Origin of the sequence: Bradyrhizobium sp. ISRA430, assembly GCF_029909975.1 — a bacterium.
Lineage (GTDB): Bacteria > Pseudomonadota > Alphaproteobacteria > Rhizobiales > Xanthobacteraceae > Bradyrhizobium.
Window position 1 is genome coordinate 8,193,332 of sequence record NZ_CP094516.1, and the last position, 57,330, is coordinate 8,250,661.

General features: G+C 62.6%; 52 protein-coding genes, 2 tRNA genes and 5 pseudogenes (1 of these 59 running past the window's edge). 39 read left to right on the forward strand and 20 right to left on the reverse strand.

Annotated features, from left to right (window positions below; genetic code table 11):
• Positions 1-100 precede the first annotated feature (100 nt).
• The 3 genes from MTX21_RS38355 (at position 101) to MTX21_RS38365 (ending at position 2,940) form a co-directional block, all read left to right on the forward strand.
• A complete protein-coding gene (locus MTX21_RS38355) occupies positions 101-619 on the forward strand; it encodes a MarR family transcriptional regulator (RefSeq protein ID WP_280970922.1) in 519 nt (172 codons plus the stop codon).
• A 149-nt stretch (positions 620-768) separates the two neighbouring features.
• Positions 769-2,460: a benzoate-CoA ligase family protein gene (locus MTX21_RS38360; protein WP_280969613.1), complete on the forward strand. Its 1,692-nt coding sequence runs from the start codon at positions 769-771 to the stop codon at positions 2,458-2,460.
• A gap of 21 nt (positions 2,461-2,481) precedes the next feature.
• Positions 2,482-2,940, forward strand: coding sequence for a RidA family protein (locus tag MTX21_RS38365; RefSeq protein WP_280969614.1), 459 nt, complete (start codon positions 2,482-2,484; stop codon positions 2,938-2,940).
• A gap of 34 nt (positions 2,941-2,974) precedes the next feature.
• Here MTX21_RS38365 and MTX21_RS38370 read toward each other — a convergent pair whose 3' ends face one another.
• The 3 genes from MTX21_RS38370 to MTX21_RS38380 all read right to left on the reverse strand — a co-directional run bounded on the left by MTX21_RS38370 (position 2,975) and on the right by MTX21_RS38380 (position 6,390).
• Entirely contained in the window at positions 2,975-3,703 is a 729-nt protein-coding gene (locus MTX21_RS38370) for a CBS domain-containing protein (RefSeq protein WP_280969615.1), read from the reverse strand.
• A 154-nt stretch (positions 3,704-3,857) separates the two neighbouring features.
• Positions 3,858-4,847: a CHAD domain-containing protein gene (locus MTX21_RS38375; protein ID WP_280969616.1), complete on the reverse strand. Its 990-nt coding sequence runs from the start codon at positions 4,845-4,847 to the stop codon at positions 3,858-3,860.
• A gap of 10 nt (positions 4,848-4,857) precedes the next feature.
• A complete protein-coding gene (locus tag MTX21_RS38380; protein ID WP_280969617.1) occupies positions 4,858-6,390 on the reverse strand; it encodes a bifunctional aminoglycoside phosphotransferase/ATP-binding protein in 1,533 nt (510 codons plus the stop codon).
• 250 nt (positions 6,391-6,640) lie between these two features.
• Between MTX21_RS38380 and MTX21_RS38385 the strand changes: the two genes are divergently transcribed.
• Entirely contained in the window at positions 6,641-7,480 is an 840-nt protein-coding gene (locus tag MTX21_RS38385; protein WP_280969618.1) for a universal stress protein, read from the forward strand.
• Between the two features lie 66 nt (positions 7,481-7,546).
• Positions 7,547-10,240 carry a bifunctional acetate--CoA ligase family protein/GNAT family N-acetyltransferase gene (locus MTX21_RS38390; protein ID WP_280969619.1) on the forward strand — a complete coding sequence of 898 codons (2,694 nt, stop codon included), beginning with the start codon at positions 7,547-7,549 and terminating at the stop codon, positions 10,238-10,240.
• A 79-nt stretch (positions 10,241-10,319) separates the two neighbouring features.
• On the opposite strand, the gene MTX21_RS38395 is transcribed toward MTX21_RS38390, so the two are convergent.
• From MTX21_RS38395 to MTX21_RS38410, 4 genes are all read right to left on the reverse strand, one after another.
• A complete protein-coding gene (locus MTX21_RS38395) occupies positions 10,320-10,670 on the reverse strand; it encodes a cytochrome c (protein WP_280969620.1) in 351 nt (116 codons plus the stop codon).
• A 497-nt stretch (positions 10,671-11,167) separates the two neighbouring features.
• A complete protein-coding gene (locus tag MTX21_RS38400) occupies positions 11,168-12,151 on the reverse strand; it encodes a zinc-dependent alcohol dehydrogenase family protein (RefSeq protein ID WP_280969621.1) in 984 nt (327 codons plus the stop codon).
• Between the two features lie 71 nt (positions 12,152-12,222).
• Entirely contained in the window at positions 12,223-12,684 is a 462-nt protein-coding gene (locus MTX21_RS38405; protein WP_280969622.1) for a phage holin family protein, read from the reverse strand.
• Positions 12,685-12,960 (reverse strand): hypothetical protein, encoded by a 276-nt coding sequence (locus MTX21_RS38410; RefSeq protein ID WP_280969623.1) that lies wholly within the window; start codon positions 12,958-12,960, stop codon positions 12,685-12,687. It lies immediately after the preceding gene.
• 166 nt (positions 12,961-13,126) lie between these two features.
• On the opposite strand from MTX21_RS38410, the gene MTX21_RS38415 reads away from it, so the two are divergent.
• From MTX21_RS38415 to MTX21_RS38435, 5 genes are all read left to right on the forward strand, one after another.
• A complete protein-coding gene (locus tag MTX21_RS38415) occupies positions 13,127-14,263 on the forward strand; it encodes an ABC transporter permease (RefSeq protein ID WP_280969624.1) in 1,137 nt (378 codons plus the stop codon).
• A gap of 2 nt (positions 14,264-14,265) precedes the next feature.
• Entirely contained in the window at positions 14,266-15,045 is a 780-nt protein-coding gene (locus tag MTX21_RS38420) for an ATP-binding cassette domain-containing protein (RefSeq protein ID WP_280969625.1), read from the forward strand.
• Positions 15,046-15,048: 3 nt separating this feature from the next.
• Positions 15,049-16,152, forward strand: a complete 1,104-nt coding sequence (locus tag MTX21_RS38425; protein ID WP_280969626.1) for an MlaD family protein — start codon at positions 15,049-15,051, stop codon at positions 16,150-16,152.
• Positions 16,153-16,308: 156 nt separating this feature from the next.
• On the forward strand, positions 16,309-17,022 hold the full coding sequence (locus MTX21_RS38430) for a helix-turn-helix domain-containing protein (protein ID WP_280970923.1): 714 nt from the start codon (positions 16,309-16,311) through the stop codon (positions 17,020-17,022).
• 203 nt (positions 17,023-17,225) lie between these two features.
• Positions 17,226-17,954 (forward strand): Crp/Fnr family transcriptional regulator, encoded by a 729-nt coding sequence (locus MTX21_RS38435; RefSeq protein WP_280969627.1) that lies wholly within the window; start codon positions 17,226-17,228, stop codon positions 17,952-17,954.
• A gap of 10 nt (positions 17,955-17,964) precedes the next feature.
• On the opposite strand, the gene MTX21_RS38440 is transcribed toward MTX21_RS38435, so the two are convergent.
• Together MTX21_RS38440 and MTX21_RS38445 are read right to left on the reverse strand one after the other, a co-directional pair.
• Positions 17,965-18,741, reverse strand: coding sequence for a cyclase family protein (locus MTX21_RS38440; RefSeq protein ID WP_280969628.1), 777 nt, complete (start codon positions 18,739-18,741; stop codon positions 17,965-17,967).
• A gap of 114 nt (positions 18,742-18,855) precedes the next feature.
• A complete protein-coding gene (locus MTX21_RS38445; protein ID WP_280969629.1) occupies positions 18,856-18,987 on the reverse strand; it encodes a hypothetical protein in 132 nt (43 codons plus the stop codon).
• A gap of 253 nt (positions 18,988-19,240) precedes the next feature.
• Here MTX21_RS38445 and MTX21_RS38450 point away from each other — a divergent pair, with 253 nt between their 5' ends.
• From MTX21_RS38450 to MTX21_RS38470, 5 genes are all read left to right on the forward strand, one after another.
• Positions 19,241-19,483: a hypothetical protein gene (locus tag MTX21_RS38450; protein ID WP_280969630.1), complete on the forward strand. Its 243-nt coding sequence runs from the start codon at positions 19,241-19,243 to the stop codon at positions 19,481-19,483.
• 22 nt (positions 19,484-19,505) lie between these two features.
• Positions 19,506-20,477, forward strand: coding sequence for a TRAP transporter substrate-binding protein (locus MTX21_RS38455; protein WP_280969631.1), 972 nt, complete (start codon positions 19,506-19,508; stop codon positions 20,475-20,477).
• Between the two features lie 62 nt (positions 20,478-20,539).
• A complete protein-coding gene (locus tag MTX21_RS38460; RefSeq protein WP_280969632.1) occupies positions 20,540-21,085 on the forward strand; it encodes a TRAP transporter small permease in 546 nt (181 codons plus the stop codon).
• The gene (locus tag MTX21_RS38465; RefSeq protein WP_280969633.1) at positions 21,076-22,368 is read left to right on the forward strand and encodes a TRAP transporter large permease; all 1,293 of its coding nucleotides are present in this window, start codon (positions 21,076-21,078) and stop codon (positions 22,366-22,368) included. The genes MTX21_RS38460 and MTX21_RS38465 overlap by 10 nt, the downstream gene beginning before the upstream one ends.
• A 78-nt stretch (positions 22,369-22,446) precedes the next feature.
• Positions 22,447-23,253, forward strand: a complete 807-nt coding sequence (locus tag MTX21_RS38470; RefSeq protein WP_280969634.1) for an SDR family oxidoreductase — start codon at positions 22,447-22,449, stop codon at positions 23,251-23,253.
• Between the two features lie 15 nt (positions 23,254-23,268).
• Here the strand turns inward: MTX21_RS38470 and MTX21_RS38475 are convergent, their stop codons facing one another.
• From MTX21_RS38475 to MTX21_RS38490, 4 genes are read right to left on the reverse strand one after another with little or no spacing between them, the layout of a single operon-like run.
• On the reverse strand, positions 23,269-23,967 hold the full coding sequence (locus MTX21_RS38475; RefSeq protein WP_280969635.1) for a substrate-binding domain-containing protein: 699 nt from the start codon (positions 23,965-23,967) through the stop codon (positions 23,269-23,271).
• On the reverse strand, positions 23,964-26,096 hold the full coding sequence (locus MTX21_RS38480) for a molybdopterin cofactor-binding domain-containing protein (RefSeq protein WP_280969636.1): 2,133 nt from the start codon (positions 26,094-26,096) through the stop codon (positions 23,964-23,966). The genes MTX21_RS38475 and MTX21_RS38480 overlap by 4 nt, the downstream gene beginning before the upstream one ends.
• Complete coding sequence (locus MTX21_RS38485; protein WP_280969637.1) at positions 26,093-26,563, reverse strand: (2Fe-2S)-binding protein; 471 nt, start codon at positions 26,561-26,563, stop codon at positions 26,093-26,095. Before MTX21_RS38485 ends, MTX21_RS38480 begins: the two co-directional genes overlap by 4 nt.
• A gap of 15 nt (positions 26,564-26,578) precedes the next feature.
• Positions 26,579-27,553 carry a tripartite tricarboxylate transporter substrate binding protein gene (locus MTX21_RS38490; RefSeq protein ID WP_280969638.1) on the reverse strand — a complete coding sequence of 325 codons (975 nt, stop codon included), beginning with the start codon at positions 27,551-27,553 and terminating at the stop codon, positions 26,579-26,581.
• Between the two features lie 233 nt (positions 27,554-27,786).
• Between MTX21_RS38490 and MTX21_RS38495 the strand changes: the two genes are divergently transcribed.
• Positions 27,787-29,877, forward strand: a complete 2,091-nt coding sequence (locus MTX21_RS38495) for a molybdopterin oxidoreductase family protein (protein ID WP_280969639.1) — start codon at positions 27,787-27,789, stop codon at positions 29,875-29,877.
• Between the two features lie 125 nt (positions 29,878-30,002).
• A complete protein-coding gene (locus MTX21_RS38500; protein ID WP_280969640.1) occupies positions 30,003-30,785 on the forward strand; it encodes an enoyl-CoA hydratase/isomerase family protein in 783 nt (260 codons plus the stop codon).
• Positions 30,786-30,831: 46 nt separating this feature from the next.
• Here the strand turns inward: MTX21_RS38500 and MTX21_RS38505 are convergent, their stop codons facing one another.
• Together MTX21_RS38505 and MTX21_RS38510 are read right to left on the reverse strand one after the other, a co-directional pair.
• Positions 30,832-32,070, reverse strand: a complete 1,239-nt coding sequence (locus tag MTX21_RS38505) for a hypothetical protein (RefSeq protein ID WP_280969641.1) — start codon at positions 32,068-32,070, stop codon at positions 30,832-30,834.
• A gap of 1,036 nt (positions 32,071-33,106) precedes the next feature.
• Positions 33,107-33,976, reverse strand: coding sequence for a group II intron reverse transcriptase/maturase (locus MTX21_RS38510; RefSeq protein WP_280969642.1), 870 nt, complete (start codon positions 33,974-33,976; stop codon positions 33,107-33,109).
• A gap of 71 nt (positions 33,977-34,047) precedes the next feature.
• On the opposite strand from MTX21_RS38510, the gene tnpB reads away from it, so the two are divergent.
• From tnpB to MTX21_RS38545, 7 genes and pseudogenes are all read left to right on the forward strand, one after another.
• Positions 34,048-34,215 (forward strand): IS66 family insertion sequence element accessory protein TnpB, encoded by a 168-nt coding sequence (gene tnpB / locus MTX21_RS38515; protein WP_280969643.1) that lies wholly within the window; start codon positions 34,048-34,050, stop codon positions 34,213-34,215.
• A 122-nt stretch (positions 34,216-34,337) separates the two neighbouring features.
• Positions 34,338-34,493, forward strand: a pseudogene (locus tag MTX21_RS38520) (transposase); the annotation flags it as partial.
• A 268-nt stretch (positions 34,494-34,761) separates the two neighbouring features.
• On the forward strand, positions 34,762-35,076 hold the full coding sequence (locus MTX21_RS38525; RefSeq protein WP_280969644.1) for a co-chaperone GroES: 315 nt from the start codon (positions 34,762-34,764) through the stop codon (positions 35,074-35,076).
• A gap of 80 nt (positions 35,077-35,156) precedes the next feature.
• Positions 35,157-36,797, forward strand: coding sequence for a chaperonin GroEL (gene groL, locus MTX21_RS38530; RefSeq protein ID WP_280969645.1), 1,641 nt, complete (start codon positions 35,157-35,159; stop codon positions 36,795-36,797).
• Positions 36,798-37,375: 578 nt separating this feature from the next.
• Positions 37,376-38,833, forward strand: coding sequence for an IS4 family transposase (locus MTX21_RS38535; protein WP_280968807.1), 1,458 nt, complete (start codon positions 37,376-37,378; stop codon positions 38,831-38,833).
• A gap of 128 nt (positions 38,834-38,961) precedes the next feature.
• Positions 38,962-39,307 (forward strand): annotated as a pseudogene (locus MTX21_RS38540) (DNA ligase); the annotation flags it as partial.
• Positions 39,304-39,386, forward strand: a tRNA-Asn gene (locus MTX21_RS38545). The pseudogene MTX21_RS38540 and the gene MTX21_RS38545, both read left to right, overlap by 4 nt.
• Before the next feature lie 68 nt (positions 39,387-39,454).
• Here MTX21_RS38545 and MTX21_RS38550 read toward each other — a convergent pair.
• From MTX21_RS38550 to MTX21_RS38560, 3 genes and pseudogenes are all read right to left on the reverse strand, one after another.
• A pseudogene (locus tag MTX21_RS38550) lies at positions 39,455-39,913 on the reverse strand (transposase); the annotation flags it as partial.
• Between the two features lie 78 nt (positions 39,914-39,991).
• Positions 39,992-41,353, reverse strand: a complete 1,362-nt coding sequence (locus MTX21_RS38555) for an IS1182 family transposase (RefSeq protein WP_280965647.1) — start codon at positions 41,351-41,353, stop codon at positions 39,992-39,994.
• Between the two features lie 71 nt (positions 41,354-41,424).
• Positions 41,425-42,171, reverse strand: a pseudogene (locus MTX21_RS38560) (IS256 family transposase); the annotation flags it as partial.
• Positions 42,172-42,391: 220 nt separating this feature from the next.
• Between MTX21_RS38560 and MTX21_RS38565 the strand changes: the two are divergent.
• From MTX21_RS38565 to MTX21_RS38580, 4 genes and pseudogenes are all read left to right on the forward strand, one after another.
• A tRNA-Glu gene (locus MTX21_RS38565) sits at positions 42,392-42,464 on the forward strand.
• A 1,305-nt stretch (positions 42,465-43,769) separates the two neighbouring features.
• Positions 43,770-43,958 carry a hypothetical protein gene (locus MTX21_RS38570; RefSeq protein ID WP_280969646.1) on the forward strand — a complete coding sequence of 63 codons (189 nt, stop codon included), beginning with the start codon at positions 43,770-43,772 and terminating at the stop codon, positions 43,956-43,958.
• 314 nt (positions 43,959-44,272) lie between these two features.
• Positions 44,273-44,860 carry a hypothetical protein gene (locus MTX21_RS38575; RefSeq protein ID WP_280969647.1) on the forward strand — a complete coding sequence of 196 codons (588 nt, stop codon included), beginning with the start codon at positions 44,273-44,275 and terminating at the stop codon, positions 44,858-44,860.
• Positions 44,861-45,167: 307 nt separating this feature from the next.
• A pseudogene (locus MTX21_RS38580) lies at positions 45,168-46,521 on the forward strand (IS1182 family transposase).
• Positions 46,522-46,700: 179 nt separating this feature from the next.
• Here the strand turns inward: MTX21_RS38580 and MTX21_RS38585 are convergent.
• Positions 46,701-46,982: a helix-turn-helix transcriptional regulator gene (locus tag MTX21_RS38585; protein ID WP_220009973.1), complete on the reverse strand. Its 282-nt coding sequence runs from the start codon at positions 46,980-46,982 to the stop codon at positions 46,701-46,703.
• Between the two features lie 99 nt (positions 46,983-47,081).
• On the opposite strand from MTX21_RS38585, the gene MTX21_RS38590 reads away from it, so the two are divergent.
• The 5 genes from MTX21_RS38590 (at position 47,082) to MTX21_RS38610 (ending at position 49,608) form a co-directional block, all read left to right on the forward strand.
• Positions 47,082-47,354 carry a DUF2285 domain-containing protein gene (locus tag MTX21_RS38590; protein ID WP_280969648.1) on the forward strand — a complete coding sequence of 91 codons (273 nt, stop codon included), beginning with the start codon at positions 47,082-47,084 and terminating at the stop codon, positions 47,352-47,354.
• A 164-nt stretch (positions 47,355-47,518) separates the two neighbouring features.
• On the forward strand, positions 47,519-47,713 hold the full coding sequence (locus tag MTX21_RS38595; RefSeq protein ID WP_280969649.1) for a DUF6499 domain-containing protein: 195 nt from the start codon (positions 47,519-47,521) through the stop codon (positions 47,711-47,713).
• A gap of 136 nt (positions 47,714-47,849) precedes the next feature.
• A complete protein-coding gene (locus MTX21_RS38600) occupies positions 47,850-48,290 on the forward strand; it encodes a DUF2285 domain-containing protein (protein ID WP_348637471.1) in 441 nt (146 codons plus the stop codon).
• Positions 48,291-48,422: 132 nt separating this feature from the next.
• Positions 48,423-48,704, forward strand: a complete 282-nt coding sequence (locus tag MTX21_RS38605) for a helix-turn-helix domain-containing protein (RefSeq protein ID WP_280969650.1) — start codon at positions 48,423-48,425, stop codon at positions 48,702-48,704.
• Positions 48,705-48,726: 22 nt separating this feature from the next.
• On the forward strand, positions 48,727-49,608 hold the full coding sequence (locus tag MTX21_RS38610; protein WP_280969651.1) for a replication initiator protein A: 882 nt from the start codon (positions 48,727-48,729) through the stop codon (positions 49,606-49,608).
• Positions 49,609-50,195: 587 nt separating this feature from the next.
• Here MTX21_RS38610 and MTX21_RS38615 read toward each other — a convergent pair.
• Positions 50,196-51,245 carry an IS110 family transposase gene (locus MTX21_RS38615; RefSeq protein ID WP_280969652.1) on the reverse strand — a complete coding sequence of 350 codons (1,050 nt, stop codon included), beginning with the start codon at positions 51,243-51,245 and terminating at the stop codon, positions 50,196-50,198.
• Between the two features lie 278 nt (positions 51,246-51,523).
• On the opposite strand from MTX21_RS38615, the gene MTX21_RS38620 reads away from it, so the two are divergent.
• From MTX21_RS38620 to MTX21_RS38645, 6 genes are all read left to right on the forward strand, one after another.
• Positions 51,524-51,988: a DUF2840 domain-containing protein gene (locus MTX21_RS38620; RefSeq protein ID WP_280969653.1), complete on the forward strand. Its 465-nt coding sequence runs from the start codon at positions 51,524-51,526 to the stop codon at positions 51,986-51,988.
• A complete protein-coding gene (locus MTX21_RS38625) occupies positions 51,985-52,497 on the forward strand; it encodes a S26 family signal peptidase (RefSeq protein WP_280969655.1) in 513 nt (170 codons plus the stop codon). Before MTX21_RS38620 ends, MTX21_RS38625 begins: the two co-directional genes overlap by 4 nt.
• 206 nt (positions 52,498-52,703) lie before the next feature.
• On the forward strand, positions 52,704-53,393 hold the full coding sequence (locus tag MTX21_RS38630) for a lytic transglycosylase domain-containing protein (RefSeq protein ID WP_280969656.1): 690 nt from the start codon (positions 52,704-52,706) through the stop codon (positions 53,391-53,393).
• Positions 53,394-53,721: 328 nt separating this feature from the next.
• The gene (locus tag MTX21_RS38635; protein WP_280969657.1) at positions 53,722-54,810 is read left to right on the forward strand and encodes an IS110 family transposase; all 1,089 of its coding nucleotides are present in this window, start codon (positions 53,722-53,724) and stop codon (positions 54,808-54,810) included.
• 556 nt (positions 54,811-55,366) lie between these two features.
• A complete protein-coding gene (locus tag MTX21_RS38640; protein ID WP_280969658.1) occupies positions 55,367-57,130 on the forward strand; it encodes a DUF3363 domain-containing protein in 1,764 nt (587 codons plus the stop codon).
• Positions 57,131-57,165: 35 nt separating this feature from the next.
• Positions 57,166-57,330, forward strand: partial view of a conjugal transfer protein TraG gene (locus MTX21_RS38645; RefSeq protein WP_280969659.1) — the start only. Its footprint extends 1,824 nt past the window's final position; only the first 165 of its 1,989 coding nucleotides appear in the window; it begins with the start codon at positions 57,166-57,168; its stop codon lies off the right edge, out of view.

The following is a 57,330-nucleotide window of genomic DNA, read 5'->3' on the forward strand; positions in this document are numbered from 1 at the left end:
TAAAGAATCTCGCGTGCGGTTGATTGTTGCAGGTTTGGACTTGCGGCCGGCATGAATATATTTGAAGCTCAAAATGATGGGTGAATCCGCGCCGGCGCCAATGCCAGCCGTCAGTGACCGCACCAACATGCTCGATTCCGAGACCAAGGCCGTCGAACTTCCGGAAGACCATGCCGAAGAGCTCCGGCTGTGGCTGCGGCTGTTGACCTGCACGACCCTGATCGAGGGCGAGGTCCGCGGCCGGCTCCGGCAGCGGTTCGATGTCACACTGCCGCGGTTCGATCTGATGGCGCAACTCGATAAGGCGCCTGACGGTATGACACTATCCGACGTCTCCAAGCGCATGATGGTTTCCAATGGCAACGTGACCGGCCTCGTCGAGCGTCTCGTGGAATCCGGCCATCTCGATCGTCGCACCTCTGACACGGATCGCCGCGTCCAGGTGATCCGGCTCACCAAGCTCGGCCGTGCCGAGTTTCGCCGAATGGCCGCGGAGCACGAGACCTGGATCGCCGATCTCTTCGCCGATCTCACGCCGAAGGATGTGCGCGAGCTGATGCGTCTCCTGGCCAAGACCAAGGCGTCGGCGCAGAAATCGGCCGGTCGCCGCCGGGCCTAGACCCTCGGGCGATCAAACCCCTCAATCCAAATTTGGCGCGGCAAAAAGCGTCGGACGCCCAAAATCCGCTATTGCGCCAAATTATTTTAAGCCTAAAATGTTTTCCAGATAGTGCTGCCGGGTGCTTTCCATGCTGAAAGGAGCGTGCGATGGCCAACGCCGCCAAGGTTCAAGTGTCGGGCTCGTGTGACAGCAATGCTGCAACGGCTCACGTCGATCCATTTGCGCGGCAACATCTGCCGCCGCGCGATCTCTGGCCCGAATTCATCTTCGCGCGGCCGGAGCTGCACTATCCGCCGCGATTGAACTGCGTCGGCTATTTCCTCGATCGCTGGATCGAGCAAGGTCATGGCGAGGCGCCGTGCGTCATCAGTCCTATCGTCAGCTATAGCTACCGTGAGCTCCAGGAACTCGTGAATCGGATCGCCAATGTCCTGGTGGACAAGCTTGGTCTGGTGACAGGCGGGCGCGTGCTGCTGCGCTCGGCCAACAATCCCATGATGGTCGCGACCTATCTCGCGGTGATCAAGGCTGGCGGCATTGTCGTGGCGACCATGCCGTTGCTGCGCGCCAAGGAGCTGTCATATCCGATCCAGAAGGCGGACATCGCGCTCGCGCTCTGCGACGGAAAGCTCTCCGAGGAGATGGAGAAGGCGAGGGCGGCGGCACCTGGTCTCCAGCGCGTCGTCTATTGGGGAAACGGCGAGGCGGACTCGCTCGAGGCGTTGATCGCGGATGCAAGTCCGGAGTTTAAGGCGGTCGACACCGCTGCGGATGATATCTGCCTGATCGCCTTCACGTCGGGGACAACCGGCGACCCCAAGGGCACCATGCATTTCCACCGCGATATGCTGGCGGTCTGCGATGGTTATGCACGCAATATTTTGCGCGCCGAGCAGAAGGATCGCTTTATCGGCTCGGCGCCACTTGCATTCACGTTCGGTTTCGGCGGCGTGCTGTTTCCGATGCACATCGGCGCATCATTCGTGGTCCTGGAGAAGACGACGCCGGACGACGTGCTGTCGGCGATCGAGAAGTACAAGACCACGGTGTGCTTCACCGCGCCGACCGCCTACCGGGCCATGCTCGGCAAGCTCGCGGGCCACGACATTTCCTCCTTGCGGAAATGCGTCTCGGCCGGCGAGACGCTGCCCAAGCCGACTTTTGATGCCTGGTTCAAGGCCACCGGCATCAAGCTGATGGACGGTATCGGCTCGACCGAGCTGCTGCACATCTTCATCAGCGCGACCGAGGACGAGATCCGCCCCGGTGCGACCGGAAAACCGGTGCCGGGTTATGAGGCGAAGATCGTCGATGACGATGGCAATGACGTGCCGCCCGGCACGATGGGGCGGCTCGCCGTTCGGGGGCCGACCGGCTGCCGCTATCTCGCCGACGAGCGCCAGCGCAAATATGTCCAGAACGGCTGGAACATCACCGGCGATACCTATCTGATGGATAGCGACGGTTACTTCTGGTACCAGTCGCGCTCCGACGACATGATCGTGTCGGCCGGCTACAACATCGCGGGCACCGATGTCGAAGCGGCGCTGCTCACGCATCCCGCAGTGGTGGAGTGCGGCGTGGTTGGCGCGCCCGACGAGGCGCGGGGAATGATCGTGAAGGCGTATGTCGTGGCCGCACCGGGCGTGACCCCGGACGCGCAGCTTGCGTCCGAGTTGCAGGAGCACGTCAAGCGCGAGATTGCGCCCTACAAGTATCCGCGCGCGATCGAGTTTGTGACGCAGTTGCCGAAAACCGAGACCGGCAAGTTGAAGCGCTTCGCCTTGCGGCAACTGGCGCAGGCTGCGGCGGCGTCCTCGGGCGTCGCGGCAGAATGAGAAAAGGATAGAGGATTGTCCGTGACGACTCCGAAAGGTCCGCAGCTTGCGGTGTTGCCGACCACCACTGAAGACGAGCCCTGTTCAACGGCGCAGATCCTCCAGCCTTCCGGCTGGCCGATGCCGAAGGGCTATGCCAACGGCATGGCTGCCGATGGCCGCATCGTCGTCACCGGCGGGGTGATCGGCTGGGATGCGGAGGAGCGTCTGGCGGACGGTTTTGTCGCGCAGGTGCGCCAGACCCTGCGCAACATTGCGGAGATTCTCGCCGAAGCCGGCGCGCGGCCCGAACACCTCGTGCGCCTGACTTGGTACGTGGTCGACATGGACGAATATCTCGCGAACCTGAAGGAACTGGGACAGGTGTACCGGACGATCTTTGGTGCGCACTATCCGGCGATGGCGCTGGTCCAGGTCGTCCGCCTCGTCGAGAAGGCGGCGCGCGTCGAAATCGAGGCGACGGCCGTGATTCCGCGCTGATCGCACTAAGTCCTTGCCGATCGCACAGGGCCGCTCAGCTAGCCTTGGCTAAGCCATCGTCCTCGGGCGAGTTCAGATACATGCCTGACATGGTGTCGACCCAGCAGAGATGGTCGTGCACCTTCTTCACCCCTTCGACGTTCTCGGCAGCAACTATCGCGGCCTGACGGGCACGTTCTTCGGTAATGACGCCACTCAGGTGAACGATGCCGTCGCGAACGATGACGTTCAGACCGAATGGGCACCAATCGTACTTCTCCATGGCCTCGATGATCCGGTTGCGGATGTGATCGTCGTCCGCGGTCGGATCCGGCACCTCGCGCGCGAGGCTGGCCACCGCCTGCAACAGGTTGGCGCGAGACACGATGCCGACAAGCTCATCGCCGCGGACCACCGGCAGGCGCTTGACCTTGTTCCGCTCCATGAGGTCGACGATTTCTGCAAGCGCAGTATCTTCGGTGATGGTCACGGGCGAGGCGGTCATCACCTCCGAAATCTTGCGACCATGCTCCTGAACGAAATCGCTGGCCGATTTGCCGGAGCCGAGGATGAATCGCAGCAAGCCGCGCCGCTTGCGCCCGGTGCCGATCTCGCTGCGGCGAATGAAATCCCCCTCCGATACGATGCCGACGAGCTTGCCCGCATCGTCGACCACCGTGAGCCCACTGACATGCCGTTGCAGCATGATGTTCGCTGCCTCGACGATACTGGTGTCGGGCGTGACCGAGATGACCGGCCGGCTCATGATCTGGTGGGCGCGCATGGCGAACTCCGCAAGTTGATCGAATTCCGATGTGCTAAGTCTAGTGCAGGCGCGGGGCCTTGATTTGACTCAGGTCAAACCAACGAAGTCGAGCGATCCCGTTGACCTAGTGTGTTGAACGCTTGATGCGTCTCCTCTCGTGCACCCGGTGGATCTAGTCGTCGGCTTCGGGACTGCGTGCGAGGTCCGACGGGCGGAAAGGTTTGTCTTTGTCCAGCTTTCGGTACGCGGCCTTGGCGGTCCGCAGCAGTCGCTTGTGCCGCTTGCGATCGAGGAAGCGGACGCCCCCGTCGGATCCCGCTCCGTTCAATGAATCAGCCAGGGCCTGACCCCTTGCGTCATCATTTAGTTGCCCGAGGGATCGTTGCGCCTTGCGTAGTTGCTTGACGGTCGACTTCTGCCTCGCGAGTGAACTCTCGGTGAACAGGTCCTCCAGCGACTCGATTGAGTAAGTCATCCGTTTGTTGAGAATGCGCAGTTTGTGCCGCTTCTCCACGCCAAGTTTTCCGAGCCTCCGGGCCTTCTTGAGGAGTGCCCTCTCCCAATCCGCGAGTTGTGCCGCCGCGTAATCGGCGAGCGCGCCGCGGCGTTGCCTGATGGCCTCCTTGCTCCGCCTGGTCGACCAGGGACCGCTTTCGATCCAGCCGGAGGTTTGCTCGATCAGGCGTCGATATCGCGCCGATTGCAGCGCCCGCGCCAAGAGGCGGTGGCTCTCGGCGCGCTTTTCATCCCAGGACTGGAGCTCGGCGATCAGCGCGAGCTCGTTGCCGCTGGCCGCCACCACGCGTTCGATCGCGACGTCGAGGTCCCGCACCAGGCCGAGCTGGCTGTTCAGCCATTTCAGCTCGGCCCAGACGTTCGGCCGCACGGTGTCATCGACCATGGGCGAGAAGAAGCGAATAGCGGTCCGCAAGTGCGTCAGCGCGATTCGTATCTGATGCAGCGCATCAGGATCGCCGCGGCAGGTGGCGTCATGCTGGGCGAGGACGGCGTCGAGGTGTCGGCGCGCGATGATCCGAAAGGCCGTGTCGCAGGCCATGCCGGGGCTGAGACGACCGGGCAGGGCATTGCGCTTCGCCGCCGGCCTGGTGCCAGCGGTCGCCGTCGAACTCGTGGTGGATCGCGCCGTGCTTGCCCGCGCCAATCAGATTGCCTTACCTGCCCTCGGCGATCGCCCTCCGGCAGCGCTGGAGCGTCTGCTCAGGTGTCCCGGATGCATCGATGCACGCCCAACCAACATGGCCGATATTATAGTGCTCTTGCAGCGCGGCAACCTCTTGCGTGGCGTCGGACGCATCCCGCTGTCGGCTGCCGATTCGAGCCTGCCGCGTCGCGAGGTCCGCAACAAGGAATAGTCCGGCCAGGGGGACATTGCATTCCCGGGCAAGCGCTGCGACTTCATCGCGCTCGGATTCGCGTGCAAAGACCGCATCGACAATTGCGGAATGGCCCTGCTTCAGCACGCGGCGGGCGTGTTGGGCCAACGTCTCGTAAACCCGCGCCGTGACATCGGGCTGATATGTGGATGGCGGCAGGCGGTCCGCGTCCTTGACCCCGAACAGCCGCTTGCGAATGACGTCGCTGCGCAGCACGACGGCTCCCGGTTCTGGCGTCACGGCCGGCGCGAGCGCACGGGCCAGCACCGACTTCCCGGTACCCGACAATCCGCCGACCGCAATCAGACGAGGCGCTGGAGGATTGATCAGTGCCTGGGCCAGGCCGAAATAGCGGCTTGCGTCGTCGAGAATGCCCGGACGATCAGAATGAGGCCGATTCAGCCGCGCCAGCGCCACCTGGGCGCGGATCGCGGCCCGAATTGACATGAATAGCGGGAGAGCGCGAAGCGCATCGAGATGTTCGAGCGGCGTTGTGGCGAGATATTGATTGAGGACAGCATTGGCTGCGAGCGGCTGGTCGTGGCGCAACAGATCCATCAGCGTGAATGCAAGGTCGTAGAGCACGTCGACAGTTGCGAGTGCGGCGTCGAATTCGACGGCATCGAACAGCACGGGTTGCTGTTCGATCAGCACGATATTGGCAAGATGCAGGTCACCGTGGCAGCGGCGCACGAAGCCTTGACGGCCACGTTCACCCAGCAGGACACGGATACGATCAAATGCCTCGTCCGAGGCTCTGCCAAGTTGCTCGATCTCGGCCGCCGCAAGATGGTTTCCATTTCGCAGGCCAGCGGTGTTTCCCTCGATGAGTGCCGGGATCGAGGAGACCCATGCGTTGCCGTCCGCAGGCGTCGCGATCGCGTGCGAACGAGCGATGGCGTCCGCGATCGCCGACGCGAGGTCCGCGTCGAGCGGCCCGGCCTTGGCCAGATGATCGAGCGTTCGGCTTTCGTCGAAGCGGAACATCTCCACCGCATACTCGATAGGCTTGCCACGCCCTCCGACCTCCACCGTGCCGTCCGGTCCCTCCGTGAGCGCCACGACGCGCTGATAGATTTGCGGCGCCAGGGGCCGGTTGATCCTGATCTCCTCCTCGCACGCCGCCTTTCGCCTTTCGAGCGTGGAGTAATCGAGAAACGGAAAGAGGACAGCCCGCTTGATCTTCAGCGCGCGCGTTCCTTCAAGAAAGACCGAAGCAGCATGCGTATCGATCCTCATTGCGCCGGGATGCGTGGCAGGATCGCTGAGCGCTGCAAAGATTCGTTCCTGGGTCGCGGCGTTGTCCATCATTGAGGGTGGCTTGTGCAGGTACAATCACTCACCCGGATCGGGAGCCGCTGGCTTTCTCTGGACCCCAGCAGGCGAATCCGCACCTCGGGCCTGATGCAGCTCCGATCAGGGTAACCGTAGAATGGCGGTGGCGCGAGTCCTTGACTTTCTTCAAGCGCTGTCGTCGCTTGATCGAACGGTGTTCCCGTCTTGACGAGGATCAAGCGCCCGCCTGGAAGGCGGCCTATCCTGGCAGCCGAGGAGAATTCCGATGCCCATCAAGGATGTGTTTCTGCCGCTTGTCGGTCAGCCGCGCGAGCCGACGCTTGCCGCGATCGAAAAATGCGTAGCCGTTGCCGCCGATCTCGGCGCCAGGATCACCGCGCTTGCGCTGGAGGACGATGTTTTCGTGCGGCCGAAAGCGGTCCCAGATGTTGCGGGGGCCGCCGCTGAGTCCGGCTCAGGGCGGGACATCGGGGACATGCAGCAACTCCTGAATGCGTTCAACAATGCCGCTTCACGCGCGGGCATCCGCGCGCAAAGCCAGTCGGGCAAGGTACCGGCGGAGGAGATCGCACCGACCCTGGCGGAATACGCCCGTTTCAGCGATCTCTCGCTGGTTCCAGTGAAGCCTCACGACAGTCGAACGGAGACCATCATCGAGACGTTCCTGTTCGAATCCGGCCGGCCGCTCCTGCTCTGCCCGGAACATCTCGTCACCGAGCTGCGTGTGGATTTCGAGAACGTCATGATCGCCTGGGATCACTCCGCGCGTGCGGCGCGCGCGGTCGGTGATGCGCTGCAGTTCCTTCAGGCCGCCGCCTCGGTCCGCATCATCACGGTGGCGGACGAGAAGACCGAGACGATCACGCAATCTGGAATGGATCTTGTCGACCACCTTCAGGAGCACGGGGTATATGCATCCTTCGAGACGGTGAACGCCGGCGGCAGCTCGATCGGCAAGGTGCTCGGAAGCTGGGCGGATTCCCATGAAATCGACGCCATCGTCATGGGCGCCTACCATCATTCGCGACTGAACGAAATCGTCTGGGGCGGCGTTACCAAGACCGTCATTGGCCAGCCACCGTGCTGGGTTATGATGTCGCACTAATCGCTCGACCGATATCCGAGCCGGATCTTAAATCTTCGGAACCAGCCGCCCGATCGGACGCGTTTCATGTCGACCTATCGCCTGAAAAATCTGTTGTCGCCGCGCTCCGTAGCGCTCGTCGGAGCGAGCCCCCGTCGGGCGTCCGTCGGACGCGCCGTCCTGGAGAACATTGGCAAAGGACAGTTCAAGGGCCAGTTCGGCCTGGTGAACCCGCGCTACGCGGAGATCGACGGCGTCGCCGCAGTGGACAGCCTCGCCAAATTGCCGTTCGTCCCCGAGCTCGTCGTGATCACCGCGCCGGCGAGCAACGTTCCCGCTATCGTCGGTCAGGCCGGCCGTCTCGGTTCGGCAGGCGCCCTGATCGTATCGGCCGGGCTCGGCCACGGACCGGGGTCTTTGCAAGATGGGACGATCACGGCGGCCAGGAAACATAGCATGCGGCTGATCGGGCCCAATTGCCTGGGCATCATGATGCCGGGTGTGAGCCTCAATGCCAGTTTCGCCGCGCACATGCCGGGCGCCGGCAATCTCGCGCTGATCTCGCAGTCGGGCGCAATTGCGGCCGGCATGGTCGATTGGGCCGCCCAGCGCGGCGTCGGCTTCTCCGGCATCGTCTCGATCGGCGACCAGATCGACGTCGACATTGCCGATCTGCTCGACCATTTTGCGCTCGATCACAAGACGCGTGCGATCCTGCTCTATATCGAGGCCATTAAGGACGCCCGCAAATTCATGTCGGCGGCACGCGCCGCGGCGCGCGTGAAACCGGTGGTCGTGGTGAAGTCTGGCCGCATGGCGCAGGGCGCGAAGGCGGCGGCCACGCATACCGGCGCGCTGGCCGGCGCGGACGCGGTCTACGACGCGGCGTTCCGCCGCGCTGGTGTCCTCCGTGTCTCCGATCTGCGCGAGTTGTTCGATTGTGCCGAAACGCTCGGACGCGTCGAATCGCCGACAGGAAAGCGCCTCGCCATCCTGACCAATGGCGGCGGCATCGGCGTCCTGGCCGTCGACCGGCTGGTGGAGCTTGGCGGAATTCCCGCACCCATGACGGCGGAGATGCGACGCAATCTCGACGCGGTGTTGCCGCCGACCTGGTCGGGTGCAAATCCCGTCGATATCGTGGGCGATGCCGATGCGGCGCGCTATGCGGCAGCGCTGGAGGTGTTGCTCGCCGATCCCGATAACGATGCAGTCCTGGTCCTCAACGTGCAGACCGCGATCGCGTCGGCCGCCGATATCGCCGCGACGGTCACCGAGCACGTCAGGACATATCGCACGCAGCATCGAAGCTGGGCGAAGCCGGTGCTTGCTGCCTGGGTCGGCGCCAATCAGAATATCATCGAAACGCTCAGCGGCGCCGGCATTCCGAACTATCCGACCGAAGACGATGCGGTGCGCGGCTTCATGCATCTGGTCCGGCACCACGAGGTGGTAGAGGAATTGAGCCAGATTCCGCCGGCGATGCCGGATAGGTTCGTTCCGGATGTCGAAGCGGCCAGGCAGATTGTTACAGGTGCGATCGCTGACGGCCGCAAATGGCTCGAGCCTGTCGAGATCAGGCGCCTGCTCGAAGCCTACGACATCGCGATGGTGCCGACTTATGCGGCCGCCGACGTCGACGAGGCCGTCGCTTATGCGAGCGAGATGTTCGCGAAAGGTGCCACCGTCGTACTCAAGATCATGTCGCGCGATATCGCGCACAAGTCCGATGTCGGCGGTGTCGTGCTCAACCTGACCACGCTCGACGCCGTGCGCGTGGCCGCGGCCGATATTCTCGCCCGGGCAAGGAAGCTACGTCCGGACGCACGCATCTCCGGCGTCATTGTGCAGGCGATGGTCGTCAAGGCGAAGGCGCGCGAGCTGATCCTTGGTCTTGCCGACGATCCGACCTTCGGCACCGTCGTCGTCTTCGGCCGCGGCGGGACGGCGGTGGAGATCATCAACGACAGGGCGCTCGCGCTGCCGCCGCTCGACCTGAAACTCGCCAACGATTTGATCGAGCGCACGCGGGTCTCGCGGTTGCTCCGGGCCTACCGTGACGTACCTGCCGTCAAGCAGGACGCCGTCGCCATGGTGCTGGTCAAGCTGGCGCAGATGGCCGCCGACATTCCCGAGATCCGCGAATTCGACATCAATCCGCTGCTGGCGGACGAAGCCGGCGTGACGGCGGTCGACGCTCGCGTCGTCGTGGGACTTCCGCAGCGCAAATTCGCCGGGTCGGGTCCAGCCAATTTCGCCGTTCGCGCCTATCCGTCGCAATGGGAGCGCCATCTTTCGCTCAAGGACGGCTGGCGAATCTTCGCGCGGCCGCTGCGTCCCGAGGACGAGCCGGCGATTCACGAATTTCTGCGTCACGTGACGCCGAACGATCTGCGTCTACGCTTCTTTGCGCCGATGAAGGAGTTTACCCATGAGTTCATCGCGCGCCTGACCCAGCTCGACTATGCCCGCGCGATGGCATTCATTGCGTTCGATGAGGCCACCCACGAGATGGTTGGTGTGGTCCGGATCCATTCGGACTCGATCTACGAGACCGGCGAATACGCCATTCTGCTGCGGTCCGACCTCAAGGGCAGGGGACTTGGATGGGGCCTCATGCAGTTGATCATCGAATACGCGAAGTCGGAGGGCCTGAAGACAATATCGGGCGATGTGCTCCAGGAGAACACCGTGATGCTCGAAATGTGCCGCCAGCTCGGTTTCGAGGTAAAACCGGATCCGACTGAACCGGACGTCTGCGACGTCAGGCTGAAGCTCTAAGCAGGGCCTTGCGGTCAGGAGCCTGCTTCGCCCGAGGTCGCCGGGGCGCAAGCGCTGCGGGTGCCGTGCGTTACAAGCCTCATTTCTCCAAAGTCTTCAGGAACGCGATGAAATCGCCAACCTGGTCAGCGTCGAAGCGGAATTCCGGCATGGCCGGGTGCCCCGTGACGATGCCCTCGGCGAGAGCCTCCTGCAGTTGCTCGACCGGATATCGCTCGTGCAACGTACGGAACGGAGGAGCGATCTTGAGAGGACTGGGGCTGACTTTGTCGATCGAGTGACACTTTGCACAATACAGCAGCGCAAGACGCCGCCCTTGCTCGACGTTCGAAGCTGTACTTGGGCCCGGGGAGAGAAGCAAAGCCGCCACGACGATGCTGCCTGCGATGCCGCGTTCCGTTCGAAGAAATGTCCTCACGTCGTGCTCCATCAGTGCGGTATCAGGACGGGGGACGGTCCGCATTGTCCATACCGGATCTGGGCGTTGCTTGCCTCGCTCTCGAAAACGTGCAGCGCTGCGTCCGCTCGTTCCAGTGCGCGTTCGTACTCGAACTGCAGCGACGATGCGACGGCCGCGCCGCCCTCCGCCACAAAAGGTACATTTGCCGACGCTTACCCGGTCGCAAGCGCGTCCAGGTGCGCGCGGGCGCTCATCGCCATAGAAATGGACGCGTCGATGGCGGGCCGTGGTGACCGCTCTGTGGGGATGTGTACCAGTAGATCGCTGAACACGCGTACCTCTCGACCTGATCTCGCTGCCTAATCAGCACATGCGATCTTCGAGAGGCTTGATGCACGTCAAAACAGGCTTCGGTGCATCGGATGTCGGTTGTGGAGGCCGAAGACGCGGCCTGATATCGGAACAAGAAGAGCGCTCCTTTTGATGACGCGCCGGGCTGTTACGTGCTCGAGCAGTAGATGCGGCGGTCATGGACGCAACACGGCTGCTCCAACGAGCTTGCCTTCCCTCAGACGGGCGAGCGCTTCATTGGCCTCGGCGAGCGGGAATACCGTCGTGTGTGTCTGGATATCGAGCTTTGCCGCGGCGGCGAGGAAGTCGATGCCATCCTTTCGGGTGAGGTTTGCAACCGATACGATCTGCCGCTCACCCCAAAGAATATGATAGGGGAAGCCCGGAATGTCGGACATGTGAATGCCGGCGCACACAACGCGCCCGCCCTTGCGCACCGAGCGCAGGGCGGACGGCACCAGCGCTCCGACCGGCGCATATATGATGGCGGCATCGAGCTCCGTCGGCGGGATGTCCTCTGAAGCGCCGGCCCAATCTGCGCCGAGCGAAAGCGCAAGTTGCTGTGCTTCCTGGTCGCCGTCACGGGTGAAGGCGTAAACTTTCCGTCCCTGTGCGTGGGCCACCTGTGCCACGATATGGCCGGCCGCGCCAAAGCCATAAATGCCGAGCGTTTTGCCATCGCCGGCCATCACCAGGGATCGCCAGCCGATCAGGCCGGCGCAGAGCAGAGGCGAAAGGGCTGCGTCCTCGCCGTGCTCGCCGAGCGAAAAGCAATATCGGGCATCGGCGACGAGGTGGCTGGCAAAGCCGCCGTCGCGCGTGTAGCCGGTGAATTTGGGGCGATCGCAGAGATTTTCCTGGTCCGTGCGGCAATAAAAACATTCGCCGCAGGTGAAGCCGAGCCAGGGAACACCTACACGCATGCCTGGTCTCAGCTCGCCGACACCTGCGCCGACCGCATCGATTCGGCCGACGACCTCGTGCCCCGGGATGATGGGATAGGGAATGTCCGAAAGCTCGCCATCCACCACGTGGAGATCGGTCCTGCACACGCCGCACGCGCTGACCTTGACGCGAACCTCGCCGGAGCCGGGGACCGGGTCGGGTCGTTCCTGGAACATCAATGGCGCGCCGCGCGCGGAGAGAACCATCGCGTACATGTCGCATTCCCGTTACGGCAATGCATCCTCCAGCGGGCTTCGCCGGATGTGGGGTCAGTGTGCGCCGTTCGCTACGAAGGCGCAACAGGCGCCTTCCGCAGGCTCTTGATGACCATGGCCACCAACGGCGTCAGAATCGGCAGCAGGCCGCTCAGCGGGTGGTGGACCGCGCCCGTTACCTGAGCGTGGAGCGCGCGCGCCTCGAGCTGAATCGCTTCAATCGCCGCGTCATGGATATCATTCGCGAGTTCGATCTCGCGTCCTGACAACGGACGCGCTGCGACGACGAAAAGGACCGCCGCAATGGCAAAATTGATCGCGCCGAGAATGGCCGCCGCGACGATTGCGCTCCAGATCTGGACCAGGGCGAAATAGGCCGAAAATTCGAGCATCAGCAGACCGAAGGTGGCGATCAGCGCCGCGAAGGCGCGCAAGCCCAGCCCGATCAGGAGGTGCCGTAGTCTGATGTCGGCGATGATCCTGTCGGTACGCCAGAGCACGCGCAGGTGCTTGATGATGTTTTCCGTACCCACCTAGTGCCTCCTGAGCATGAAGCCGACGACCACGCCGAGTGCGAAGGCCGAAGCGAGCGACGCCACCGGACGCTCTGCGAGGAGGCCACGGAGCTGCTCTTGCTCCTCACTCACGGTCTCGCCAAGTTCGGTCAGCGCGGCCTTGATCTGTTCGGCCAAGGCTTCGGCACGGTCTTCCGACGCGTTGAACATCTGCTCGCCGGCCATGTTCAGCAGGCGCGAAACATCGATCTTCATCGCGTTCAGTTCGTCGTTCATGCTGCCGGTGTCGAACATTGGCGGCCTCCATTGAATGAAAGAAGCCTATGCGAACCGGCTCGATGGCCGTTGATTTGCGTCAAGCGAGCTTTCTCGGGCCCTGCTTTGAGGCAGGTCAATCCAGGTATGTCGCGGCGACCTAGAAATCCAAAATGACCGGAGTCGATCCTATGAGGATAAAGGTGTGAATTCGGAACCACTGCTGCTGGCAACACCGTCCGGCGATCTGCTCGAGCTGCGGCCGGAAGGGCCGTGGATCGCCGCCAATGCTCCGAAGCTTGACGCGCTTTCCCGATCGGTCTGGGCGGCTGTCGATAGATCGAAGTCCGTGACGCTCGATATGGCAGGTGTCAGCGAGCTCGACACGCTCGGCGCCTGGCTTCTGGAGAAACTGTCGCGTAGGGCGGCATCCTCCAGCCGATCGGCCGAGGTGGTCGGAATAGCCGACAATTTCGCCGGCCTGATGGACGAGGTGCGTCAGGTCAACCGACACAATCCACTGCCGGCACCTATGCCCAACCCGGTTCTGCACGGGCTGCACGATCTCGGCAAGTCCACGGTCGAGGCGCGGGAAGACATCACGATCTTCCTTCAGATGCTCGGCGCACTGTTCATGTCTCTGATAGGGGTGTCGCGCCGGCCGCGGTCGCTGCGGCTGACGTCGCTGGTCTATCAGCTCTATCGGATCGGCTGGCAGGCGATTCCGATCGTCGTGCTGATCACCTTCCTGATCGGCGCGATCATCGCGCAGCAGGGGTTTTTCCATTTCCGTAGGTTCGGCGCGGAGTCCCACACGGTCGACATGGTCGGCATCCTGGTGCTGCGCGAGCTGGGTGTGCTGATCGTCGCCATCATGGTCGCCGGTCGCTCGGGGAGCGCCTATACCGCCGAGCTCGGCTCGATGAAGATGCGCGAGGAGATTGATGCGCTCTCGACCATGGGGCTCGATCCGGTCGACGTCCTCATCCTGCCGCGGGTGGCTGCCTTGGTCATCGCGCTTCCGATCCTTGCCTTCATCGGCTCGATCGCCGCGCTCTATGGCGGCGGCCTGGTCGCGCAGTTCTACGGCGACATGGGCCCGGCGATCTACGTTGCGCGGCTGCACGAGGCCATTTCCGTCACCCATTTCGAGGTCGGCATCCTGAAGGCGCCGTTCATGGCGCTGGTGATCGGGATCGTCGCCTGCAGCGAGGGATTGCGCGTGAAAGGCAGCGCCGAATCGCTCGGTCGGCAAACGACGACCTCGGTGGTGAAGTCGATCTTTCTGGTGATCGTGCTCGACGGCCTGTTCGCGATCTTCTTTGCCTCGATCGGGATGTGACCATGTCGGGGGTGGCACAAGCGTTCGCAATTCGCGTCAGCGACCTCGTGGTCGGCTTCGGCCGGCAGATTGTGCTCGATCACCTCTCGCTTGAAGTCTGCGGCGGGGAAATCCTTGGCCTGGTCGGTGCCTCCGGCGGCGGCAAGTCGGTCCTGATGCGGACCGTCATCGGGCTCGTCCCGCGGCGAGGCGGCACCATCGAAGTCATGGGACAGCCGATCGGCAGTGCGCACGACCGCAGCGCGCAGGACGCTGCCGGAAAATGGGGCATCCTGTTCCAGCAGGGCGCACTGTTCTCCTCGCTGACGGTCCGGCAGAATCTCCAGTTTCCGCTGCGCGAGAACCTCGCCCTCTCCCAGGAGCTGATGGACGAGATGGCGATCGCCAAGCTCGAGATGGTTGGGCTGAGAGCAGAGGATGCCGAAAAATATCCGTCCGAGCTGTCCGGCGGCATGACCAAGCGGGTGGCATTGGCCCGCGCCCTCGCTCTCGATCCGCCGATCCTGTTCCTGGACGAGCCGACCTCCGGCCTCGATCCGATCGCTGCCGGTGATTTCGACGCCCTGATCAAGACATTGCAGAAGACCCTGGGGCTCACCGTGTTCATGGTGACCCATGATCTCGCAAGCTTGACCACGGTCTGCGACCGCGTCGCGGCGCTGGCCGACGGCAAGATCGTGGCGATCGGTCCCATGCGCGAACTTCTTCAATCAGAGCATCCCTGGGTGAGGGCCTATTTTCACGGCAAGCGTTCCCAGATGCTGCAACCCCACATGAGATGAGACATGGAAACCCGCGCTCCCTATGTGCTGATCGGCGCCTTCGTCCTGGCCGCGATCCTCGTGGTCTTTGGCTTCGTCTATTGGCTGAACAATACGGGCGGCATCGGGCCGCGCGCGACCTATCGCGTGCAGTTTCAGGGGCCGGTACCGGGACTGCTGGTCGGCGCCGGCGTGTTGTTCAATGGCATCCGCGTCGGCGAGGTCACCGAGCTTGGTCTCGCGCCGGACAATCCGCGCTTCGTCAGTGCGACGATTTCGGTTGCGTCTGCGACTCCCGTGCGCGCCGACACCAAGGTCGGGCTCGATTTCCAAGGGTTGACCGGCGTACCGGTGGTGGCTCTGGAAGGCGGCACGATCGCTGCCAGACCGGGCGAGCCGTTGATCTTGATCGCCGAGGCCGGGGCCGGCCAGAGCATGACGCAGGCGGCGCGCGATGCGCTGCGGCGGGTCGATTCCGTACTGGAGGACAACGCCGGTCCGCTGAAGGATACGATCGCCAATTTCAAGACGTTCTCGGACGGGCTCGCGCGCAACGCCGGCAAGCTCGACGGCATCGTTGCGGGACTCGAGAAGATGACGGGCGGTGGAGCGCCTGCGCAGAAGATAACCTATGACCTGCGGGCACCGCAGGACCTCGGGCCGGTCGGCAAGGCGCTTTCCGCGTCATTGGCAATTCCCGAGCCGACCGCGGTTGCAATGCTCCAGACGCAACGGATGCTGTTCTCGCCGGTTCCGGACATCCCGGGCTTTGCCGAGTTCCTGTGGGCCGACAGCATTCCAAAGCTGGTGCAGGCGCGCCTGATCGACAGTTTCGAGAACCTCGACATCGCCCACGCCCCGTTGCGCACGACCGACCTGGGTCAGGCGGACTATCAGCTCTTGATCGATATCAGGCGCTTCCGCATTGCCGCGGAAGGCGAGCCGCGAGCCGAAATCGGACTGTCGGTGAGGATTGTCGACAAGAACGGCAAGGTGATCGCTTCGCGGCTTGTGGAAGCGAGCGAGAAACTCGACAAGATCGAGCCGACCGCCGCAGTCGCGGCATTCGACGCCGCCTTCGGCCGCATCGCAAAGGAGCTGGTCGGTTGGACGGTACAGGCCGTCTAACTCTCGGGCCGGTCGTTCCCGCGTCTCCAGCAGAACAAGGCGGCCATGTCCGCCGAAATTGATCTGCGTCAACTGCCTCTGTCACGGTGCAGTAAAATGCAGGCCGTGCGGCGGACTCGGCTTGATGCGGGCGGCGGCCGGCGCTTGGAGCGGTGGATGAAGGCTTCCTTGGTCACGATTGAGCCGAACGGGCATTCCTGCAGCGATTGTGCGGTCCGCGAATTCGCAGTCTGCTCGTCATTGGACGCGGCCGAACTCCGGGAGCTCGAGCACCTGGGACGCCGCGTCCATTTTATCGCAGGCCAAACCGTCTTCTCCGAGGAGGACATCACTACGTCATTCTACAACGTGCTCGGCGGCGTCATGCGGCTGTACAAGCTGTTGCCGGATGGCCGCCGGCAGATCGTCGGCTTTGCATTGCCCGGCGATTTCCTGGGGATGAACGTTTCCGGGCGCCACAACTTTTCGGCCGATGCGATCGGCGCAGTCACCGTCTGCCAGTTCGCGAAGGCGCCTTTAGGCCGGTTCATTGAGGACCGGCCGCACCTCTTACGGCGAATCAACGAACTGGCGGTCCGCGAATTGAGCCAGGCGCGCGACCACATGGTCCTGCTCGGTCGCCGCTCGGCGGACGAAAAAGTCGCCAGCTTTTTCCTCGGCTGGCGTGAGCGGCTGATCGAGCTCAAGGGGTCGATAGATTCGGTTTCGCTACCGATGAGCCGGCAAGACATCGCCGACTATCTCGGTCTCACCATCGAAACCGTCAGCCGCACCTTCACGAAGCTCGAGCGCCTCGGCGTGATCGAGATCATCCCGGGCGGCATCAGCCTGCTCGACGCCGCACGGGCCGAGGCTCTGGCGGCTGCCTGAAGTCGGGCCGTCCCATTCTTCTGTGGCGCCTGCAACTCTGCATCGATTGGAATGCATTGGCGCACCCTGCGGATGTCAGTTTTGGCCGTCCACGGCATTTTCGCGGCATTTGCCTCAAATCATGTGCATGCTTTCCGGTTGAAAAGCCGGGCGGGGTTGACTACGCAGGAACCCAGTGCCTCGCAGTCTTAGGAGCCCGCGGCGTGCCTCAGGACAAGACCGGCGACCCCCGACAGTCGTCGGGTAACAAATTATCGGTCCTGCGCAAGCACCCGATCTTCGCGGATCTGGAGCCGGAGGCGCTCGATCAGCTCTGCCGCTATGCCAAGCACACGACAGTGAAGCGCGGCGCGACGATTGCCGCGAAGGGCGACCCGGGCAACAATCTGTTCGCGGTGATCTCGGGGACAGTGAAGATTTCCTCCTCCTCGCCTGATGGGCGGAATGCCATTCTCAATCTGATCGGCCCTGGGGAGATTTTTGGCGAGATCGCGGTCCTCGACGGCGCGCCGCGTTCGGCGGATGCTACCGCCAACACCAATTGCGAGCTCTACGTCATCGATCGCCGGGACTTCCTGCCCTTTGTCAAGAGCCAGCCGGCGCTCGCGATGAAATTCATCGAGCTGCTCTGCGCGCGCCTGCGCTGGACCAGCCAGCAGGTCGAGCAGGTGATCCTGCAGAACCTGCCGGGCCGGCTCGCAAGCGCGTTGCTCGGTCTCACCGAAGAACGCAAGCTCGATTCCGGCAGCGGCACGCTCGCCATCACGCAGCAGGAGATCAGCGAGATGGTGGGGATGACGCGCGAGAGCATCAACAAGCAATTGCGCGCCTGGGCCGGACGCAATTGGGTTCGCCTCGAGCATGGCGCGATCGTCGTGCTGGATACCGATGCGCTGCGCGAGCTCGCCGAGAGCGGCCTCGACGGCGAGTGACGGCACCGACCTAGCCGTCGATGATGGCGACCGCGCGGGTCCAGCCCGCCGAAGCCCGTTCGATCTTCACCGGAAAGCACGAGATTGTGAACCCGGTCGAGGGCAGCTTGTCGAGATTGTGCAGCTTCTCGAGATGGCAATAACCGATGTGCCGTCCGGCCTTGTGGCCCTCCCAGATCAGACGGGCATCCTTGGTTTCCGCATATTTTTGGGCTGTGTAGACGAACGGCGCGTCCCAGCTCCAGCCGTCGGTTCCGGTCAGCCGGACGCCGCGTTCGAGCAGGTACATGGTGGCCTCATAGCCCATGCCGCAGCCGGAATTCACGTAATCCGCCTGGCCGAACTTGGCGCCGGCGCTGGTGTTGACGACGACGATTTCCAGCGGAGAGAGCGTGTGACCGATGCGCTTGAGCTCGTTCTCGACGTCTTCCGCGGTGGCCACGTAACCGTCGGGCAGATGCCGGAAATCGAGCTTCACGCCGGGTCGGAGGCACCACTCGAGCGGCACCTCGTCGATGGTCCATGACCGCTCGCCCCGGTTCATGGTCGGATGGAAGTGCCAGGGCGCATCGAGATGCGTGCCGTTATGCGTGGACAGCGAGACCTGCTCGACGGCCCAGCCCTGACCGTCCGGCAGATCCTCCGCCTTGAGGCCGTCGAAGAACTGCAGCATGCGCGGCAGGCCCTGCTGGTGATCGATGTACTGGATCGTCGGGTGATTGCCCGGGGGATCGGCCGGCACGTCGTTCTGCAACGGCACGGAAATATCGATCAGCTTGCGCGGCATGGCATTTCTCTCGGGATGTTCCGCTCTGTTTCGAAGCATCTTGAGTGGGCTGCATCGGCGACGTCAAGTGACGCGCCGGTGCGCCGAGCGTCACCGCAACACCGCGCGCGGCAGCTAGAGCGGGACCTCCGGCAGGCAGATCACGAGCGTCAGCACAAAAAGCATCGCGCCCCGCAGCGGCCAGATAGCTTCGGAAAAAAGGGACGATCCGCCGATTGCGCCTGCGGAGCCCGCGTGATCGATCAATGCAACTCTTGCATTGATCGATGCCGGATTTGGCTTGGACTCAGAATGCCGCCCGCCCTAGGGACGACATTGGCGACATCGCGCTGATGCAGCGCGTTCGCACAGGGATGGGCGACCGTCTCGTCCGAACCTCCAAGCCGCAGCCAATAGCGGTCGAGCATAAAATGAGAGGAACATCCATGGATGCAACGAGCATCGTAACCTCGCATCCGGCATTGGCCAGGGCGAGGCGCGATTGCAGGGGGGCCGGCGCTTGCCGCGCGGGGTCCTCGCCGGCTGGAAGCCTTCAATCGTGCCGCAGCACGAGGGCGACGACGTCATGAACGGCGACCTTCGCGCCAAGGCCGAGGACTTCGCGGCGGAGATCTTCAAGCAGCCGAATCCGCTCGACTCCCTCGCACAATCCTACCAAGGTGGTGCGGTTGTGGCGCTTGACTTCACACCTGAAGTGGAGCGACCCAAGGCGGCCCGCAGCACCTGCCCAACGACGACATAATCAACTCAGGAGGAAAGCCCAGATGAAGACACTAACCGGCATTATCGCAGCCGCTGTGCTGGCGGTCTCAGCGCCCTTGGCGACCGCACGCGATTTCCGCTCCGCCGACGTACACCCCGCTGACTATCCGACCGTCGAGGCCGTCAAGTTCATGGGCAAGCAGCTCGCGACGGCGAGCGGCGGCAAGCTCGGTGTGAAGGTGTTTCCCAACGGAGCCCTGGGCTCCGAGAAGGACACGATCGAGCAGCTCAAGATCGGCGCACTCGACATGATGCGGATCAACGCATCGCCGTTGAACAACTTCGTGCCGGAAACCATCGCGCTGTGCCTGCCTTTCGTCTTCCGGGACACGCAGCACATGCGCACGGTCCTTGACGGGCCGATCGGCGATGAGATCCTGGCGGCCATGGAGCCTGCGGGATTGGTCGGCCTTGCCTATTACGACAGCGGCGCCCGGTCCATTTACACGGTCAAGGCACCGATCAAGTCGCTCGCGGACCTCAAGGGCCTGAAGATTCGCGTCCAGCAATCCGACCTGTGGGTCGGCATGATCCAGAGCCTCGGGGCCAACCCGACGCCGATGCCGTATGGCGAGGTCTATACCGCTCTCAAGACCGGTCTGGTGGACGCTGCCGAGAACAACTGGCCCTCCTACGAGTCGTCGCGCCATTTCGAGGCAGCCAAGTTCTACAACGTCACTGAGCACTCCCTGGCGCCCGAAGTTCTCGTGATGTCCAAGAAGGTCTGGGACACGCTGAGCAAGGAGGATCAGGCGATGATCCGCAAGGCGGCCAAGGAATCGGTGCCCGTCATGCGCAAGCTCTGGGACGAGCGTGAGCAGGCTTCCCGCAAGACCGTCGAGGCGGCCGGCGTTCAGGTCGTTACGATCGCCAACAAGCAGGAATTCGTCGATGCGATGAAGCCGGTCTACGCGAAGTTCGCCGGTGACGAGAAGCTGCAGAGCCTCGTCAAGCGTATCCAGGACACGAAATAAGAACGTAGCGTCGGGGCCGGCGTCGCCGACCGGCGGCACCGGACCCTCGCAAGGAGACGCGGATGACAGACCCACACGTCGCAAACCACGAAGCAGTAGCCGGACGCCCGTCGACCGGCTTGCTGTCACGGATCAATGCCGTCATCGCTCGCGTGGGCATGTACCTGTCCGTGAGCGGCCTGCTCGTCATCGTCACCATCGTGTTCTACCAGGTGTTCGGACGTTACGTGCTCAATTCCAGTCCGACCTGGACGGAGAACCTTGCGCTGGTTCTGATCCTGTATGTCACGCTGATCGGCGCCGCCGTCGGCGTGCGCGATGCCGGGCACATCGGCATGGACAGTTTGCTGGTGATGCTTCCGGATCATTTGCGAGAGAAGATCGAGCTTGTGATCCACGTTCTGGTGGCCGTGTTCGGCATTGCGATGGTCTACAACGGCTGGATCCTCGGGGCGTCGGTCGGAACCGTGAAGATCCCCAATCTCGGCCTTCCCGAGGTCGTTCGCTACATACCGCTGATCGCCTCCGGCGTCTTGATCGTATCCTTTTCAATCGAGCACATCATTGCTCTCCTGCGCGGCGAAGAGGTCGTCCCCTCATGGAACTGATCATTCTCGGCGCCACCTTCTTCGGCTTCCTCATCCTTGGCGTACCGGTCGCCTTCGCGATCGGCCTCTCGGCGATTTGTACCATCCTGTATGAAGGCCTGCCGGTTGCCGTCATCTTCCAGCAGATGATGTCGGGGATGAACATCTTCTCCTTCCTCGCCATACCGTTCTTCGTCTTCAGCGGAGAGCTGATGCTGCATGGCGGCGTCGCCGACAAGATCGTGCAGCTCGCCAAGAACCTCGTCGGACATATCCGCGGCGGGCTCGGCATGTCGAACGTGGTCGCCTGCACGCTGTTCGGCGGCGTATCCGGCTCGCCGGTGGCCGACGTGTCGGCGATGGGGGCGGTGATGATCCCGATGATGAAAAAGGAAGGTTTCGATACCGACTACGCCGTCAACGTCACCACCCACGCCTCGCTGGTCGGAGCGCTGATGCCGACCAGCCACAACATGATCATCTATGCCCTGGCCGCCGGCGGCAAGGTATCGATCGGCGCGCTGATCGCCGCTGGCATCTTGCCAGCGCTCGTGCTGATGGCGTGCATGCTGGTTGCCGCTTACGCCGTCGCGGTGAAGCGAGGCTATCCGGCCGGTAAATTCCCGGGCTGGGCCGAGGTGGTCCGCTCGTTCGCGGCCGCCCTGCCCGGCCTCCTGATCGTCGGCATCATCCTGGCGGGCATCCTGTCCGGTGTCTTCACTGCAACTGAATCCGCAGCCGTCGCGGTCACCTACACGATCCTGCTGACCTTCTTCATCTACCGCACCATGACCTGGAACAATTTCTTGCGGGCCGCCGCCAAGGCGGTGAAGACGACGGGTGTGGTGCTGCTGCTGATCGGCGTCTCCACCATGTTCCAGTATCTGATGGGGCTCTACGAGGTGGCCGACCTCGCCGGCGATATGATGAGCAAGGTGTCCACGGAACCCTGGGCCATCTTCCTGCTCATCAACGTCATCCTGTTCCTGCTCGGTACGTTCATGGACATGGCGGCGACGATCCTGATCTGCACCCCGATCTTCCTGCCGATCGCGATGAAGGCGGGCATGGATCCGGTGCAGTTCGGCATGCTGATGCTGATCAACTGCGCCCTGGGGCTGAACACGCCGCCGGTCGGAACGACGCAATTCGTGGGCTGCGCCATCGGCGGCATCTCGGTGGGCGCGGTGATGCGCACCATCCTGCCGTTCTACGCCGCCCTGATCGCAGCGCTCATGTTCGTGACCTACGTTCCCGCCTTCTCGCTTTGGCTGCCGCGCCTGCTGATGGGGTACAAGGGATAGCTGCCGTGCATACGCCGACACTTGGCGGGCGAACCGGCCTTGCGATACTTTGCGTCGCAGCAACAGGAGAATCTGTCTGTGACTGACTATCGCAAGCTCTTCGATCTCACCGGCAAGACCGCAGTGGTTCTCGGCGCCGCGTCGGGCATTGGCAAGTCGTCGGCGGAAGCGCTGGCCGGGCTCGGTGCTCGCGTCGTCTGCGCCGATCGCGCGCTTGACGCTGCCGAGGCGACCGCCGCCGGCATTCGGGAGAAAGGCGGCTGGGCGGAAGCCGCCGCGTGCGATGCTGCGAGCGCAGCAGATGTCTCCGCGCTGGCCGCGACCGTGATACAGAAATTCCCGCGGCTCGATATCGCCGTGACGACGCCCGGGCTCAACATCCGCAAGACCATCCTCGACTACACCGAGGAGGACCTCGACCGCGTCGTCACGCTCAACGTCAAGGGCACCGTCTGGTTCTTCCAGGCCTTCGGCCGCATCATGGTGGAGCAGAAGGGTGGCAGCATCATCGCCTGCTCCTCGGTGCGCGCCGTGACGATCGAGCCCGGCCTTGCGGTGTACGGCTCGACCAAGGCGGCGATCGGCCTCCTGGTGAAGGGATTTGCCTCCGAGGTCGGCCGCTCCGGTGTACGCGTCAATGCGATTGCGCCGAGCATCGCGGAGACCGCGCTGACCGGCCCCTTCAAGCAGCGCCCCGACATCTACAATCTCTACGCCGGCCACACGGTGTTCAACCGCTGGAGCAGCGCCGATGAGGTTGCGACAGCGGTGGCCTACCTCGCCTCGGATGCCGCGAGCTATGTCAGCGGCAGCACGCTGTTCGTCGATGGCGGCTGGACGGCGGTCGACGGTCCGCCGACTGGGCTCACCCAACTGAACAACTAAGGCGCGCGTGCGCATCTAGCCGGAAAAGCCCACGCGCCGGCGCAGCTCGCTCTGGTCTGCACCGGCGAGCAGCGCGATCAGCGCGCGCGCCTCTGCCGGATGTGCGGCCCGCATGGTGATGCCGGCGGTGTACATCGTGACGAGCTCGCTTCCCGCCGGCAGCGATCCGGACATCACGATGCCCTCGGTTGCAATGATCTCGGTCGCCTGCGTGCATCCGATCGGCCTTTGGGCCGTAGACGCTGCAAGTTCCCGCATTGCGGTCGCGCCGTTCGGATAGATCTTGAGGCGGGATGCGACCTCATAAGCAATGCCGAGCTGATCCAGGACCTTGGCCAGGTGCATGCCGGCGGTCGAAGCCTTGGTGTCCGGGACGAAGATAGCATCTGCGGCGCGCAGCACCGCGCGCAGATCGGCTTCGGTCTTTACCAGCACTTTCGGATCGCCGGCACGAACTGCAAGCGCCGTCTCGACCTTGCCGATGTCCACGATCGATGCGGCCGTTACGAGCTGCTCGTCGGCGAGCTTCGTGACGAGCGCGCGCGTCAGGATGACGAGATCGGCCGGCGTGCTCGCGCGCAGTCTGTCGGCCATAATGCCGACCGCGCCGAATTGACCGTCGATACCGAATCCGGTCTGCGCCTTGAAAGCGTCGGTGAGGCCGCGAACGAGGCCTTGCGCCGCACCTCCGCTCAGGATGTTCAGTGTCGTCACGGGGCAAGCTCCATGGCTGCAATGATCCTGTCGCGCGTGATCGGCAGGTCGCGCACGCGCACGCCGAGGCAATCGAAGACCGCATTCGCAATCGCGGCCGTCACCGGGCCGTGGGCGGCTTCGCCGGCACCGACCGGCTCGATCTCCGGCCGCTGGATGACTTCGACATCCACCGCCGGCACTTCACTGAACGTCAGGATCGGATAGTCCGTCCAGGAGGTCGACGTGATGCGTGTCCGGTCGAAGCGGACGCGCTCCTTCAGCGCCCAGCTCGTCGCCTGGATCGCGCCGCCCTCGATCTGGTTGATCACACCGTCCGGATTGATGGCCTCGCCGACATCGACCGCAAGCGCCAGCCGCTTCACGCGGATATCGTCGGCGCCTTCGATCTCGGCAATCGCGGCACAATAGGCGCCCGTGTTCTTGTAGCGGGCAAAGCCGACGCCGTGACCGACTCCGGCTTGCCTTTGCGGCTTCCACTGCGCGCGCCGCGCCGCGGCGCGGATGACATCCTTTGCCCGCTCGTCGCGCAGATGGCGCAAGCGGAACTGGATCGGGTCTTCGCCGCGCAGAGCAGCGATCTCGTCGAGCAGGGATTCGATGGCGAACACGTTGCCTTGCCCGCCCAGGGTCCGCAGCGCCGAGGTGCGCACGGGCATGGTCAGCAGCCGGTGGCTCGTGATGGTCCAAGCCGGGAGGTCATAGAGCGGAACGGAGTTGCGGTCGCCGCCACCGCCATTGGCAGCCGGCGGGTTGGACGAGATCATGCGCGGGTAGGGATTTGCGATCTCGGTTGCCGCACGCAGCGCGGGCTGCGCCGCGCGACCCGGCCGCGCGGCGTGGCCGTTGCTCCAGATCGCATGGCGCCAAGCGATGATCTCGTTGTCTGCGTCGAGATCGGCCTCGATCTCGATCGCCATCGCTGCGCCAAACGGCGCGTGGGACATCTCGTCGTGACGTGACCACTGCACCCGGACCGGTCGGCCCGCGGCGGCCTTTGCCAGCAGAACGGCATCGAGGGCGACATCATCGGCCGCATTGTGTCCGTAGCAGCCGGCGCCCTCCATGTGCTCGACGATGATGCTCTCCACCGGCAGCTTCAGCACGATCGCGAGATCGGCGCGCAGCAGATAGACACCCTGGCTGTGTGTCCAGACGTGGACGCGATCGCCGTCCCATTGCGCCATGGCACAGGAGGGCGCGATCGAGGCGTGCGCGACGTAGGGGCGGGTATATTGCCGGCGAAGGGTGTGCGCGATCGCGCTCGGTCTTGCCCCTGTTTTGGTGTCGATGACGGTCGTCTCGACCGGCTGGCTCTTCAGGAAGCCTGCGAGATCATGTTCATCGGGCAGCGGCTCGCCGGCCGACCACGTCGCGCCCTTGCGCAATGCCTTCAGTGCAGCTTCGGCCGCTGCTTCAGTCCCGGCGACCACGCCGGCAAAACCGCCGTCGCGGACAATTGCGACGAGGCCGGGAACAGCGCGCGCGCTCTCTTCATCGAGCGCGACCATTTTGGCGCCCGAAATATCCGGCCGCAGCACGCGTCCGTGCAGCAGGCGCGGCAGCGCGCAGTCATGGATGAAGCGCGGACGCGCGAACACCTTGTCGGGAATGTCGACGCGCTGGATCGAACGTCCTGCAATGCCGCGTGTGGAAGCGGACTTCGCCATCGCGCCCGCGGTAGCGTCGCGGTCGAGAGAGACTTCGCCGGCCAGTTCCCAATAGCTGGTCCTGACATTGCCAGGTCCCGAGATCGTGCCGTCGTTGACCTCGAGCTGCGATGCATCGACGCCGAGACGCTCCGAGGCCGCGGCGAGGAAGAGTTGGCGCACCTCCGCGCAGACCTGGCGCAGCGCACGGCCGGACTGTTGGATCGAGAGGCTACCCGAGGTGACGCCCTCGTTCGGGCTGGTCGCCGTTGAGGCGCGGATCATCTCGATCCGGCCGATATCGACATCGAGCTCGTCGGCGGCGATCTGGGTCAGCGCGGTGACGATACCCTGGCCGATCTCGACCTTGCCGGGCGCGATCGCCACCTGGCCTTGGTCGGTGATTTTCACCCAGGACGCCAGCTTTGGATTGGCGGCCAGGCTGACCGACAATTTCGGGGCAGAGGAGGGCGTGCTCATGACGCAGCCAGCTCCGAGGCCGCCTGCAGCACGGCGCGCACCATGCGGTTATGCGATCCGCAGCGGCACAAATTGCGATCGAGTGCAGCTCTGACCTCGGCCTCGGTCGGCGACGGATTGCGCTTCAAAAGCGCCGCCGCGCTGATCAGGATTCCTGACACGCAATAGCCGCATTGCATCGCCTGTTCGGCGATGAAGGCGCGTTGCAGCGGATGCGGATGCTCCGCTGTGCCGAGGCCCTCAATCGTGGTGACGTCCTTGTCGGCGACCGACCACATCGGCATGTCGCAGGACGCGATCGCGCGATCGCCGACCATGACATAGCAGGCGCCGCATTCATTGGCCCCGCAGCCGAAATGCGGGCCGGTCACGCCGAGCCGGCCGCGCAGCACGTCGAGCAGCATCTGGTCCGGATCGGTCTCGACCGCAATGGCGGCGCCGTTGAGCTGGAAACGAATGGTCGGCATGGTCGAACAGCGGCCTCAGGACTTGTCGAACTTCTTGACGACATCGGCCCATTTAGCGATGTCGCCGCGCAGGAATTTGTCGAACTCCTCCGGCGTCATCGACATGGGCACGGCGCCCTGTTCCGTCCAGAGCTTGACGATGTCCGGCCGCTTCAGCATTGCGTTCACGGCGGCGTTGAGCTTGTCGATGATCGGCTTCGGCGTGCCGGCCGGCGCCATCAGGCCGAGCCAGATCGTGGCCTCATAGCCAGGCACGCCGGCCTCGATCGCGGTCGGCACGTTCGGCAGCACCGCGGAGCGTTGCTTGCCGGTGGTCGCAAGCGCGCGCACCTGGTTCTCACCGACGTTCGGCGCCATCGCCGGCACCGCATCGATCATCATCTGTACCTGTCCGCCGATCACCCCGCTGCGTGCCTCGCCGCTGTTGCGATAGGGGACGTGCACGACGTCGATGCCGGCCATGGCTTTGAACAGCTCGCCGGCCATGTGGTACGGCGTGCCCTGACCGGAGGAGGCGTAGTTCAATTTGCCCGGCTGCGACTTGGCGAGCGCGATGAACTCCTGCAGCGTCTTCGCTGCGACCTGTGGGTTCACCACGATGACGAGATCGGAATAGTTCACCGGGGCGATCGGCGCGAGGTCGCGCATCAGGTCGTATTTGCGCTGGGCCGCCGTCAACAGTGATTCGTTGGCGGTTTGTGTGTTCGACATCATCAGCAAGGTGTAGCCGTCCGCCGGCGACTTGACCGCCTCGACCGTACCGATGACGCCGCCCGCGCCGGTGCGGTTCTCGATGACGAAGGGCTGGCCGAAGCTCTCCTGGAGGACGTTGCCGATTAGCCGGGCCGCGACATCCGCCGGCCCGCCGGCGCCGAAGGGAACGACGATCCGGACCGCATGGGCAGGATAGTCTTGCGCGAAACAGGAGGGCGCGGAGAATGCACTGAACAGGCCGGCAGCCAGCGCCAGCACAATCCTTGCGGGCGTCATGCCCACCTCCCTCTGTCGTTGTTGTTGGCCGGCACTGTAGCGGCAGGGCGCGCGGACTGTCGACGCCTCAGAAAGTCGATCACGCTGGGAATATCGGCCGGCTTCCGGGGTGACCGCGCCGCATTTCGCAGTCGCGGCAGGAACCGGCAACGCACGCGGCTTGAGCAAATTGCATAGGCATTGCCGGATAAATGCCCTCGGCTGGCCGGTATTTTGATGTTACGGATTTCCCCATGAACCAGCACGCCAAGATCGAGATCCGCCACTCCACCTGTCCGCATGATTGCCCCTCGGCCTGCGCGCTCGATGTCGAGGTGGTCGAGGGCCGCAGCATCGGTCGCGTTCGCGGCTCCAAGCGGCAGACCTACACGGCCGGCGTCGTCTGCGCCAAGGTCGCCCGCTATGCCGAGCGCATCCATCACCCCGAGCGGGTGATGTACCCGATGCGCCGCACCGGGCCGAAAGGATCCGGCCAGTTCGCGCGGATCTCCTGGGACGAGGCGCTCGACGAGATCGGCCATCGCTTCAACGAGGCCGAGCGCGAGTTCGGCGCGGAATCGATCTGGCCCTATTACTACGCCGGCACGATGGGGCTGGTGATGCGCGACGGTCTCAACCGCCTCACGCATGTGAAGAAATATTCGCGCTTCTATTCGACGATCTGCGCGAACGTCGCGCGCGTCGGTTATGCAATCGGCACCGGCAAGATTGCCGGCGTCGATCCACGCGAGATGGCGCTGTCCGACCTCGTCGTGATCTGGGGTACCAACCCCGTCAACACCCAGGTCAACGTGATGACGCACGCCGCGCGTGCGCGCAAGGAGCGCGGCGCGAAGATCGCGGCCGTCGACATCTACGACAACGAGACCATGAAGCAGGCCGACATCAGGATCATCCTGCGGCCCGGCACCGATGGCGCGTTCGCCTGCGGCGTCATGCACGTGCTGTTCCGCGACGGCTATGCCGACCGCGCCTATATGGACAAGTACACCGATTGCCCGGCCGAGCTCGAGGCGCATCTGAGAACGCGCACGCCGGAATGGGCGTCCGCGATCTCTGGCGTGCCGGTGTCTGAGATCGAAGCGTTCGCGAAGGCGGTCGGCGAGACCAAGCGAACCTTCCTGCGCCTCGGCTACGGCTTCACCCGCTCGCGCAACGGGGCCACGCAGATGCATGCGGCACTCTGCATTCCCGCGGTGACCGGCGCCTGGCAATACGAAGGCGGCGGCGCCTTCTTCAACAATTACGCGCTGTGGCATTTCGACGAATCCATCATCGAGGGCCATGACGCGATCGATCGCACCACGCGCGTGCTCGACCAGTCCCAGATCGGCCGTATCCTGACCGGCGACACTGAGGCCTTGCACGGCAAGGGCCCGATCAAGGCGATGCTGATCCAGAACACCAACCCGATGACGGTGGCGCCGGAGCAGGCGCGGGTAGCACAGGGTTTTGCGCGCGAAGACCTGTTCGTCGCCGTGCATGAGCAGTTCATGACCGAGACGGCGCAGATGGCCGACATCGTGCTGCCGGCGACCATGTTCATGGAGCATGACGACCTCTATTACGGCGGCGGCCACCAGCACATCTCGGTGGGCGCGAAGCTGATCGATCCGCCCGGCGAATGCCGCTCCAACCATGAGGTCTTGCAGGCGCTGGCGCCGCGCGTCGGCGCGATGCATCCAGGCTTCGAGATGACGTCGCGCGAGTTGATCGATGCGACGCTGAAGCTGAGCGGCCACGGCGACATCGCCGGGCTCGAGGCCGACATCTGGCGCGACCTGCAGCCGGATTTCCGGACCTCGCATTTTCTCGACGGCTTCGCCCATCCCGACAAGAAATTCCACTTCAGGGCGGATTGGGCGCATCCGCCGTTCGGCCAGACGATGGGCGATATCGACAACATGCCTGATCTGCCGGACCATTGGGCGGTGATCGAGCAGGCCGACCAGGCCCATCCGTTCCGGCTTGCCACCAGCCCATCGCGCAGCTTCCTCAACACCACCTTCAACGAGACGCCGTCCTCGCAGGCGCGCGAGGGCAGGGCGAGCGTGATGATCCATCCGCTGGATGCAGCCTCCCTCGACATTGCTGACGGCGATGCGGTGACGCTCGGCAACATCAGAGGCGAGACCACGCTGATCGCAACGCTGTTCGACGGCGTGCGGCGCGGCGTGCTGATCGCGGAATCCGTTCACCCGAACAAGAACCATATCGGCGGCCGCGGCATCAACATGCTGACCGGAGCCGAAGCCGTCGCGCCGATCGGCGGCGCCGCATTCCACGACAACAAGGTCTGGATCAGGAAAGCGGTCGCGGGCTGACCGCGCGCCTCCGTTGCCAGCAATTTGCGTCGAGGCGCTAAAGCGGCGCCTCGCTGCAGATTGCTCTTGCACCTGCCGCCCGCGCTGCCGCAAATGCTGCAAACGGACAGCAAGGAAGCGACGTCATGACCGACAACACAGCCGTCATCACCGAAAAGCGCGGGCAGGCATTCTGGATCACCATCAACCGGCCCGAGAAGCGCAACGCGCTGAACGGCGAGGTCATCGCCGGCATCAGCAAGGGCTATCGCGACGCCCATGACGACAAGGACGTCCGCGTCATCGTGCTGACCGGCGCCGGCGACAAGGCGTTCTGCGCCGGCGCCGACTTGCAGAATTCCGGTGCGGCGTTCGCGATGGATCATTCCCGGCCGAATGTCGACTATGCCGATCTGCTCCGCCTGTCACAGAACGCGACGAAGCCCGCGATCGCGCGGGTCGGTGGCGTCTGCATGGCCGGCGGCATGGGCCTTTTGTGCATGACCGACATGGCGGTTGCGGCCGACCATGTCATCTTCGGCCTGCCGGAGGTGAAGGTCGGCGTGTTTCCGATGCAGGTGCTGAGCTTGCTGCAGTCCATCGCGCCGCCGCGTCTCGTCAACGAATGGGCGCTCACCGGCGAGCCGTTCGATGCGAAAGCTGCGCAAGCCGCGGGCCTCTTGAACTATATCGTACCGGCGGCCGAGCTCGACGCCAAGGTCGACTGGCTGATCGGCCGCACCGTCGACAAATCCCCGACCGCGATCCGCCGTGGCAAATACGCCATGCGCGCCATTGCCTCGATGTCGTTCGACGAGAGCATCGCCTACACCGAAAGCCAGATCGCGCTGCTCGCGATGACCGAGGACGCCAAGGAGGGGCTGAAGGCGTTCGGCGAAAAGCGCAAGCCGGTATGGACGGGGCGGTAGACCCGATGTTGGAACAAACTCAGAGAGGCATCCGGCAAAACGATGCCTATCTCGTTCGCGCCACGAGCTGATCGTCAAAGGAAGCTGTTCCCGCGCGCTGCAATCGGCGCTTTTTGGTAGCCGCAATGAGCTGCTTGCGCGTGCGCTTGGCATAAGTTGGCAATTGGTATTTTGAACGATGGCGGCCGGCGGTGCGCAATTCAGCATCCGTGAGATCGCTGTCGGCGCCTTCGGTGAAGCCGCCATGGCGAAATGATGTGAATGAAAGTTCGTGACGAAGCCCGGCTGCGGCGATGATCTTTTTTACGACGGAGCGGAGGTATCGCAGATCTTTGCGTTGGGTGATCCATGGGACGGGAATGCTCGATCTGCGATGAGGGTGGTCGCGCCGGAAGACCAATCCGGAGCCGTGCCCCGCTTTGATAGCGTCGAGTTCCGCCATCAACTCGGGGAAAAGCGGCGTGCCAGTTTCGTCAAAGAGGGGCCACCATGCTTCTTCGCCGTTCTTTGGATGGACAATCCTGACGCTATCTGGTCGTCCCTCCGGGCGGTAGTGCGCAAGTTCGAAAATGCCGAAGACATGCTCTTCGCGCTGCAGCCATTCCCAACTCAACAAAGCGGCTGTAGCGATGGAGTAAAACCCGAGTTTCTTGGCACTGCGCCTGAACGCGACAAGCTCGTCCCAGTTTGCAGTGGGCGTCTCCCGCTTCGGTTGACCAGGGGCTCGAGACCTTAGCCCCATCCGGGAGAACGGGTTTATTTCGGGGACCTTCGCCTCATGAGCGCGCTGGCCAACAAACCAAGCGCGCCTGCAAGCCGTCATGGCAGCATTTGCGAAGCGCCGGCGTTCGTATTTGACGGTGTTGCCGTCCGCTTCCTTGCGTTCTACGACCAGCAACTTCGCATAGACGGCATCGACAAATCCTCTAGAGAAGGCAGAAATCTGTTTCGAGCCCGCCCGACTGCCGTCCTTTAGCTCGTGATTAGCAAAAAGCGCTAAGCCCTGGGCGTAAAGTCGCTGCGTTTTGTGATCGAGTTCTTTCCACTTCTGGTGCGTCTTGAATACCCATACGAGCCAATCGAAAGTGCCAGGTGCAGGCGGAGTAGGAGACAGGTCGGTTAGCCCCCCAGAACGCCAGCTGTCAAAAGCGGGTAACAAGACTTTCTTGACCCGGTCTACAGCTGCATCGAAATCCTCGCCAAGTGCCTCAGGTTCGATGGTACAGCCTTGTCTGCGTGCCCAGGTGGGCGGCTCGAAAAAATAGGCCCAACCGCCATGCTTCAATGCCTTCCGCCGACAGTAACGAGGAAGTCCAGGCGTAGTGTTGGACAAATTCATACGAGCGAGGTCAGGTCTTGTCGGTCTAGCTTATTGGGGTTTGTAGCGCTGCACGCTGCCGCGAAGTCATCAATAGCTGCCTTCGACCAAACTGGCTCTCGGGAGCGACCAGTTCCGTGATAATGCGTCGGCGGAGGAGCTTCCCCGCGGACTATCGCGCGCGCAAGTTCGACTGTATTGCGGTAATCTAAATACGCTGCGACCATATCCGCCCGCATGACGGCTGGCCATGCGCCGACCGGCGGGTAACGAGCAGGAAGTGCAATGCGAGATCCCATTAGTCTCCATCCGCACAGATAGTTCGCCACAGATTTAAGCTTTCGCGCTTCTTCGCCGTCCTCTCTCGCTGGCGCGCGCATAAGGATGCCAAATCGTCTGTCTCGGTGTCCGCCATGCGGGCTCCGGCTAGCTCTAGTTGACCCACTGCTCGAATCCGAACGCGAAAACTAATTGAGAAACAAGTCGAGGCGATAGCTCGTGCGGCAATCGGGTGGCCTGGAGGGAAATTGGGCTGGAGTGCGCGCGCAACTAATTTAGGTCGGGACTGGCGCAGGAGGGTGGAACACAGAGCTGCTTGGGAAAAAGGTGATCGAAATCGATCACAAAACAGTTCAAGAGGTGGGCATCCGGTCTGGATGACTTTCGGCAGGGTGGTGTTTGCCCGCTGCTCGAGAGGCATCTGATTCCCTTTACCCATGCGTCCTCGTTCCAACAATCTGTCGTTCAAGTCGCTCGGGAAGCAGGGTTAGGAACTCCAATTGTCGGAATGGCAGACATGTCTGGATCCGACGGCAGACAGCGTCTGTCGCGGTACACAGATGTATGCGAGGGGAATTCAATTCTGTCTCTGTCGTTTGTGCGCGAGCGGCTTGCGCCGCACCGGGCTCTTGTGAACCGAGCCGCGCAGCGTCTCGGTAGGGTAGGCGCGGGATACCTCGTCGAGGATATCCCTACGCCTCCCCCCAAACCGTGCGGGCACTTTTCAATGCACACGGCTTTCCATACGCGCATGCGCTCGACCGGAGACGGTTGCGCGGCATGACGGACACAGGACGATCGTCTTGCGCCGCCAACCGGACTGTTTCCAAACCGTCAGCGAACCGCTTCGCAGGTCTCCAACGCGGCGGAGGTGATGCATCTCAAATGGTCCGGTCCTATCACCGCACCCTTCGCACCTGCGAGCGTTGAGGCGATCGATCAGATCATTGGGGCTTTTGACCCACCACGCCCCTGCCGTGACGTTGTCCACCACAGGACTCGTCCAGTAGGTCTGGGTCAGATGCTTCAGTCTCCACAGCTTGATACTGCGAAGTTTACCACGGACCACGGAGCTGACTTCGTAGTCCGTACCCTTCCACAGACGTGCCATGGTTCTCGCTCTCGTCGTCCGATGTCGCATCGCCAGCGTCTTCACAAGGCTGCGGAACACAACAAGCTCCAACAGTCCCAAGGCGCTCTTGAAGTCATCGGCAAACGAATGGTAGTTCGCAAAACCACGGAACTCTGAGTTATAGGCGAGGACGGTTGCGACATCGCTGGTGACCAAGAACTGCTCGCGCGGACGGCCAGTCTTTCTGGCGAGATCGCCATAGTCGTGTCGCTTGCAGAACGCGGTAACCTCCTTGCGCGGCACTCGCAAACTGACATTGCCGGTGGTCGGCCGGCGTACCACGCGCCATGTCCGGCCATCCGGCCCCGTGCGGTTGGATTTGCGTCCAGCCCCATAGGATGTGTATGTCGAGATGCGATAGCTGAGGAAGGTCACTCCCTTTGAAGCGGCGTGAACTCCACTTTTCTCGGCCGATACGGCGAGCTTCAAGGCCTGCGTCAGGAACTGTTCGACGCGAGCCATGATCTCACACGCTTCCCGCTTGCTCCCGATTACGCCGATGAGGAAGTCGTCGGCGTAGCGGCAGTACGGGTTTGTGCCTGTTCGCCAAGCGGCTCGAGGAAGGCGTCTTCCGCTGGCCGAAGATCGAGGATGGCGTGATGCGTTTGTCGGCGGCGGAATTGTCGGCGCTGCTCGAAGGGCTCGATTGGCGGCGTGTCCACGCGGCACGGGAGACGGTCGTCCCGACGCAAGCCGGATAATTGTGGGCCGCGCTGCGACGAAGTGAATCAGGGGCATCGAGCGCGCCGTCAGGCGAGCGCGAATATGCTCTGATTTGCCTGTGAGCGATAACCTTCCTGATGATCCCGAGACGCTGAAGGCGATGCTGCTTGCCGAGCGGCACGAGAGCGAGCGGCTGCGCCAGATCATCAAGAAGCTGCAGCGTCATCGCTTTGGCCGGAAGGCGGAGTCGCTTCCTGAGGAACAGATGTTGCTGGGCCCCGAGGACGTCGAGCAGGTCGCAGCTTCTGCCGAGGCCGGTCAGGACGAGACAGCCCCGGAAGGCCGGACCGAAGGCGTAGCGGATGGCCTCGGCGAGCTTGTTTCACCCTGTTATCTTTTTGTTTGCGGCAGGGGCACCCGTCAACTTGAGCGCACACGCTCGACACGTCTGTGTTTAAAGTTGCACAAACATCGTGGGCCGAACCTCTTGCGCCCCAATGTCACTGGTATATGTGAGAGCGGTTGGCACTCGCTCGTTGCGACTGCCAACCTAAAGAATATTCACAAAAGTCAGGGAGGACTGCATGAAATTCCCTCCGCTTCACGACCGCGTCGTGGTCAAGCGCATCGAAGCTGAAGAGAAGACCGGTGGCGGCATCATCATTCCCGATACGGCCAAGGAAAAGCCCTCCCAGGGCGAAGTCATCGCCATTGGCCCTGGCGGCCGGGATGAGAGCGGCAAGCTGATCCCGATCGACGTCCAGGTCGGCGACCGCGTGCTGTTCGGCAAGTGGTCGGGCACCGAGGTCAAGATCGACGGCCAGGAGCTGTTGATCATGAAGGAGAGCGACATCATGGGCGTTCTTACCGACGTGTCGTCCAAGAAGAAGGCCGCCTAATCCACCGTCACCCCCTGAGGAGCGCCCGACCGGTGCTGCCTCGCAGGTGAGCGGCGAATTTCAATTCAGGGAGGACAAATATGTCAGCTAAAGAACTCAAATTCGGGGTCGATGCCCGCGACCGGATGCTGCGCGGCGTCGACATTCTCGCCAATGCGGTCAGGGTGACGCTCGGCCCCAAGGGCCGCAACGTCGTGCTCGACAAATCGTTTGGCGCACCCCGCATCACCAAGGACGGCGTCGGCGTCGCCAAAGAGATCGAGCTCGAGGACAAATTCGAGAACATGGGCGCGCAGATGGTGCGGGAGGTGGCCTCCAAGTCCGCTGATGCGGCCGGCGACGGCACCACCACCGCGACCGTCCTTGCGGCCGCAATCGTCCGCGAGGGCGCCAAGTCGGTTGCCGCCGGCATGAACCCAATGGACCTCAAGCGCGGTATCGACCTCGCCGTCGAAGCTGTGGTGGCCGACATCGAGAAGAACTCCAAGAAGGTCACCTCCAATGAGGAGATCGCCCAGGTCGGCACGATTTCGGCCAATGGCGATGCCGAGATCGGCAAGTTCCTTGCGGACGCCATGAAGAAGGTCGGCAACGAAGGCGTAATTACCGTCGAAGAAGCGAAATCGCTCCAGACCGAACTCGATGTCGTCGAGGGCATGCAGTTCGACCGCGGCTACATCTCGCCCTACTTCGTCACCAATGCCGACAAGATGCGCGCTGAGATGGAAGACGCCTACATCCTCATAAACGAGAAGAAGCTCTCGTCGCTGAACGAGCTGCTCCCGCTGCTCGAGGCCGTGGTGCAGAGCGGCAAGCCGCTCGTCATCGTCGCGGAAGACGTCGAAGGTGAAGCGCTCGCAACGCTGGTGGTGAACCGCCTGCGTGGCGGGTTGAAAGTCGCTGCCGTCAAGGCTCCGGGCTTCGGCGATCGCCGCAAGGCCATGCTGCAGGACATCGCGATCCTGACCGGCGGCCAGGCGATCTCGGAAGACCTCGGCATCAAGCTCGAGAACGTCACGCTCAACATGCTCGGTCGGGCCAAGAAGGTGATGATCGACAAGGAGAACACCACGATCATCAACGGCGCTGGCAAAAAGGCCGACATCGAGGCGCGCGTGGCCCAGATCAAGGCGCAGATCGAGGAGACCACCTCGGACTACGACCGTGAGAAGCTCCAGGAGCGTCTCGCCAAGCTCGCGGGCGGCGTCGCGGTGATCCGCGTCGGCGGGGCGACCGAGGTCGAGGTGAAGGAGCGCAAGGATCGCGTCGATGACGCGATGCATGCAACCCGCGCGGCGGTCGAGGAAGGCATCCTGCCAGGCGGCGGCGTCGCCCTACTCCGTGCCTCCGAGCATCTCAAGGGCATCCGCACCAAAAACGACGACCAGAAGACCGGCGTCGAGATCGTGCGCAAGGCGCTGTCCTGGCCGGCCCGCCAGATCGCGATCAATGCCGGCGAGGACGGCTCGGTCGTGGTCGGTAAGGTCCTGGAAAAAGAACAGTACGGCTATGGCTTCGACGCGCAGACCGGCGAATACGGCAACCTGGTCACCAAGGGCATCATCGACCCGGCCAAGGTCGTGCGTGTGGCTATCCAGAATGCGGCTTCGATTGCGGCGTTGCTGATCACCACCGAGGCCATGGTCGCCGAGCTGCCGAAGAAGGCCGCTGCCGGCCCGGCCATGCCTCCGGGCGGCGGCATGGGTGGTATGGACTTCTAAGCCACCCATTGAGCGCCCAAAAAGCACAAGAAAGGCCCGGTATCGCTGCCGGGCCGTTCTGCATCATACTCCGCTCCGACCATCTTTCATCTTTCGCGCCTCAACAATTTGCAAACCATCCGCCGTCCCAGCCAAGCGCGATGCCCTCTGAGGCCCGCACTGCGCCAGCTCGGCCAGTTTGCAGGCTGGGCGCGCAATGTGGCGATTCGTCCAACTCAACAGCAGACCAGTTTGTGAGCCGACTCTGTAGTCAGGGAACTCCGCCAGAGGCGTCTCAAACATCAGGTGTCACGAAACGTCGATAGCCAGCAATCGTGCAGCCAGTCGAGCGTTCTTGGCAATGGTTGCGAGCGCAACGTTCAGATCCGCCAAGGTCTTCTGGTCCAAAGCGCGCGAACGATTGTTGCCCGCAGGTCAGAGATTGATCGCGCACTTTCGAACGAAGGTACCCATCCGGTGAAGCTTTCAATTACCCATAACTTTGACCACTCGAGCTGATCCGCTGATCGGCGAAATCTTGAATCGAAAGAATCACTTGTGATTCCTTGCTGAGCACCTGATTCGCGAGGGGGTGCTCTATGGGGCTGACATTAACGGATCGATCGGCAAAAGGCTGTTTGCGGTCCTTGGACGGGGAATGTTGGATTGATCGAGAGAGTAGTGGATGCGAGTTTAGGGACGCGCGGCTCGGCGACAGATTCCGCAAACTGCTCACGCAGATTGGAAGCGCCATGGGACAAAGCATTCCGCTCGTCTGCCAGGATTGGGCGAATACGAAGGCTGCCTACCGCTTCTTTTCTAACGACCGGGTCAGCGAAGCGGACATTCTGGCCGGCCATTTCCAATCGACACGTGATCGTGCCGCCGCCACTGGAGATCTCGTTCTTGTGCTGCACGATACAACCGAGTTCAGCTATCAACGCGAGAAGTCAGAAGCGATCGGCATCACCAAGAGCATAAACAGTGGACGGGATAAGGCAGGTCGCCTCAGATCGCACACGGTTTGCGGCATCCTGATGCATTCGAGCCTCGCGGTTACAATCGAGGGGGTGCCGCTGGGGTTGGCGGCCGTTAAGTTCTGGACCCGGAAGAAATTCAAGGGGACGGCAGCGCTTAAAAAGAAGATCAATCCGACCCGGATTCCCATCGAGAAAAAGGAAAGCGTCCGGTGGTTGGAAAATCTGAAGCAGTCTACGCAACTCTTGGATCATCCGGGACGATGCATCCATATTGGTGATCGCGAGAGTGACATCTACGAACTCTTCTGCGCAGCACAGGAGATCGGAACCCATTTCCTGATCAGGACCTGCGTCGACCGCTTGGCTGGAGACGGGGATCACACCATCGCCGACGAAATGGACGAGGTCGCCGTCAAAGGGCTCCATCGCATCGAAGTCAGAGACAGCAACGGCGATCCCGACCAAGCCGTTCTTGAGATCAGGTATCGCAAGATTCGCGTTCTGCCGCCGATCGGAAAGCAGAAGCGCTATCCCGCTCTGACCCTGACAGTGATCCATGCCGAAGAGCGCGGGACGCCGAAAAACAGAAAGAAGATCGATTGGAAGCTGATCACCGACCTGCCTGTTGGTTCCCGCACCGACGTCATTGAGAAGCTCGAATGGTATGGTTTGAGATGGAAGATCGAGGTGTTCCACAAGATCCTCAAATCGGGCTGCAAAGCTGAGGAGTCGAAGCTTAGGACCGCCCAGCGTCTGACCAACCTGATCTCGCTCTTTTGCATCCTGAGTTGGCGGGTCTTCTGGATGACGATGCTCAACCGTTCCGCCCCAGACGCGCCACCAACCCTCGCGTTGACTGCGACTGAAATCGGCGTGCTCGATCGCCTCGTCAACGACAAACCAAGAGCAAGACGGAGAACGCTCTCGCACTATCTGATCAAGATCGCCCGGCTCGGCGGTTATCTCGCCCGCGCCAGCGATCCGCCGCCCGGCAATACGGTCATGTGGCGCGGGCTGTCACGCCTCACCGACATCGCGCTGGGCGCCATGGTCGGAGGAGAATTTGTGGGTAATTGAAAGCCCCACCGGAGGCTTACGGTTTCACAGGCCACTGCCGGTCCCAGACGACAGAAGTCCTGCTGCGCGGCGATAGCTCGCCGGCCGGGGCGATCGGCGCGTAGCCGGCAAACTCAGGATCGATGACCGCCGACGGCACGACCGACTTCTCGGTCCTGCAGAACGAGCTCAAGGGCAAATCGAAGAGCATCGTGCTCGTAGCTTTCGATCTGCTCTACCTGAACGGCCGATATCCGGAAGCTGCCTCTTTCTCAGCGCAAAGCCGAACTCAGGAAGATCCTAAGCGGCACGGACGTCCAGTTCAGCGAAAGCGTCGAGATAGATGGCCGCGAGATGTTTGCACATGCCTGCAAGCTCGGCCTCGAAGGCGTCGTATCGAAAGTACGGGACAGCGCCTATCCGAGGGGACGCACGAACGACTGGGTCAAGAAGACCTGCGTGCAGCGGGAGACGCTGACCATTGCCGGTTTCGCACGGTGGGGGAATTGGTAGACCCTCGCGACTGTTAATCGCGCGCCGAAAGGCACTGCAGGTTCGAAGCCTGCCCGAGCAGCGATCGTGTCCCTAGGCGTGGTGTAACTGGCGGTGGGACACCGCGTTCGCCGGCGAGGGCCGGACAAGTCAGCTGGCGATTGCCGGGAAGCTGACGGCGGGATCATCGCTCAACGGCGCGATGGTTTCCAGCGTCATGTAGCGGGCGCGCTGGACGGCCCATTCATCATTCTGCTCGAGCAGGATCGCACCGACGAGGCGAACGATGGCGTCCTCATTGGGGAAGATGCCGACCACCTCGGTGCGGCGCTTGATCTCGCCGTTGAGGCGCTCGATCGGGTTGGTCGAGTGCAGCTTGGTCCGATGCTGGGGCGGGAAGGTCATGTAGGCGAGCACATCGGTCTCGGCCTCGTCGAGGAAGCCGGCGAGCTTGGGGAGCTTGGGGCGGAGCTGGTCGGCGACCTTTCGCCATTGGGTCTTTGCGGCCTCGGCATCGTCCTGGGCAAACGCGGTGGCGATGAAGGCGGAGACGACACGCCGGCCGCTCTTGCCGGCATGCGCGAGCGCGTTGCGCATGAAGTGGACGCGGGGGTCGTTGAAGAAGTGGCCAATAGATTTCGCGCGATGCAGCGACCGGCCCCGTCGTGGCCCTCGCATCAAAACCCGCTACGGGGCGATCTGAAGCCGCAAACGCACTATGAGGACAATCCAAGGCAGAATAAGCGCAAGCAGAGCGGCTGCCAGCCGCTTCAGATTGATGGCGGCGGCCGTCAGGTAGGCTTGGATCTTCATGTTCGGTAGACCGCGCCGTATGGCGCGCGCTAGTCCGTGCCAGGTTTTGGCTTCGCCGTGGAAGCCCTCTGAGCGCCAGCGATGGCGTTGATAGAGCCGTCGATCCTGCTTACTCCATCGCTCGCGACGGCGGCGGGCGCGGAGCAGTGCCGGATAATCGTCACCGACAACGACCGCTTTGTTAACTCGCCCTTTGGATAGGCAATCGCCCTTGAGCGGACACCGGGCGCAATCCTTCGCCTTCGAGTAAAAGAAACGGCCGTGCTTGATGGGCCGCGCGGGGCGCAAGATACGTCCTCGCGGGCACTTCAAGATGTCGTTCTTGGCGTCGTACCGGAAGCGTCTGAGCGGTACGCGACTCTTGATTGGTTCGGCTTTAGCTGGGATCAGGGCATCGATGCCGCGCCGCTCGAGCGCACCGTAGACTTTAGCGTAGGCATATCCCGCGTCGGCGGTGACCACCTTGATGTCGATGCCCGCAATCGCTTCAACCTCATCGACTTGCGGCTCGATCATCTCCCCTTCGTTCGTTTGTCCAGTCGTGACCGCGACGTCCAGAATAACGCCGACCTTGTCATCGACGGCAGTGTGCTGCTTGTAAGCGGGCTCCAGCCGCCGGTTTCGGGCATTGGTGGCCATTGTCGCATCCGGATCGGTGGTGCAGATCTTCTTGTACTTGCCGCTTTGCCGGCCCTTCCTCTCAGCCTCGCTTTCATCTTCGCTTTGATTCTCGCTCAGCACATCCACCACATGCTGCTCGGTGAGGCTGTCCCAACTCACGTTGGCGCGGATCAGCGACGCATCGATGTGAACCACTTCGGCTGTTGCGATCTTGGCCTTCAGGCAGGCCTCGACCGTGCGTTTAAAGATCCTACGGAATCGCTCTTCGCCCCAGCGCTGGCGGATGCGCGTCAGGCTGGAATGGTGCGGTAGCTGCTCGTGCAGGCCATAACCAGCAAACCAGCGAATGGCGATGTTGACCTGAGCCTCACGCATCAGCTTGCGATCGTGTACGATGCCGGTGAGCAGACCCGCGAGCATCAGGCGTACCGCGGCTTCTGGATCGATGCCTGGCCGACCGTCGTTCGCGCAATAGCAGTCGGAGACCTCTTCCCTTAGCCAAGATAGGTCGAGCACACGATCGACCCGCGCCAGCACGTGCTCATCTGGGACGAGCTGTTTGAGCGAGCCAGTGATGAAGAGCTCCAACTGATCCCGCTCCTTGCGCCCCAGCATCTCGTTTGCTCCGCCGATCGCGAATCGCCGACGAAAACGAAATCAGCCAATTGCAGCTTTTTCAACGACCCCACGCGGCAACGCTGCCAGGAGGCGTTGAGCACCTTGGCGACGGTGGCCTTGATGCCCTCATGGGCATCAGACACGACCAGCTTGACGCCGCGTAGGCCGCGGCGCGCGAGCTTGCGCAGGAACGCGGTCCAGAACGTCTCGGCCTCGGACGGGCCAATATCCATGCCGAGAACTTCGCGCCGGCCGTCACTGTTGACGCCGACCGCGACAATCACCGCGACCGAGACGATGCGGCCCTGCTGGCGCACCTTCACGTAGGTGGCGTCGATCCACAAATACGGCCAGTCGCCCTCGATCGGACGGGCGAGGAACGCCTTCACCTTATCGTCGATCTCGGCGCAGAGCCGGCTCACCTGGCTCTTGGAGATGCCGCTCATGCCCATGGCCTGCACGAGATCGTCGACCGAGCGGGTCGAGACGCCCTGCACGTAGGCTTCCTGCACCACCGCGGTAAGCGCCTTCTCGGCCATGCGACGGGGCTCCAGGAAGCCGGGGAAGTAGGAGCCCTTGCGCAGCTTGGGGATGCGCAGTTCGACCGCGCCGGCGCGGGTCTCCCAAATGCGGTCGCGGTAGCCGTTGCGCTGGGCCAGGCGCTCGGGGCTCTTCTCGCCATAGGCGGCTCCGGTCTGGCTTTCCACTTCCAGCTCCATCAGGCGCTGGGCGGCAAAGCCGATCATCTCGCGCAGCAGATCCGCATCAGGGGTCTTCTCCACGAGCGTCCGCAGGTTCATCATCTCGTCGGTCATCGGTGGTTCCTCGAATCAGGTTGGTGTCAGCAACCCGACCCTACCGGCGAATCGCCGGTGACCACCGCAAAGCCGTCCGCCCGCTACGGCGCTATTGTAGGGCGCGCGTGCGGACGGCTTTGCTCTACCGAGCTACACCATCACTGGGGACACGACCCGAGCAGCCAAACTCGATGTCGATTATTCCTCCCTCTTTGGAGGTCGAGAAAATTAACATCCTGCCATCGTCTAGCGGCCAGGATGCCCGGTTCTCAGTCGGGATGACGCCGGTTCGAATCCGGCTTGCGGCTCCAATTAACAGAAGGCTGCCAACTGCGGCGGCCTTCTCCCATTATTGGCCGTCCCGCTAAACTGCCTCGGCTACCTTATGGTTCTTGCATCGCCCTGATTGGGGTAACAAGCAGACATGCATCGCCAGTAATTGGCCTGTGCTATTTCGCTGCAAACACGATCATTCCCACAGCCGGCTGAGCGGACTTGCTGCGCACAGCCGCAGCGGTCTTAAGCAATTGCTTCTCCGGTGATTGCCGCCAAAAATAATACTGCGAAAATGAGCTTCATGATCGTATACCCCTCAAGGTTGTGCCAGACCGGCTGGGGCAAAGCTGTCCGGGTCATCTAGAATCGTCCGCAGTTGCATTGGGCCGTCTGTAATCTGGTTCACATTTCTCTGCGGCGATTTGGCGCGAGCGCAATGACGGGCGATGGCGACGTAACGCTGTCTGCTTGGCAGTGCCTATTCAGTTTGCCCACGTAGCTCAGTGGATGAGCGCCTTGCTACGAACGAGGAGGACGCAGATTCGAATCCTGCGGTAGGTCCCCATGACCTCGGTAAAGCTCGTGTGGAAGAGCACCGCGTTTGGGCCGCGGGGGCGCGTGGTCGGAGCACGCCACCCAGACCAGGCTATCGCCTCTTAGCTCAGTTGGTAGAGCGTCGCCCTCTGAAGGCGAATGTCCGCGGTTCGAGCCAGTTTATCGCGCGAGCCACGCGGTGAGCACGAGGAGAAATGGCGCGGAAACGATGGGCGCATGAGCGACATTCAGCGCAGATTGACGAGATCAAGAAAGTCTATTCGGACCTGTACTCACCGCGCGATGCGCTTGCCGACATGCAGCGCCGCTTGAGGAGGTGGAGCGGCGGCTTGCGCTTGCGCAGCAACAGGCACTGGAACAAGGGCAGCGCCGCCAGCCATAAGGTAAGTGGTTCGACAGGACCTAGGTGCGGACCGGTCGAACTTCAACGCAGAATCGCCAACCCGCGGCAACAGGGTCCGAGCTTCTTTCTTTGGAACGACCAATCGAAAGGCGCGTTTCGCGGGATAGTTCGGTGCTTTTTCACATCGACAACCTCCACCCCAATGTAGAAATCGGGGAGGAACTGCCGATGACATCGCCTCCAGCCAATGCGGAGAGGTTCCGTAGAGCAGCTGAGAAGTGCCGTGAGCTGGCGGAGGAGGCGACGAGCCCGCTGGATAAGGAGGCTTGGTTGCGCCTTGCCGAGGATTGGCTGAAGCTTGCGCAACAGGCGGACGAGGACACTAGGTTTGGGCGGAGATAATTACCTCGTCCGTCAAGGCCCATCGTCAGTGGAAATCGCGATGACGGTCAAGGAGCTCATAGCTCGACTGCAGGCGCTTCCCAACCAGGATGCACTTGTAATTATTGCAAGCGTCAATGCAAACGAGTGGCTGATAGCCACCGGCGTCGTTGAGCGCCGTATATCAACATCACCTGCAAACCCGGATTTTGTCGTACCAGGCAACGATCCTGGCGTGGAAATCATTTAGCGCCTTCTCCTACCGAAGGTCCTTGGGCCAAGGCTTTTTTGCCTTTTGCGAATTTCGGGACGGGTTTTTTCGCCTTTGGTTTCGCAAAATGGCCCGTAAGCGGGACTAGACAGCGCGTGTACTATGGACCGCTCGGCCAAGTTTCCGCTTTAACGCCCACAAGCGACAGAAAATCAGACCTTTATAACGAACGCGATGGGGCAACAGCAATCGTCGCAACAGCGAGACATCTTGGCGCACTCCGGCTTTTAGCAGCGCACCCACTTGGTTTGGGGTACAATTTAATGCCGGTCGACCACTACAGGAGGTAAGCCATGAACAGGCTCTACGCTCTCGCGTCGGTGGGGTTCTGCGCAGCTTCGGCAGCCCTCATCGCGTCCGCATCGGCTTTTCCAACCGAGGAAATCCCGAAGACCGAACCAGAGTACATCGCCAAGGTGAAGACCGCCGCTCCGGCGCCGGTTGTGAACAGCGCGACGATCACCATGCCGCAGCCAGATGGGTCTTCTAAGACCGTCCAAACCGGATCGAACGGGTTCACGTGCTTTATCGGCAAGGATGGAACGCCGGAATGCGACGACCAGAACGCCATGGAGTGGCGCAAAGCCTTGCAGGCCAATCAGGCCCCGCCGCACAACATTGGCCTCATTTTCATGCTGGCCGGTGACACCGGCACGAGCAATCATGATTCCGCCGAACGACACACGCACCAGCATTGGGTCCAGACCGGGCCGCATGTGATGATCGTCGGCGGCGCAGCACACGAGATGCTTAGTCCCTATCCGCGCGATCTGGATGTCAAAGACCCGACGCAGCCCTTCGTCATGTTCCCAGGCAAACCCAACGAGCACCTGATGATCCCGGTTCACTCGCAAGAGCTTACGACCGGTAGCACGCGGTGACGCGGTGAACTCCGCCGTGCCTGAGACCGGCGGCGCGGCGGCTGATTGTCCATTTCAAACGTTCGTTGGCGACCGCCTTGGGTCACAGCCGGGAAGACCCGAACGGAGCATCCCGCCTTGTGCGTATTTCGGGACCGCGTTTTTGGCCTTTGGCTCCTCGCAAAATCTCCCGTGAACGGGGCGAGCTAGGGCGTGTACCTCATAAAGGCACGGATGTCGGCTTTGGGGTGATTCTGTTGAAAAAGGCGGCGGTTGCGACTCAGAGATAGCAGTGATTCAGTCTGTCTAATTGGCAGGACTGAAGGTCATGATGGGGCATCGGCAAGTCGAACAGGCTGCGTTGTTCTATGAGTTCTCGCTCGAAAGAGCATATCCCCGCCGACCACTTGCTCCGGTCGATCGACAGATTTGTCGACCTTGAACAGGTCAGGCAGGATCTAGCACCTTTCTACAGTAGCATCGGTCGACCTTCGATTGATCCCGAACTGATGATCCGGATGCTGCTGATCGGCTACTGCTTCGGCATTCGATCGGAGCGGCGCCTTTGCGAGGAGGTCCACCTTAACTTGGCCTACCGGTGGTTCTGCCGGCTCGGCCTGGATGGAGCGGTGCCGGATCATTCGACATTCTCCAAGAACAGGCATGGTCGGTTCCGGCAGAGCGATCTCTTCCGTCGCGTGTTCGAGTACGTCTTGCGCCGATGTATCGAGGAGCGGCTGGTCGGCGGTGAAGGATTTGCCGTTGATGCGAGCCTGATCAAGGCCGATGCCAATCGGCAGAAAGGGGTCGAAGGCGACAAGGGACTTCCAGCGGAGGCTACCGGCCGAGCGATCGATGAGTATCTGGCTGTCCTTGATGATGCCGCTTTCGGCGCCGCGACCGAAGTCACCCCGAAGTTCGTGTCGCCCTCCGACCCGGCGGCGCGCTGGACGGGGGCGCACGGCGGCCAAGCCTTCTTTACCTACTCAACGAACTATCTGATCGACGTCGAGAATGCGATCATCGTCGATGTCGAGGCGACCACGGCCATCCGGCAGGCGGAGGTGTTGGCCGCCAGGCGCATGATTGAGCGCTCGTTCGAACGGTTCGATCTCTACCCGAGCCGGCTCCTCGGCGACAGCGGGTATGGCTCGGCCGAGATGCTCGGCTGGCTGCTCTATGAGCACGGGATCGAGCCACACGTTACGGTGTTCGACAAGTCGGCCCGCCCAGACGGGACCTTGTCGCGCGAGGACTTCAGCTATGACCACGCGGGTGACGTCTATCGCTGTCCCGCCGGCAAGGTCCTCACAACGACCGGAACGCTGGTGAACGACGGTGCCACGATGCTTTACGTCGCCAGCAAGCGCGATTGCGATCGATGCGCCCTCAAGTCCCGGTGCTGTCCCAAGCAGCCATCGCGGAAAGTACCGCGCTCCATCTATGAGGGCGCTCGCGATATGGCGCGCCAGATCGCCAGGTCATGGGAAGGGCGCACTTCGCGTCGGCTCCGCAAAAAGATCGAGATGCTGTTCGCGCACCTGAAGCGCATTCTCAAGCTCGACCGTCTACGGTTGCGAGGTCCAAACGGCGCGCGTGACGAGTTCATCCTCGCAGCCACCGCTCAGAACCTTCGCAAGATCGCCAAACTGATTCCGATGCAAACCCTCAAGCCCGCTTAAATGCCAGCCAAGCCGTTCGGCCGCTTTCGAGCTGGCGCCATTACATCGAATTACTGCCGCCTTTTTCAACGGTATCGGCCCTTCAGCGACCTCGGGAGAGGCCCGCTTTCCCGCCGCTCTTAGGGATTGAGCAGACATCAGGCGGCCAGCCACTTAATGAGTACACAGCCGTGCAGCGACTACTTGCTCTTAGGGCTGGGACGAATCCGTTTCCGGCCCTTGGCTAGCGGCTTTGGCGTGGCGGCTCCCTTGGGCGGTTCAAGAAAGAATTCTGAGAGCCGAACACCTAGCGTTTCGGCCAGTCGCTCGAGCAGATCTATGGTTGGATTCTCGGTTTGTCGCTCCAAGCCGCTCATATATGAACGATCAATCCCAGCATCGTATGCCAGTTGCTCTTGCGGAATACCGCGAGCGACGCGGATTCGGCGGACGTTCCAGGCCACAAGCGCACGAGCTTTCATGCGCAAAAGCAGCCATCGTGTAGACCATCAAACCACTGGCTATAACCGATCTATTCAGATACTTTGATCCTGGGTTTCCATCGAATGCCACGAATAGATATGAATGGGCCGCCATTAGATCCTGACGTCGCGGATCTCGCGCCGAACGAGCCGGCGCTCACGGCCTATGACGAACAGCATGTCGTAACGTACGTTCGCCTTCTACAGGCCGAAGATGAGGGTGCGGACTGGCGAGATGTGGCTCGAGTGGTCTTGCATATCGACCCGGAGCGAGAGCCGGAGCGTGCGCAGAACGCATATGAGAGCCACCTTGCGCGTGCCAAATGGGTAACAGAGCAAGGGCGGCTCTTACGTGGCACTGGCTCCAAATAGAAGAAAGTTTCTGGCTGGTGTCTTGCGGCAGAATTGTTTTCTTTTGCTAATCGGTGGTCATTCCGGTGCACCACGTGGTGCCAAACTAGGGTCTTCCTACAACCGCTTCGTTCATACCTATTGCGGCGCAATCGTTGTTAGCAGCGTGCAATGGGGCGGAAGCAATGCCTGAATTCGACTGGCGGTCGCCGGAATCCTACAAGAGCCTACAAGACGCCGAGATCACCGACATCGCCTGGGAATGTCTCCGCCGCAACGCCGACTACCGGCGTGAGTACGAGACGATGATCGCAAGCAGCCCGAACGGCGACGTGACTGACGAATTCAGGAGGAAATGGGGTATCTGCTTTCGCCCATGACCCACAGGGGTCCTTCGACGAGCAGACGATCTTTTGGGCGCCTGAGGTTCTAACGGCGGTCGTTCCGGTCAAGGTTGCTTGGGCCGCCGATCGCAGTTCAGCGTCTCAACCGCTGCTTGACCTTGCAGCAGGCCAGGTGCGGCGCGCTGCCGACGGCTGGCATGCCGTGCTGCGCATCGGTGCGGTGGACCACCGCATTTGGTCCAAAGAGCCGCCGGTGCTCGGCGCGTCATATGCGGCCGAATTGCCGTTTGACGGCGATTTCGATGCGCGGGCGTTTGCGGCCCGACGGCTGTGGCGCGCGATGAATGGACGCGTGCCAGGTCCTGCGTTTCACACGCTATCCAAACAGCGGCGCGAGCGCCTGAGCGCCGCGATCCGCGCGCTCGATGCGCATAGCGCCGGCGGCAGTTATCGCGTTATCGCCGAAGCGCTGTTCGGCAAAAAGCGAATCCCCGATCGTGCCTGGAAGACGCATGATCTGCGCAATCGAACAATCCGCTCGGTGCAAGGAGGGCTCGCGTTGATGCGCGGTGGTTACCGTAAACTCCTGCGGCCCGGACGCAAGGACGAGTAGCGCAGTCCCCAAGGGTGCCGAAAATCGCACCCTCCATATTCGGCATCCCCCTCCGAGATCTTGCTTCTCCATGATGACCGCACACACGCCGGCCTAGCCAGGCGTAGTGCGATGTCCTCCTGGAGTCCTCAAATGCCCGATCCGATGGCCGGTCTTCCCCCGCGATTCCTGCGTACACCTGAGGCCGCGCGCTACCTTGGCCTCTCCGGCCGCACGCTGGAGAAGCACCGCACGTACGGCACCGGACCCCCCTATCGGAAGATCGGCGGACGTGTCGTCTACGCCGTCGATGACCTGAAAGCGTGGGCCGACCGGGGCGCCAAGACATCGACCTCGGACCCCGGGAAGGGGACAGTGCTGCCGGCCAAGAAGCATCCTGCGCTGCGCCCTTATGCAGGCCAGGAACGTCGCTGATTGCCGCGTGAGAGCAACGATCATGCGGCGCAAACAGCATTCCGAGCGCGAGCAGCTTGAGCTCTTTCGGGCTTTGCCCGGTGATCTCGCGCCCCGCGACGCGCAGGATCTGATGGCGTATCCGTTCTTCTCGCTGGCAAAGACCAAGCGGATCGTGCCCATCGATTTTCGTGCCGGTGCGATCGCTATTCGTGTCGAAGCCGTGCCGGAACACGGCATGGCGACCATCTGGGATGCAGACGTTCTGATCTGGGCCTCGTCTCAGATCGTCGAAGCCCGTGACGCAGGCTTGAAGACCTCGCGCTTAATGGCTGCAACGCCCTACGAGATTCTGACGTTCGTCGGCCGCGGCACCAGCGCACGAGACTATGACCGGCTGAAGGCGGGCCTCGACAGACTTCAGTCAACGACCGTGCTGACTTCCATCCGTCAGCCGACAGAACGGCGACGGCATCGCTTCTCCTGGATCAACGAGTGGAAGGAAACGGCCGATGCAAACGGTCGGCCATTTGGGCTCGAGCTGATCCTTCCGGATTGGTTCTACGCCGGCGTCATAGATGACGCGCTCGTGCTGACGATTGATCGCGCCTATTTCGATCTGACGGGTGGACTTGAGCGGTGGCTTTACCGCCTCGTGCGCAAGCACGGCGGCCGCCAGGATGGCGGCTGGAGCTTTGACCTTGTGCACCTCCATGCCAAGTCCGGCATCCTCTCGCCGCTCAAGCACTTTGCTTACGACGTGCGTCAAATCGTCCAGCGCCAGACATTGCCCGGCTATCAGCTCGTGCTCACGCGCGATCCGAACGGTGCCGAGCGGCTGAACTTCACCCCTCAGCCTGCTTATCCCCTAACGGCCCGCTTGCGCCGCCGCGGTCTCATTCCAAATTCGGAGGACAACCTGTGAATCAGCTCGTGCTATCGAGGACCGCAACCCTCGTGCTATCGGGGACCCGATCCTCGTGCTATCGGGGACCGGAATCGAGCTTAAGAGCTTGTTTCTCCGCGCTTTTCAGCCGCTCTAACTTTACTAACATACTGACACTAACTTCTTGTTGTGAATCAGTACGTTGTGAACAAGTCGGCCGCGCGTGCAACGAGGATGCCTCATGCATCCACTCTCTCACGCGCAAAGCTTCGCTGCAATACGATTGTTGTCACCAATGCACGCGCGCCAACGCGATCGCGCGCAAGTCTGCGCGATCACTGACGTCAACACCATCGCCTGATGCGCGTCACATCCTTTTGCAGCCACTCGCTCGTCGAGGAGAACTCGCTAACATCCGTGGTTGGCACGACGGCCACCACAAGCCGGAATCTGAGGAAAGGGCGGTCAGGCTAACCAGCGCCGTGCTTGATGGCTTCAAATGCCGTCATGAAGCCGCCGGCAAGAAAAGTTGCGATCTCACCCGCATCCCCGTCTCCTCGGGAGACGCTGCTCCGCCGTGGCGGAAGGAAAAGGCGCGCGTGGAAGCGGCCGGGTCGCGGAGGCCCTTACATCGCCGCAGCGACCCGGCCGCGCTTGCCGCCGGCGCCAAACCGGAACGTCGTGCCACTGCTCCAGATCTTGTGCAGCAGCACGGCGAGCGCGCGTGCCACGGCGGTTGCCGCGCGCTTCAAACCCTTCTTCCTGGCGAGCCGCAGGCCCCACAGCCGCAGCTTAAAGTTCTTATGGATGCGCGTGAGAATCGCGATCGCCGCCTCATACAGCATCGCCCGCGTCAGCTGGTCGCCGCATTTGGAGATGCCGCCGATCCGGTCGGTCTGTCCGGATTGATAGCGCCGCGGCGTCAGGCCGAAATGCGCGCCGACATTGGTCGACTTCCTGAATCGCGCCGGATCGTCGACAGTGGCGCGGAAGGTCAGCGCTACGAGTGCGCCGACACCGGGTACCGTCATCATCCGCCGCACGGCATTGTCGCTGCGCGCCGCTGCCAGCGCGAGGCGCTGCAGCTTTGCCAGCTGCAGCCGCATCGCGCTTCTAGCGTCCAGCAACGGTGCGACAATGACCTCCAAATCCCTCTTCCCGGCCATGATCTCGCGCACCCGCGCGTCAAAGCGGCCGACCGAGATCTCGCCGACCTTGAGGCCAAACGGGCGCAACAGGCCGCGGATCATGTTCTCCATGTCGAGCACCTTGCCGAGCAGCGCCTTGCGTCCGACCAGCAACGCCCGCAGCGTTTGCGCGCTCTCCGATTTGACATGGACCGCACGGAACCAGCCGGTCCGCATCATCTGGGCGATGCCCCTGGCGTCATTCCTATCCGTCTTGTTCAACATCGCGTTCATCGCCGCCTTGGCATGCCGGGTCTCGATGCAAGTCACAGGGAGGCCCTTTTCGGCGAGCGCCGTGAACAGCCAGGCAGAGTAGGAGAACGCTTCCAGCCCGACGCGCTTCAGGCGCATGCCCCATTCCGCCAGGAACAGCTCGATCGCGTCCGGATCGGCATCGAGTTTCGCTTCCCGGACGACCTGGCCGTCGCCGTCCACCACGCAAATGTTCGTCGCCTCCAGCGACACGTCGAGCCCTGCATAGAAGTCCATCATTCGCCTCCACCGCCGACCGCCGGACCGCACCGCGCGCTCCGTTCGCGAATCGTTGCGAGGCATTTTCGCAGCAGCACCGCCGGCGAGGGGGCACCGGTCAGTACACCGGCTAACCAGAAATCCTTCGGATTTCTTCTAACGGAGCAGGCCGAACGCCGCGTTGGCGCTGCTAGGCAACGGCAGTCCGACAGGCCAGCCTGCCTTTGCAGGCCATTCACACTCGCGACCAAGCACCAAGCCCACGGCCGCCAGCTCCAGCGTCAGGGAGCCGTGTCATGAGCGACCTCACGGAAGTAGAAGTGTTGTGGCTCGAGAAACGCATCGAGAACCGCATTCGGTTCGGTCGCATTGTCGAGGAACGGAAGCCTGATCGCCACCAGCGTGTCCTGTCATTTGCGCCAGGCAGCGTTCTTGCTTTCGTCCGATGGACCTCCAATGACTTTGGCACGATCATTTCTCGCATCGACATCTTGCGCGCGGTCGCTCCGGGACAGCGCTGCTCGACCATCCCTTATGTGACACCCGGCGGAGAGATTTTGCTGCGCCTGTCCGGTTGGCCGAAGGTCGAGCGCGTGCTGCAGATGGTCGATGCCATCGAGGCGCTCGACATCGATCCGGCTGACGTTGCGCCCGATCATTGGCACCACGTTCACAACCGCCTGTCCGTCAATGAAAACCCGCGTCCGTATACGAAAGCGCGCCATCAGGCCTGGCTTCATCGCCAAAAGGTGATGCGATGACGGGCCGCATGAAGACGCTGACCGCGACGATTGGGGTCGCTGCTGCTCTCATCGCGACGATCGTCCTAGAGCCGCTTCCGCTTTACATCTGGAACGCATCCGCGAGCGTGCCGATCGGCCTCTACCGCCTCCGCCTGGCGGATCAATTCCAGGTCACTGAATTGGTCGCCGTGCAGCCGCCGGAGCCGCTCGCGACTTTCCTCGACCTGAACGGCTACTTGCCCATTGGCGTACCCATGCTGAAGCGCGTGCTCGCCCTTCCGGGGCAGCGTGTTTGCAGAACCGGCCTCTCGATTTCGGTCGATGACGTCGCGGTGGGCGAGGCGAGGGATCGCGACGAACGCGGGCGGCCGCTGCCGAAGTGGCAGGGCTGCCGCGTCGTCCGTGACGGCGAGCTGTTTCTGATGAACTGGCAGTCTCACGATTCTCTTGACGGCCGGTATTTTGGATTTCTTCCGGCATCTAGCGTGATCGGCCGTGCGCTGCCGGTGTGGACGTGGGAGGAGTGATCGTGCGTGTTCCACGCTCTTACCTCGCCATTCCTCTGTTCGATCGATCGCGGGATCATTCCTCCGTCCCGACCAATGCTAGCAGGGCCGACGCGCGCCGCGGCAGTCCAGCGCGGCCGCATGGCCGGCGCGAAGCGGCTTTACCCTGGACGGGCGCGAGCGCAACGGCATGCTTGGCTCGGTCGGGCGTGCGCGTTTGGGCTGTCGTGTCGCTGCTGCTTATTTTCGCTGTGTCGGACAGTGCCGCTCTAGCCCAGAGTGGATCGGCGTCGGTTCAGGCGGTTGCTCAGGCAAGCAAGCCGTTTGCAGCCTTCGTCGACGAAGCCTCGCGGCGTTTTACAATTCCGATGGACTGGATCGGGTCGGTCATCAACGTCGAAAGCGCTGGAGACGGGCACGCCAAGTCGCCCAGAGGAGCAATGGGCCTGATGCAAATCATGCCGGCGACCTGGGCGGAGCTTCGCGAGCGCTACAATCTCGGGAACGACCCCTACGACCCGCACGACAACATTCTGGCCGGCACGGCTTACTTGCGCGAACTGCTCGATCGGTATGGCTCTCCTGGCGTGTTTGCCGCGTACAATGCGGGACCAGCTCGCTACGAAGAGCATCTCGCAGGCGGCTCTCTGCGAGAGGAGACGCGAGCCTACGTCGCAAAACTTGCAAATCTGCTTGCCATTGAACTGCCGCCGAGGTGGACGTCCAGCGGACAGTCATCGGCAGCGGCGACGTTGTTCGTCGTGCGAGCCAATCTCATTAAAACGCGCGATCGGTTGCCGGCGCTCATACCGTCCAGCGGTGTCACGACCGCAATTTCGGCGCCCGATGTTTCGCCCATGGTTCCACGCCCTCTTGGCGTGTTCGTCCCTCGATCGGATTCGGGAGCATCGCAATGAGCAAATGTGCGGGTTCGCAAGCGGATGGCGTATGGGCGATGCCTTCGGCCCGCGCTCTACTCGTCGCTTCGCTCCTCACCGAGCCACCCTTCGGGTGTCTCGGCCCTTCGGGTAACGATCGCTATCGCAAGCGCTCGGAAGTAGTTGGGGCTTCGCGAGTTGGCTCCCAAGTCGCGGCGGCTTTTTCGGAATCCGGCGCCTGGGAGACCACGACGGCAGGACTGCCGCCCGTAATCGGTCTGCGCCGGGAGTTGCGGCGGCCGCGCAAGTGGCCTGCGCGATGAATAACCCGCACAGTGCGCGCCTTGAGCAACGCGGGAGGCGTGCGATGGACTTCTTCTGTGGCCTGGATGTCGGCATGGACGAGACGGCAATCTGCGTGGTGGACGACAGCGGCAAGGTCGCGCTGGAGGTCGCGGTGGTGACCGATCCGGACGCGATCAAGGCGGCGCTCACGCCATATCGTGGCCGCTTGCGGCGGCTCGGCCACGAGGCGGGGTCGCTGTCGCCCTGGCTGCACCCGGAACTGTTGAAGCTCGGCTTGCCGGCGGTCTGCCTGGAAACCTTCCACGTCCGCGCGGCGCTGAAGGCGCAGCGCAACAAGACCGACCGGACGGACGCGCTCGGCCTGGCGCATTTGATGCGCACCGGTTGGTTCCGCAAGGCGCATATCAAGAGCGAAGCCTGCTACCGGCTGCGGCTGCTCTTGACGCACCGGCGCAATCTGAAGCGCAAGTTTTTGGATCTGGAGAACGCGATCCGGCACTCGCTGAAGGTGTTTGGCATTCGCCTCAGCCATGTCGGCCGCGGCGGCTTTGCGCAAGTCGTACGCGAGGCGGTGGCGGGCGATGCGCTGGTCAGCGAGTTGATCGACGCCATGCTGAATGCGCGCGCCGCGCTGTGGAAGGAGTACTGCCGGCTGCACGATCTCGTGGTCAAGCTGGTGGCGAGCCATGAACTGTGCCGGCGCTTCATGCAGATCCCTGGCGTCGGCCCGGTGGCAGCGCTGAGCTTCATGACGGCGATCGACGACCCCGCACGCTTCAAGCGGTCGCGCGATGTGGCGGCCTATTTTGGCTTGACCTCGCGGCGTTGGCAGTCCGGCTCCTCGATCGACGTCAAGGGGCGGATCAGTAAGGCGGGCGATGGCGACGTGCGGCGGGCGCTTTATGAGGCGGCCTCCGCGTTGCTGACCCGCTTCAAGCGCAAGGACAAGGTCAAGACCTGGGGGCTTGCGATCGCCAAGCGCACGAGCCACCGCAAGGCGACCGTTGCGGTGGCACGCAAGCTCGCGGTGATCATGCATGCGATGTGGGTCGATGGCACGTTTTATTGCGGCGATCCGGCGGCCTCGCAGGCGGACGTGCGGGCACGTGCCGCCGTCAAGGAGCGCAAGCTGCTCGGAGCCCATGCATGACCAACCCGAGCCGATTGCAGATCAATGACCCGATGACCGCAAGGCTTTGAACACGGAGCTCCGCCACAAGCGGAAGAGACCTGGTGCAGATCAACGACGACGGAACGCACGCTATCTTGCCTGTGGCCACGCACGTGACGTGCGATGTGGACCACGCCGGACTGCCTGTGATGTGGCTCCGTCATGCCGATGGAAAGATGCGCCGCGACGGCGTCCGCGCTGCCTTGCTGCAGCGAGATTATGCCGTCGCTGAGCGCGGAAGAGTGCACGGCGCACCGGGACTCGTGGCTGTGGTGGCGCAGCGCGTTCAAGCGTGGCGCAGCGGGCCTTGTCGCAAGCGAGAAAGGAAGCGAGAATGGGTGAGATCAGAGAGACGACACGACCGATTAAGAGGGCGAGATAAAAGGGGCTCGCCGGTCGAACCGCAAGCCATTAGCATGGCTTGGGTTCTGCCGTGCCGGTCGGTCGGGGCGCGTGCCGCGCCTTGCATTCTTACGAATGCAATCAAAGGCGTTTTCGGCACCGTGCGTGCTTTTGATCGTTGGGAGGCGCTGCCGTGAGCGTGGGCGACAGCGACCTGCGTATTCGGCCTGGGCGCATTCGCAGCACCCGCGCGCCGAAGCAAAAGAGTTTCATCAACCAGGTGCTGCGGGCGGCGAAGAAGGCAGGACACACCTCGGGTCAGACCGCAGCAGTCAGGCGTTCTGCGGCCTATGGACGTTCGACGTTTGGCCGCGGCCGGCTCGCCTTTAGCCGCGCCAGGTTGTTCAGCCCGACGCGGCGCGTTGTGGTGAAGGCGCGCGTGGTTCGTCACAAAGGGCGAGCCTTTCGTTCCGCGCCGCTGACCGCCCACCTCTCATATCTGAAGCGCGACGGCGTGACCCGGAGCGGCGAGCGCGCCGAGATGTTCGATGCCGGCGACGACCGCGCCGATGGCGCGGCTTTTGCAAAGCGGTGCAAGGACGATCGGCATCATTTCAGGTTCATCGTCTCGCCCGAGGATGCCGGCGACATGACAGACCTGAAGGCCTTCACCCGCGATCTCGCCAGGCAGGTGGAGACTGATCTCGGCACGCGGCTCGATTGGGTGGCTGTCGATCATTGGAATACAGACAACCCACACGTCCATCTCCTCGTTCGGGGAGTAGATGAGGAGGGGGCGGATCTCGTGATCTCCCGCGACTACATCAGCCAAGGCCTTCGCTCCCGCGCCGAGGAACTGGTCGCCATCGAACTGGGTCCTAAGCCGGAGCACGCGATCCGCAATTCGCTGGAGAAGGAAGTCACCGCGGAACGATGGACGCGGCTCGATCGGGAGATCCGGCTGGCAGCCGATGAGACCGGCGCTATCGATCTTCGCCCGGAGAGTCCCGGCCAGTCCGATCCCGAGATCCGGCGCCTGATGGTCGGTCGCCTTCAACACCTGGAGAAGATGGGCCTTGCCGCATCCGCCGCACCAGGGGAATGGATGGTCGGGCTCGAGGCCGAGCGCAGCTTGCGCGACCTCGGTATGCGTGGCGATATCATCAAGACCATGCACCGCGCCTTTGCCGAGCGTGGGGAAGCGCGCGGCGTTGCCGACTTCGTCATCGAAGGTGGACAGCCGACGTCCCAGATTATCGGGCGAATGATCGACCGTGGATTGCATGACGAACTGACCGGCGAGGCCTACGCCCTGATCGATGGAACAGACGGGCGCGCCCACCACGTGCGCTTCCGAGGGCTCGAGGCTTTCGACCACGCGCCGCCGATCGGTGGGATCGTCGAAGTTCGACGCTTTGGTCAAACCGACGATCCGCGCCCGACACTGGTGATTACGACCCGTTCCGATCTCGATCTCGGTGGGCAGGTCACTGCAAGAGGGGCCACCTGGCTCGACCACAGGCTGGTCGAACGCGATCCTATGCCGCTCGCGATGGGCGGATTCGCCCGCGAGACCCGCGATGCCATGGAAGCTCGTGCCGAGCATCTGATCCGGGAGGGCCTGGCGCGGCGGCAGGGCCAACGCATCATCTTGCAGCGCGACCTCCTGAACACGTTGCGCCGACGTGAACTGGACGAGGTGGCCGCAAAGGTTGCGGCCGACACCCGCCTGCCTCATGTGAACGCCGCCTCTGGGGAGCATGTGGCGGGCACGTATCGCCAGCGGCTCACGCTCACCTCCGGGCGTTTTGCAATGATCGAGAACGGTCTTGGCTTCCAGCTCGTGCCCTGGTCGCGCGACCTCGAAAAGAGGCTCGGCCAACACGTCGCCGGCGTCGTGAAGGACGGCGGTGGCATCGAATGGGGCTTTGGTCGGAAGCGCGGCCTCGGTCTCTAGCAATCTTACAAACCAGTTGCGGAAGGGCGTTCGGGATGTCCGGAACCAAAATCCTGTGGGGACAGATAATCGTTGTCGGCCTGATCGTTCTGCTCGCCATCTGGGGGGCAACCGAGTGGACCGCTTGGCGGCTCGCCTACCAGCCCGAGCTTGGGCGGCCCTGGTTCGAGCTGTTGGGCTTCAAGATCTATTACCCGCCG

Bases quoted from the DNA above. Each gene is read 5' to 3' on its own strand.
- MTX21_RS38400 (WP_280969621.1), bottom strand. From the start codon at position 12,151: ATGTACGCGATGGTTCTCTCCGCGCGCGGCGCGCCATTGATGTTCCAG.
- MTX21_RS38370 (WP_280969615.1), bottom strand. From the start codon at position 3,703: ATGCGCGCCCACCAGATCATGAGCCGGCCGGTCATCTCGGTCACGCCC.
- MTX21_RS38615 (WP_280969652.1), bottom strand. From the start codon at position 51,245: ATGGACTTCTATGCAGGGCTCGACGTGTCGCTGGAGGCGACGAACATT.
- MTX21_RS38570 (WP_280969646.1), top strand. From the start codon at position 43,770: ATGACGGTCAAGGAGCTCATAGCTCGACTGCAGGCGCTTCCCAACCAG.
- MTX21_RS38525 (WP_280969644.1), top strand. From the start codon at position 34,762: ATGAAATTCCCTCCGCTTCACGACCGCGTCGTGGTCAAGCGCATCGAA.
- MTX21_RS38585 (WP_220009973.1), bottom strand. From the start codon at position 46,982: ATGAAAGCTCGTGCGCTTGTGGCCTGGAACGTCCGCCGAATCCGCGTC.
- MTX21_RS38385 (WP_280969618.1), top strand. From the start codon at position 6,641: ATGCCCATCAAGGATGTGTTTCTGCCGCTTGTCGGTCAGCCGCGCGAG.
- MTX21_RS38500 (WP_280969640.1), top strand. From the start codon at position 30,003: ATGACCGACAACACAGCCGTCATCACCGAAAAGCGCGGGCAGGCATTC.
- MTX21_RS38625 (WP_280969655.1), top strand. From the start codon at position 51,985: ATGACGGGCCGCATGAAGACGCTGACCGCGACGATTGGGGTCGCTGCT.
- MTX21_RS38380 (WP_280969617.1), bottom strand. From the start codon at position 6,390: ATGATGGACAACGCCGCGACCCAGGAACGAATCTTTGCAGCGCTCAGC.
- MTX21_RS38495 (WP_280969639.1), top strand. From the start codon at position 27,787: ATGAACCAGCACGCCAAGATCGAGATCCGCCACTCCACCTGTCCGCAT.
- MTX21_RS38605 (WP_280969650.1), top strand. From the start codon at position 48,423: ATGCCCGATCCGATGGCCGGTCTTCCCCCGCGATTCCTGCGTACACCT.
- MTX21_RS38410 (WP_280969623.1), bottom strand. From the start codon at position 12,960: ATGTTCGACACCGGCAGCATGAACGACGAACTGAACGCGATGAAGATC.
- MTX21_RS38420 (WP_280969625.1), top strand. From the start codon at position 14,266: ATGTCGGGGGTGGCACAAGCGTTCGCAATTCGCGTCAGCGACCTCGTG.
- MTX21_RS38360 (WP_280969613.1), top strand. From the start codon at position 769: ATGGCCAACGCCGCCAAGGTTCAAGTGTCGGGCTCGTGTGACAGCAAT.
- MTX21_RS38455 (WP_280969631.1), top strand. From the start codon at position 19,506: ATGAAGACACTAACCGGCATTATCGCAGCCGCTGTGCTGGCGGTCTCA.
- MTX21_RS38485 (WP_280969637.1), bottom strand. From the start codon at position 26,563: ATGCCGACCATTCGTTTCCAGCTCAACGGCGCCGCCATTGCGGTCGAG.
- MTX21_RS38355 (WP_280970922.1), top strand. From the start codon at position 101: ATGCCAGCCGTCAGTGACCGCACCAACATGCTCGATTCCGAGACCAAG.
- MTX21_RS38620 (WP_280969653.1), top strand. From the start codon at position 51,524: ATGAGCGACCTCACGGAAGTAGAAGTGTTGTGGCTCGAGAAACGCATC.
- MTX21_RS38465 (WP_280969633.1), top strand. From the start codon at position 21,076: ATGGAACTGATCATTCTCGGCGCCACCTTCTTCGGCTTCCTCATCCTT.
- MTX21_RS38430 (WP_280970923.1), top strand. From the start codon at position 16,309: ATGAAGGCTTCCTTGGTCACGATTGAGCCGAACGGGCATTCCTGCAGC.
- groL (WP_280969645.1), top strand. From the start codon at position 35,157: ATGTCAGCTAAAGAACTCAAATTCGGGGTCGATGCCCGCGACCGGATG.
- MTX21_RS38425 (WP_280969626.1), top strand. From the start codon at position 15,049: ATGGAAACCCGCGCTCCCTATGTGCTGATCGGCGCCTTCGTCCTGGCC.
- MTX21_RS38590 (WP_280969648.1), top strand. From the start codon at position 47,082: ATGAATGGGCCGCCATTAGATCCTGACGTCGCGGATCTCGCGCCGAAC.
- MTX21_RS38555 (WP_280965647.1), bottom strand. From the start codon at position 41,353: ATGCTGGGGCGCAAGGAGCGGGATCAGTTGGAGCTCTTCATCACTGGC.
- MTX21_RS38610 (WP_280969651.1), top strand. From the start codon at position 48,727: ATGCGGCGCAAACAGCATTCCGAGCGCGAGCAGCTTGAGCTCTTTCGG.
- MTX21_RS38595 (WP_280969649.1), top strand. From the start codon at position 47,519: ATGCCTGAATTCGACTGGCGGTCGCCGGAATCCTACAAGAGCCTACAA.
- MTX21_RS38635 (WP_280969657.1), top strand. From the start codon at position 53,722: ATGGACTTCTTCTGTGGCCTGGATGTCGGCATGGACGAGACGGCAATC.
- MTX21_RS38575 (WP_280969647.1), top strand. From the start codon at position 44,273: ATGAACAGGCTCTACGCTCTCGCGTCGGTGGGGTTCTGCGCAGCTTCG.
- MTX21_RS38390 (WP_280969619.1), top strand. From the start codon at position 7,547: ATGTCGACCTATCGCCTGAAAAATCTGTTGTCGCCGCGCTCCGTAGCG.
- MTX21_RS38510 (WP_280969642.1), bottom strand. From the start codon at position 33,976: ATGGCTCGCGTCGAACAGTTCCTGACGCAGGCCTTGAAGCTCGCCGTA.
- MTX21_RS38535 (WP_280968807.1), top strand. From the start codon at position 37,376: ATGGGGCTGACATTAACGGATCGATCGGCAAAAGGCTGTTTGCGGTCC.
- MTX21_RS38490 (WP_280969638.1), bottom strand. From the start codon at position 27,553: ATGACGCCCGCAAGGATTGTGCTGGCGCTGGCTGCCGGCCTGTTCAGT.
- MTX21_RS38440 (WP_280969628.1), bottom strand. From the start codon at position 18,741: ATGCCGCGCAAGCTGATCGATATTTCCGTGCCGTTGCAGAACGACGTG.
- MTX21_RS38460 (WP_280969632.1), top strand. From the start codon at position 20,540: ATGACAGACCCACACGTCGCAAACCACGAAGCAGTAGCCGGACGCCCG.
- MTX21_RS38480 (WP_280969636.1), bottom strand. From the start codon at position 26,096: ATGAGCACGCCCTCCTCTGCCCCGAAATTGTCGGTCAGCCTGGCCGCC.
- MTX21_RS38395 (WP_280969620.1), bottom strand. From the start codon at position 10,670: ATGGAGCACGACGTGAGGACATTTCTTCGAACGGAACGCGGCATCGCA.